Annotated in this window: 48 protein-coding genes and 3 pseudogenes (1 of these 51 running past the window's edge); 28 read left to right on the top strand and 23 right to left on the bottom strand. The window is 68.0% G+C overall.

Annotated features, from left to right (window positions below):
* Both B446_RS39110 and B446_RS35620 read right to left on the bottom strand, forming a co-directional pair.
* Positions 1 to 14: pseudogene (locus tag B446_RS39110) on the bottom strand (it extends 81 nt beyond the left edge of the window).
* A 361-nt stretch (positions 15 to 375) separates the two neighbouring features.
* Entirely contained in the window at positions 376 to 564 is a 189-nt protein-coding gene (locus B446_RS35620; RefSeq protein WP_020945080.1) for a hypothetical protein, read from the bottom strand.
* Between the two features lie 341 nt (positions 565 to 905).
* Between B446_RS35620 and B446_RS35615 the strand changes: the two genes are divergently transcribed.
* Positions 906 to 4,739, top strand: coding sequence for a helix-turn-helix domain-containing protein (locus tag B446_RS35615; RefSeq protein WP_078614975.1), 3,834 nt, complete (start codon positions 906 to 908; stop codon positions 4,737 to 4,739).
* Positions 4,740 to 4,927: 188 nt separating this feature from the next.
* Here the strand turns inward: B446_RS35615 and B446_RS35610 are convergent, their stop codons facing one another.
* Both B446_RS35610 and B446_RS39530 read right to left on the bottom strand, forming a co-directional pair.
* Positions 4,928 to 5,443 carry a hypothetical protein gene (locus B446_RS35610; protein WP_020945078.1) on the bottom strand — a complete coding sequence of 172 codons (516 nt, stop codon included), beginning with the start codon at positions 5,441 to 5,443 and terminating at the stop codon, positions 4,928 to 4,930.
* A gap of 1,205 nt (positions 5,444 to 6,648) precedes the next feature.
* A complete protein-coding gene (locus B446_RS39530) occupies positions 6,649 to 6,858 on the bottom strand; it encodes a hypothetical protein (protein ID WP_043479844.1) in 210 nt (69 codons plus the stop codon).
* Between B446_RS39530 and B446_RS35595 the strand changes: the two genes are divergently transcribed.
* The 5 genes from B446_RS35595 (at position 6,857) to B446_RS35575 (ending at position 12,779) form a co-directional block, all read left to right on the top strand.
* Entirely contained in the window at positions 6,857 to 7,843 is a 987-nt protein-coding gene (locus tag B446_RS35595; RefSeq protein ID WP_043479842.1) for an ATP-dependent DNA ligase, read from the top strand. The genes B446_RS39530 and B446_RS35595 overlap by 2 nt on opposite strands.
* A gap of 968 nt (positions 7,844 to 8,811) precedes the next feature.
* Positions 8,812 to 9,639 carry a hypothetical protein gene (locus B446_RS36380; RefSeq protein ID WP_420010353.1) on the top strand — a complete coding sequence of 276 codons (828 nt, stop codon included), beginning with the start codon at positions 8,812 to 8,814 and terminating at the stop codon, positions 9,637 to 9,639.
* A 334-nt stretch (positions 9,640 to 9,973) separates the two neighbouring features.
* On the top strand, positions 9,974 to 10,147 hold the full coding sequence (locus tag B446_RS39425) for a hypothetical protein (protein ID WP_158506802.1): 174 nt from the start codon (positions 9,974 to 9,976) through the stop codon (positions 10,145 to 10,147).
* A 254-nt stretch (positions 10,148 to 10,401) separates the two neighbouring features.
* Entirely contained in the window at positions 10,402 to 11,556 is a 1,155-nt protein-coding gene (locus B446_RS35580) for a ParA family protein (RefSeq protein ID WP_020945073.1), read from the top strand.
* Positions 11,553 to 12,779, top strand: coding sequence for a ParB/RepB/Spo0J family partition protein (locus B446_RS35575; protein WP_020945072.1), 1,227 nt, complete (start codon positions 11,553 to 11,555; stop codon positions 12,777 to 12,779). The genes B446_RS35580 and B446_RS35575 overlap by 4 nt, the downstream gene beginning before the upstream one ends.
* Positions 12,780 to 13,194: 415 nt before the next feature.
* Here the strand turns inward: B446_RS35575 and B446_RS35570 are convergent, their stop codons facing one another.
* Genes B446_RS35570 through B446_RS39420 form a run of 3 tightly spaced genes read right to left on the bottom strand, consistent with a single transcriptional unit; the run spans position 13,195 to position 15,465 of the window.
* Positions 13,195 to 14,748: a hypothetical protein gene (locus tag B446_RS35570; RefSeq protein WP_020945071.1), complete on the bottom strand. Its 1,554-nt coding sequence runs from the start codon at positions 14,746 to 14,748 to the stop codon at positions 13,195 to 13,197.
* Complete coding sequence (locus tag B446_RS35565) at positions 14,741 to 15,262, bottom strand: RNA polymerase sigma factor (protein WP_020945070.1); 522 nt, start codon at positions 15,260 to 15,262, stop codon at positions 14,741 to 14,743. The genes B446_RS35570 and B446_RS35565 overlap by 8 nt, the downstream gene beginning before the upstream one ends.
* A gap of 59 nt (positions 15,263 to 15,321) precedes the next feature.
* Positions 15,322 to 15,465, bottom strand: coding sequence for a hypothetical protein (locus B446_RS39420; RefSeq protein ID WP_158506801.1), 144 nt, complete (start codon positions 15,463 to 15,465; stop codon positions 15,322 to 15,324).
* Between the two features lie 1,039 nt (positions 15,466 to 16,504).
* Between B446_RS39420 and B446_RS35560 the strand changes: the two genes are divergently transcribed.
* From B446_RS35560 to fxsT, 3 genes are all read left to right on the top strand, one after another.
* On the top strand, positions 16,505 to 17,461 hold the full coding sequence (locus B446_RS35560) for an IS481 family transposase (RefSeq protein WP_020945068.1): 957 nt from the start codon (positions 16,505 to 16,507) through the stop codon (positions 17,459 to 17,461).
* A 206-nt stretch (positions 17,462 to 17,667) separates the two neighbouring features.
* A complete protein-coding gene (locus B446_RS35555; RefSeq protein WP_237751148.1) occupies positions 17,668 to 18,156 on the top strand; it encodes a trypco2 family protein in 489 nt (162 codons plus the stop codon).
* Position 18,157: 1 nt separating this feature from the next.
* Entirely contained in the window at positions 18,158 to 21,148 is a 2,991-nt protein-coding gene (gene fxsT, locus B446_RS35550; protein WP_052352411.1) for an FxSxx-COOH system tetratricopeptide repeat protein, read from the top strand.
* Positions 21,149 to 21,573: 425 nt separating this feature from the next.
* Here the strand turns inward: fxsT and B446_RS35545 are convergent, their stop codons facing one another.
* From B446_RS35545 to B446_RS36370, 11 genes are all read right to left on the bottom strand, one after another.
* Positions 21,574 to 21,783: a hypothetical protein gene (locus tag B446_RS35545; protein WP_020945065.1), complete on the bottom strand. Its 210-nt coding sequence runs from the start codon at positions 21,781 to 21,783 to the stop codon at positions 21,574 to 21,576.
* Between the two features lie 14 nt (positions 21,784 to 21,797).
* Positions 21,798 to 22,259, bottom strand: coding sequence for a DUF6197 family protein (locus B446_RS35540; RefSeq protein ID WP_237751147.1), 462 nt, complete (start codon positions 22,257 to 22,259; stop codon positions 21,798 to 21,800).
* The gene (locus tag B446_RS35535; protein ID WP_020945063.1) at positions 22,256 to 24,475 is read right to left on the bottom strand and encodes a hypothetical protein; all 2,220 of its coding nucleotides are present in this window, start codon (positions 24,473 to 24,475) and stop codon (positions 22,256 to 22,258) included. Before B446_RS35535 ends, B446_RS35540 begins: the two co-directional genes overlap by 4 nt.
* A gap of 13 nt (positions 24,476 to 24,488) precedes the next feature.
* On the bottom strand, positions 24,489 to 24,881 hold the full coding sequence (locus B446_RS35530) for a hypothetical protein (protein ID WP_020945062.1): 393 nt from the start codon (positions 24,879 to 24,881) through the stop codon (positions 24,489 to 24,491).
* Between the two features lie 17 nt (positions 24,882 to 24,898).
* Positions 24,899 to 25,369, bottom strand: coding sequence for a hypothetical protein (locus tag B446_RS35525; RefSeq protein WP_020945061.1), 471 nt, complete (start codon positions 25,367 to 25,369; stop codon positions 24,899 to 24,901).
* Positions 25,370 to 26,126: 757 nt separating this feature from the next.
* A complete protein-coding gene (locus tag B446_RS35520) occupies positions 26,127 to 26,345 on the bottom strand; it encodes a hypothetical protein (RefSeq protein WP_234491171.1) in 219 nt (72 codons plus the stop codon).
* A 1-nt stretch (position 26,346) separates the two neighbouring features.
* The gene (locus B446_RS35515; RefSeq protein WP_020945059.1) at positions 26,347 to 26,979 is read right to left on the bottom strand and encodes a hypothetical protein; all 633 of its coding nucleotides are present in this window, start codon (positions 26,977 to 26,979) and stop codon (positions 26,347 to 26,349) included.
* A 171-nt stretch (positions 26,980 to 27,150) separates the two neighbouring features.
* Positions 27,151 to 29,421, bottom strand: coding sequence for a large alanine-rich protein (locus tag B446_RS35510; RefSeq protein WP_020945058.1), 2,271 nt, complete (start codon positions 29,419 to 29,421; stop codon positions 27,151 to 27,153).
* 313 nt (positions 29,422 to 29,734) lie between these two features.
* Complete coding sequence (locus tag B446_RS36375; protein ID WP_020945056.1) at positions 29,735 to 30,169, bottom strand: hypothetical protein; 435 nt, start codon at positions 30,167 to 30,169, stop codon at positions 29,735 to 29,737.
* Between the two features lie 144 nt (positions 30,170 to 30,313).
* Complete coding sequence (locus tag B446_RS35495) at positions 30,314 to 30,607, bottom strand: hypothetical protein (RefSeq protein WP_020945055.1); 294 nt, start codon at positions 30,605 to 30,607, stop codon at positions 30,314 to 30,316.
* Between the two features lie 233 nt (positions 30,608 to 30,840).
* Entirely contained in the window at positions 30,841 to 31,635 is a 795-nt protein-coding gene (locus B446_RS36370; RefSeq protein ID WP_148305764.1) for a hypothetical protein, read from the bottom strand.
* Positions 31,636 to 32,040: 405 nt separating this feature from the next.
* Between B446_RS36370 and B446_RS35485 the strand changes: the two genes are divergently transcribed.
* The 3 genes from B446_RS35485 to B446_RS35475 all read left to right on the top strand — a co-directional run bounded on the left by B446_RS35485 (position 32,041) and on the right by B446_RS35475 (position 34,584).
* Entirely contained in the window at positions 32,041 to 32,799 is a 759-nt protein-coding gene (locus B446_RS35485; protein WP_043479836.1) for a GntR family transcriptional regulator, read from the top strand.
* 181 nt (positions 32,800 to 32,980) lie between these two features.
* A complete protein-coding gene (locus B446_RS35480) occupies positions 32,981 to 34,018 on the top strand; it encodes an AAA family ATPase (RefSeq protein ID WP_052352407.1) in 1,038 nt (345 codons plus the stop codon).
* Positions 34,015 to 34,584 (top strand): phosphotransferase-like protein, encoded by a 570-nt coding sequence (locus tag B446_RS35475; protein WP_020945050.1) that lies wholly within the window; start codon positions 34,015 to 34,017, stop codon positions 34,582 to 34,584. The genes B446_RS35480 and B446_RS35475 overlap by 4 nt, the downstream gene beginning before the upstream one ends.
* Positions 34,585 to 34,591: 7 nt before the next feature.
* Here B446_RS35475 and B446_RS35470 read toward each other — a convergent pair whose 3' ends face one another.
* On the bottom strand, positions 34,592 to 35,431 hold the full coding sequence (locus B446_RS35470) for an NAD(P)-dependent oxidoreductase (RefSeq protein ID WP_020945049.1): 840 nt from the start codon (positions 35,429 to 35,431) through the stop codon (positions 34,592 to 34,594).
* A gap of 4 nt (positions 35,432 to 35,435) precedes the next feature.
* The gene (locus B446_RS35465) at positions 35,436 to 36,080 is read right to left on the bottom strand and encodes an HAD family hydrolase (protein WP_020945048.1); all 645 of its coding nucleotides are present in this window, start codon (positions 36,078 to 36,080) and stop codon (positions 35,436 to 35,438) included.
* A gap of 157 nt (positions 36,081 to 36,237) precedes the next feature.
* On the opposite strand from B446_RS35465, the gene B446_RS37825 reads away from it, so the two are divergent.
* The 5 genes from B446_RS37825 (at position 36,238) to B446_RS35435 (ending at position 40,638) form a co-directional block, all read left to right on the top strand.
* Entirely contained in the window at positions 36,238 to 36,516 is a 279-nt protein-coding gene (locus tag B446_RS37825) for a helix-turn-helix domain-containing protein (RefSeq protein WP_020945047.1), read from the top strand.
* Positions 36,517 to 36,969: 453 nt separating this feature from the next.
* The gene (locus B446_RS41235) at positions 36,970 to 38,025 is read left to right on the top strand and encodes a hypothetical protein (protein WP_148305763.1); all 1,056 of its coding nucleotides are present in this window, start codon (positions 36,970 to 36,972) and stop codon (positions 38,023 to 38,025) included.
* A gap of 259 nt (positions 38,026 to 38,284) precedes the next feature.
* Positions 38,285 to 38,839, top strand: coding sequence for a telomere-protecting terminal protein Tpg (gene tpg / locus B446_RS35445; protein ID WP_020945044.1), 555 nt, complete (start codon positions 38,285 to 38,287; stop codon positions 38,837 to 38,839).
* Between the two features lie 292 nt (positions 38,840 to 39,131).
* On the top strand, positions 39,132 to 40,007 hold the full coding sequence (locus tag B446_RS35440; RefSeq protein WP_020945043.1) for a hypothetical protein: 876 nt from the start codon (positions 39,132 to 39,134) through the stop codon (positions 40,005 to 40,007).
* 55 nt (positions 40,008 to 40,062) lie between these two features.
* The gene (locus B446_RS35435) at positions 40,063 to 40,638 is read left to right on the top strand and encodes a hypothetical protein (protein ID WP_020945042.1); all 576 of its coding nucleotides are present in this window, start codon (positions 40,063 to 40,065) and stop codon (positions 40,636 to 40,638) included.
* Positions 40,639 to 41,124: 486 nt separating this feature from the next.
* Here B446_RS35435 and B446_RS39840 read toward each other — a convergent pair whose 3' ends face one another.
* Complete coding sequence (locus B446_RS39840) at positions 41,125 to 41,274, bottom strand: hypothetical protein (protein ID WP_020945041.1); 150 nt, start codon at positions 41,272 to 41,274, stop codon at positions 41,125 to 41,127.
* Positions 41,275 to 41,542: 268 nt separating this feature from the next.
* Here B446_RS39840 and B446_RS35430 point away from each other — a divergent pair, with 268 nt between their 5' ends.
* Together B446_RS35430 and B446_RS35425 are read left to right on the top strand one after the other, a co-directional pair.
* Complete coding sequence (locus tag B446_RS35430) at positions 41,543 to 42,889, top strand: hypothetical protein (protein WP_148305762.1); 1,347 nt, start codon at positions 41,543 to 41,545, stop codon at positions 42,887 to 42,889.
* Between the two features lie 100 nt (positions 42,890 to 42,989).
* Complete coding sequence (locus B446_RS35425) at positions 42,990 to 44,375, top strand: hypothetical protein (RefSeq protein WP_020945039.1); 1,386 nt, start codon at positions 42,990 to 42,992, stop codon at positions 44,373 to 44,375.
* Here B446_RS35425 and B446_RS35420 read toward each other — a convergent pair whose 3' ends face one another.
* Positions 44,376 to 44,600 (bottom strand): hypothetical protein, encoded by a 225-nt coding sequence (locus B446_RS35420; RefSeq protein ID WP_020945038.1) that lies wholly within the window; start codon positions 44,598 to 44,600, stop codon positions 44,376 to 44,378.
* Positions 44,601 to 44,825: 225 nt separating this feature from the next.
* Here B446_RS35420 and B446_RS41035 point away from each other — a divergent pair.
* The 6 genes and pseudogenes from B446_RS41035 to tcmP form a co-directional block, all read left to right on the top strand.
* A pseudogene (locus B446_RS41035) lies at positions 44,826 to 46,637 on the top strand (peptidoglycan DD-metalloendopeptidase family protein); the annotation flags it as partial.
* A gap of 36 nt (positions 46,638 to 46,673) precedes the next feature.
* Positions 46,674 to 47,366, top strand: coding sequence for a DUF3710 domain-containing protein (locus tag B446_RS39405; protein WP_158506805.1), 693 nt, complete (start codon positions 46,674 to 46,676; stop codon positions 47,364 to 47,366).
* A 209-nt stretch (positions 47,367 to 47,575) separates the two neighbouring features.
* Positions 47,576 to 47,731 (top strand): hypothetical protein, encoded by a 156-nt coding sequence (locus tag B446_RS39400; RefSeq protein WP_158506800.1) that lies wholly within the window; start codon positions 47,576 to 47,578, stop codon positions 47,729 to 47,731.
* A 1,385-nt stretch (positions 47,732 to 49,116) separates the two neighbouring features.
* Positions 49,117 to 49,920 (top strand): helix-turn-helix domain-containing protein, encoded by an 804-nt coding sequence (locus B446_RS35400; protein ID WP_420010352.1) that lies wholly within the window; start codon positions 49,117 to 49,119, stop codon positions 49,918 to 49,920.
* Positions 49,921 to 49,949: 29 nt separating this feature from the next.
* Positions 49,950 to 50,408, top strand: a complete 459-nt coding sequence (locus tag B446_RS35395) for a hypothetical protein (protein ID WP_020945034.1) — start codon at positions 49,950 to 49,952, stop codon at positions 50,406 to 50,408.
* Between the two features lie 403 nt (positions 50,409 to 50,811).
* On the top strand, positions 50,812 to 51,942 hold the full coding sequence (gene tcmP / locus B446_RS37815; protein WP_020945033.1) for a three-Cys-motif partner protein TcmP: 1,131 nt from the start codon (positions 50,812 to 50,814) through the stop codon (positions 51,940 to 51,942).
* Between the two features lie 51 nt (positions 51,943 to 51,993).
* Here tcmP and B446_RS35385 read toward each other — a convergent pair whose 3' ends face one another.
* Positions 51,994 to 52,740 carry a DUF5131 family protein gene (locus tag B446_RS35385; protein ID WP_020945032.1) on the bottom strand — a complete coding sequence of 249 codons (747 nt, stop codon included), beginning with the start codon at positions 52,738 to 52,740 and terminating at the stop codon, positions 51,994 to 51,996.
* 1,643 nt (positions 52,741 to 54,383) lie between these two features.
* Between B446_RS35385 and B446_RS35380 the strand changes: the two genes are divergently transcribed.
* The 3 genes and pseudogenes from B446_RS35380 to B446_RS39395 all read left to right on the top strand — a co-directional run bounded on the left by B446_RS35380 (position 54,384) and on the right by B446_RS39395 (position 56,331).
* On the top strand, positions 54,384 to 54,647 hold the full coding sequence (locus tag B446_RS35380; RefSeq protein ID WP_148305760.1) for a hypothetical protein: 264 nt from the start codon (positions 54,384 to 54,386) through the stop codon (positions 54,645 to 54,647).
* Positions 54,648 to 54,897: 250 nt separating this feature from the next.
* Positions 54,898 to 55,153: pseudogene (locus B446_RS40660) on the top strand (TerD family protein); the annotation flags it as partial.
* 740 nt (positions 55,154 to 55,893) lie between these two features.
* Positions 55,894 to 56,331: a hypothetical protein gene (locus tag B446_RS39395; protein ID WP_020945030.1), complete on the top strand. Its 438-nt coding sequence runs from the start codon at positions 55,894 to 55,896 to the stop codon at positions 56,329 to 56,331.
* The last annotated feature ends 1,340 nt before the right edge of the window (positions 56,332 to 57,671 follow it).

Raw genomic sequence — 57,671 nt, 5'->3', positions numbered from 1 at the left:
CCGGGCACCTCTCCCCGTGTCCGGCCGCAGTGTTGTCCGCTGCCGTTCACAGGACCAACGGTGGCAGGATCCGCTGACAGCGCTCTGACACGCCCTTCACAGGCCATGATCAGCCGTCGATCCGTTGAGAACGCACGCCTTGAGCGATCAGTCGGCGGACGGGCACGGGCTTGTCTTCGTGCTTCTTTCCTGGGCCTTGAGGATGCGCCCAGACGGGCTGCGGCTCGTCGGGGCTGCGGGCGTATCAATACGCGGCCGCCGGGCCACCGCGGCAGTTTGGCGGCCAGGCGATGCCACCGCGGCCTGCGATTCGCGGGAGCTTGGCGGGTGAACGTCAGCACTGATGCGAGGGTCATCGTGGTCAGGCCGCACGGTTCAGTGGTCCCGCATCCACCAGGTGAATCCCGCGATCAGCGCCGAGCCCGTCGCGGCAGCCATTCCACGTACTAGCCCGAACACGGCCACCCGGCTCAGGCGCCGGACGGTGTCGGGCTCGGTTTGGCGGGCGCCGGCCCTGCCGTCGACGGCTTCGTCCTTAGCCGGGTCGATCGTCTCGTCGTTCATCGTGATCCCTTCGTCGGTGCGGTTGTTCGGAGTTGTGGCACGTTCGCCGGTTCGGGGAGGCGTGGTGCTGGTTGGGACCGAAACGGCTTTGCTTGTCCGGTGAGAGGCTTAGGCTCCACGTGCTACGGCGTGAGGGGGCAGCGCGTGGGTGTGGGGACTTCGGCCGGTCGATACGTGGTGAGCGGCGGGTTGAGATCGGCCTCGGCCAGGCTGCCCGACAGCGGGGCCCGAAGTCCCGGACGGCGGCCGAACCCGGAATTCTCGGGTGAACACGCAGGTCAAGTGCTGTATCAGTACCTCGGATCCGGAGCGCGCCGGAGCTCCGGTCACTGGGAGCCTCGATGACTTCGGCCGCCTCGGGGCATCAGGCGGCGCAGGAACAGCGGCTTCGACTGGGACGGCGGTTGCGCGAGCTGCGCAGCGAGGCAGGTCTGACACAGGAGTCGTTGTCCTTGCGGATCGGGTCCGCCGCGCAGACGCTCTCCGACCTTGAGCTCGGCCGGGGCAGAAGGCTTCCCACCCGTGCGTTGTTCGACAAGTACGTCAAAGCCTGTCTGGGTGAGCTGAAGACCGACCGAAAGGCGAAGGAGAGTCGGTGGGAGGGCCTACTGGGCGACTACCTGCTCCTGCGCAACATGTTGGCCCGACCGGCCGACCAGGCTGGTGTCATTCGGCTGGAAGCTCCGGACGACACGTGCCCGTATCCGGGGCTGAGGGCGTTCACCGAAGACACGGCGAGGTGGTTCTTCGGCCGTAGGACACAGGTCGATGAGTTAGTCCGGCTGGTGAGGATGCGTCTGGAGGGGGGCGCGCCCGTCTTCGTCACGGGCGCCTCGGGAGCGGGCAAGTCCTCGCTGCTGAGCGCCGGGCTGTCGCCCGCGCTGCGTCGATTGCAGGGGGCGGAAGACGCTCAGGGTGCCCCGAAGGTCGTGCGCATCACGCCCGGGCCCCACCCCCTGACGGCGCTGGAGCAGTCGTCGGCGACAGCGGGGGAAGATGGCCCCGGATCTGCGGTGCTGCTCGTCGACCAGTTCGAGGAGGTCTTCACGCAATGCGCCGACCAGGAGGAGCGCCATGCCTTCGCGGCCCAGCTCATCGCTTTGGCCGCCGGCTGCGAGGGGAGCCTGCAACCGACTCCGGTGGTGCTGGCGGTGCGCGCGGACTTCCTGCACCGCTGTATCGCTGTGCCCGGCCTGTCCGGGGCGATGAGCAAGGGCGGTCTGGTGCTCGGGCCGATGACCGAACCGGAACTGCGGCAGGCCATCGTCGGACCGGCGCGCACCGCGGGTCTGGAACTCGAACCCGGCCTGGTCGAGACGCTCCTGCGTGACCTCGGCGTGCAGGGGGGCCGTCATGATGCGGGAGCACTCCCCCTGCTGGCGCACACCTTGCAGGCCACCTGGGCGCAGGGCGACGGACGCCGTCTGACGCTTGCGGGCTATCAGGCGTCCGGAGGGATCAGGGACGCGGTGGCCAACACCGCCCAGGGGGTGTACGACGCCCTCGCCCCCGAGGAGCGGCAAGCCGCACGCAGGCTGCTGCTGAGACTGGTCACCGTGGACGAGGGCGGTGAGGCAGTACGCCGCAGGGTGGGTGAGGACGAACTCGCTCATGAGGGCGGTCCCGGGCGAGTGGCGCTCCGGCGCCTGGTGGACCAACGGCTTGTCACCGCCGATGACGGGGTCGTCCAGATCACCCACGAGGCGCTCGTGCGCGCCTGGGACCTGTTACGCGCATGGCTGGTCGAGGACCGCGACTGGCTGCGCGTGCGCCGCGACCTCACATCCGCTGCACAGACGTGGCAAGGACTCGGGCGTGATCCGGGCAGCCTGTACCGGGGACACCGGCTGGCCCGGGTCGTGGAAATGGCGCAGCCGCGGCGGAGCGACCTCAGCCCGCTGGAGTCGGCGTTCCTGGACCAAAGCGCGGCTGCGGCAAAGTCCGAGATCGAAGCGGCGGAGGCCGAAGCCGAGGCAGCGCGCCGGAGCAACCGTCGGCTGAGGCGTCTTTCGGCGGCTCTCGTCCTGCTGGTCGTCGTGTCCCTGGGCGCCACGCTGCTCGCGGGCCGGCAGTGGCAGAGCGCGGAGGCGGAACGCAAGGCGGCCGATGACAAGAGCCGTATCGCCCTCGCCGACGGCCTCGCCGCTCAGTCGCGTGCACTGCTCGGCGCCCGGCCCGGGCTGGCCGGTCTTCTCGCCTTGGCCGGACTGCGCTCCGAGACGAACGAATCCACCACCGCCGCCGCCCTGGGCGCGCTGGCAATCCCTACCTATCCGGTAAGGCTGTTGGCCGGCAACGCAGGACCGCTCACGGCGGTGGCGTTCAGTCCCGACGGCCGGACGCTGGCTGCCGGCGGGACGGACCTGAAGATCCGGCTCCGGCGTGTCGACGGCGGCGGCACACCGGTCGTGCTGTCGGGGCACACCGGCGCGGTCGCCGCCGTGGCGTTCGGCCCCGACGGTCACACCGTTGCCTCGGGCTCCGCCGACGGCTCCGTCCGCATCTGGGACGTACGCACCGGGACGACGGCCGTCCGGCTCTCCGCTCAGGCGGGCGCGGTCACCGCGGTGGCGTTCAGCCCCGATGGCACCAAACTGGCCACCGGATTCGAGGACGGCACCGCCCGGCTGTGGAACGCGCGGACCGGCCGCGCGCTCGCCACCTTCACCGGCCACACCGGGAGGGTGAGCGGGGTGGCATTCAGCCCCGACGGCCGCACACTGCTGACCGGCAGCTGGGACGACACCGCTCGGCTGTGGAACCTGCACACCCACCGTTCCACGGGGGTCCTGCGCGGTCACAGGGGTGAGGTCTACGCGGTGGCGTTCGGCCCCGACGGCAAGACAGCCGCCACGGGTTCCGCCGACGGGACGGCACGTCTGTGGGACGTGCGCACCGGGCGTGGCACGACCACTTTGCGGGGTCATACGCGCGTCGTGGCCTCGGTAGCGTTCAGCCCCGATGGCCGCACACTGCTGACCGGCAGTTGGGACGACACCGCCCGGCTGTGGAACCTGCACACCCGCGGTTCTACGGGAGTCCTGGAAGGGCATGTGGGTCATGTCAACTCGGTGGCGTTCCGGCCGGACGGGAGGGCCGCGGCCACGGCCTCCTCGGACGGCACCCTACGGCTGTGGGGTACCACCGCGCAGAGCGCTAGCGAAGTGCTGAGCGGTCATCGCGACTACGTCGACACCGTGGCCTTCGGATCCGACGGCCGCACACTTGCCACGGGCAGCCGAGATGGCACCACCCGGCTGTGGGACCCCAGCACAGGCCGTACGACCGCCGTCCTCGACAACCAGGCGGTGCCGGTGCTGGCCGTGGCCCTCGACTCCGGCACGCACCTGCTCGCGGCGGGTGACCAGAAGGGGCGGACCCGCCTGTGGGACACCCGATCCCACCGGGCCCTCGTCATGCTGCGCGGACATGGCGGCGCGGTGGACGCGGTGGCGTTCAGCCCTGACGGCAGCAGGCTGGCGACCGCCTCCACCGACGGCACCGCACGACTGTGGGACACCCGCACCCACCGCTGTGTCGGGACGCTGCGGGGGCACAGCGGCTGGGTGGACGCGGTCGCGTTCAGCCCCGACGGCAGAACACTGGCGACCGCGTCCACCGACGGCACCGCACGACTGTGGGACACCCGCACCCACCGCGGCACCGCACGGTTCGACAACGAAGACCTGCTGAACGCGGCGGCGTTCAGTCCCGACGGGAATACGCTGGCGCTCGGCTCCAGTGAAGGCACCGCACGCCTGTGGGACATCAAGACCGGGACCGTCGTCCGCACCATCGCTGGCCACACCAACGAGGTGACCGCCGTCGCCTTCAGCCCCGACGGAAGGATCGTCGCGACGGCCAGCCGGGACCGTACGACCGTCCTCTTCGACCTCCGCGCAGGCCGTACCCTCGCGACGCTGGGCGACACGGCAGGCTGGGTCACTTCAGTGGCGTTCAGTCCGGATGGCAAGACCCTGGCCACCGGTTCCTGGGACCGTTCCGCCCGGATCACCCCCGTACCCGGGCAGTGGCCGGACGCCCTGTGCCAACGAGCAGGCCGCAACATGACCCACGAGGAATGGACCACCTACGCCGGAGGCGCCCCATACCGCCGCCTGTGCCCCGAGTTCCCGAGGGCCCAGCCCCGCCGCTCGGACACCGACGAGGAATGAGGCCGGGTTGCGTCGACCGACGTCCGTGAGGCACGACCTACCGATGCGCGCGGCCGTCCTTCTGCGGCCCGGCGTGATGCGTCCATCCCCGACCAATAGCACGGTAGCCAGCTTGATTCTGCGGTGGACCGCCCGGTCTCGGCGCCGGGACGTCCAGCACGGCCGTTTGAACGTCCCGGCGGCTGGCGTCAGCCGATTCCGGTGACCTGCAGGGCCGTGGTCCAGTTGTTCTTGATGGCGCTTCGGGCGGCGGACAGGGTGATGATGCCGGCGCAGACGGCGTTCTTCAGCTTGGTCTCCACTCCGTCTTTGGAGTGTGCGGTCTGGGAGCCGGAGTAGGGCTCGGGCCAGAGGTTTTGGGGGTCGCGGGGTGCGCCGCCGAGTTCGAGGGGGACGAGGTGGTCTTCCTCGTAGTCGGCCATGTTGGTGTCCGCGTAGCCGTAGTCGGTGATGCCCTGCGCTTTGAGGGGGTTGGTGTAGGAGGTCGGGGGGCGGACAGTAGCGGTCCAGCCGGAGACGCAGATGGTGCTGTGGATGTTCGACTGGGTGACGTCGGGGTTGTAAGCGCCGGGCGTGCACGACGAGTCGGGCAGCGGCAGGTAGGCGTGGGAGCAGGTCGATGCCTGGGCCGTGCCGGCCGTGGCGGCGATCAGCCCTGCGGACCCGAGGGCCAAGGCGGTGAAAGTGGCGGTGAAGCGACGCATGTGGGGTTCTCCCGCAGGATCGGCCCGGAGGGTGGGGTGCCGGGCGGCTGACGGCATGACACCACCACTCGCTCTATGCGAGTAGATCCTGCGGAGTGAACAAGAAGCGACCTGCCCAACCTTTGCCTCTGCCGGATAAAGCCTTTTCGAACCTCTCTGTTTAGTCGCCGAGTTGCGCCGTCAGGCGACAAGCCGGTGCCTCCCGGAACGGTCCCGCCCAGGCCCTGCGGGAGGCGGCACGGCGCTGTGGTGCTGAAGCGCGCGGGCAGCTTGTGGGTGGCCGGCTGCCCCCGGGGCCGGTACGGCGCGCGGCCGCTGATGCAGGCCTGGGACGCCACCCGGGGCCAAACCGCGGACGCCCAGGGGCAGAACATCCCTCCGTGCACGCGCTGTCGGCCGGACACGGAAGTAGGCGTGCTCTACTGACCGCCAGCGGCTTCCCTGCGGCGTCAGCCGCCGACCCAGGCATCCCTCCTTGCGGTGACCAGCCGCGTGGTGCCAGCCGATGCCCCTGGTGCAGCACAGTGATCCGGTGCTCCCTCGCCGGTCATCGTTGGCCCTTCTCCTCCTGGTGCTGCTGGCCGTCACGGGCTGCACCACAGTGACGCCCCACCTCCCGCCGGACGACAGCCGCCCCCTGGGCCTACAAGCTCCCCCCGTACCGGACGGGCCGATGTCCACGGTGCCGATGGGGTCGTTGCCCCCGGCACGCTCCGCACTGGTGCGCACCGGGCGCACTCATACGCGGCACACGACTAAGGCACGGGATCTGCGCCGCCGCCGGAGCCAACCACCAGCGACTCCCTCGCAGCGGGCGCACAAAGCTGCTCCCCGGTCTCATGGCGCGCCGCGCCTCCGGCCAGTCCCTCATCCGCGTCCTAGGGCAAGGCATCCAGTCGTACGGGTGCCCCGAGGTCGGCCGGTGCCCCGGACGCGGACCTATTCCCCGCGGATGCGCCAGCTGTGTCGCAGCGCCGAGAGGGTGGCGGCGTCCGACATCGTGAGCCTATGCCGGCAGGCGTGGGGGTAGCCCTCCAGGCGCGGCGTGAATGCGCTGATCACGGGCCTGCTGGGATCACTCTCAACTGGGTCCTCGTCCGTGAGCCGGGCCGCCTTCTACCCGGCGTGCTCCGGCTCGTACCGGTTGCATCCGTCGCCGCAGCGTGCGCGGTGATGGCCGTCTGAGCGGTGTCGATCGCCTCGCGTCAGCGGCGCCACTGGGTGCCGTACTCCATCCCGGTAAGGCCCGCGAGCTTCGCGCGTTCCTGCTCGACGAATCGCTCCGACATGATCAAGCCATCGGGGACTTCTGGCACAGGCACGAACCCTAAGCGGCACGTGCGGCGCCTCCCGGAGCAGGCCCGCCAACCAATCAGGTAAAGAGCCAACAGCAACTCGAGGAAGGCATCGCCCATGACCTGGACGCTGCCGGAGCCCATGCTCGCCACCTCCGTCTCCGATCCCGCCCTGCCCCCCGGGCACGCGGCGGAGCCGAAATGGGACGGCTGGAGAGCACTCCTGTCGAGGGACGCTCACCGTTTGATCCTGCGTTCCCGCAGGGGCACCAACCTCGAACCCTGCTTCCCCGAACTGCGCGCCAGCGCCGCACAACTCCCCGACGCGACGGCCTTGGACGGAGAGCTGGTCGTCTGGGACGCCGCGGGCCGCCTGGCGTTCGAGCGGCTGCAGGGCCGTCTTCAGCGCCGCGGCGCGGACGCGCTCCGCCTCGCCGAGCAGTGGCCGGCTCACTTCGTGGCCTTCGACCTGCTCCGGCTCTCCGGCAGCGACACGACCAGGTGGAGCTACAGCCGCCGCAGGGCCGCCCTGGAGAACCTCTTCACCGACCACCGGCTCACCGCACCCTGGGTGCTGTGCCCGTCGACCACCGATCCTGCGACCGTGCGCGAGTGGCTGACCAACTGGACGGCGGTCGGGCTCGAAGGCGTCGTCTACAAGAGGCTGGAGGGAAAGTACGAGCCGTCCGTCCGAGGCTGGAGAAAGTACAAGGCCAGGGAGACCGAGGACGCCATCGTCGGCGCGTTCACCGGCTCCCCGGCGGCGCCCCGCACGCTGTTGCTGGGCCGGTACAACACCGACGGACGCCTGCACTACGTCGGACGCAGCACCACGCTCCCGCAGACCGCAGGCCGGGCGGTCGCCGGGCTCCTCACCCCGGCCGGCGACGACCACCCCTGGAGGGGCTGGACATTCAGCGCCGGATGGGGCTCACGTGAAAGCCTGCACGTCGCCCTCGTGGAGCCGGAGTTGGTGGTGGAGGTCAGCGTCGACGTCGCACGCGACGGTGCAGGCCGGTGGCGGCACGCGGCGAGCTGGCACCGGGCACGCCCGGACCTGTCGCCCGCCGACGTCCCGGTCGTCGAGCCCGGGGCGGCGGGCTGAGCGTGCGCCGGAAGCCCCGTCACTCCGCGGTGGGGGCTTCCGGCTGTCGTGATGCGGACCTGCGGGGCAGACCTCCGTTTTGGTGCCGAAGTGTGCGATCCGCCCGTCGCCGCCCCCACGGCTAAGCGCCGATCACGCCGACGGGCAACCAGGCGGCAGCGCGTGTATACGCAGGTGACAGTGAGTGTCTCGTGCTACGCACCGTGGCGAGGGTGACCCGTGGCAACCCGCCCCGCGGTAGCCGCTGGGCCTTCGCCGGCCCCCGAACCCCGCTCCCACGGCACCGGCCGGGTGCCGGTATAGCGGCCCGGACCCGGCACGGGCGGGTGCTCTCCCTGGACGCTGGCCTCGGTGGGCTATCGCTCTACGAGCTAGTCGCCGCCGAGGTAGACCTGCTCGCGCACAGGACGGGCGTGGTTCGAGGACGAGCGGCTCAACCGTGTCCTGCGCGGCCTGGACGCGACCGAGCGCCAAGCCGTCTTCGCGTATGCGGAGAGAGGGGACCACCTGGGCGGAAGCCGCCGCGCATGCCGGCGCCACCGACCCGGCGGCGTACGGCTAGCGGGTGCGCCGCAAGGTGCAGCGCCTCGCTGCCGAGCAGCGCCGCCGTCTCGCGGCACGATGCGGCACTCAGCAGCCGCACATCTTCTGAGCGGTGAAGCAGGAGACTGTGCATGGGCCCCCACCTCGGTATCTGGGCCCACGGCGCAGCTGACAAGGCAGTGTTGGGCCCGGAGGACTCCGCCGCCCACCTCGCGGGGGGGGTGCACCTGGCCGCCAACGTCGCCGACGCGCTGGCCCTGCCCCTGTCCGGCCCGTCATCCAGGCCAGCCACCTCCGGACCGCTTGACCAGGACGCCGCGCATGTGTGACTCACATCACTTGCGCCTGACCAAGATTCTTTGCCGGACGCAGGGCTGCTCGGGACCGAGAGGTGAACACCCTGCTTACGTAAGGAGCAACGCGCCGTGCCAATCGCCATCCTCCGTCGCCCAGTACCAGATACCGGATCCGCTGTGCGGGCCCCCCTGCAGGCGACCACCGACGGCCGGATCCTCTTTGTCACAGCCACTGCGGACGGCCTGCGTATGGACGAGGCCCGGCGCCTCCGTCGTAAGGATTACTACTGGGGACCGTCGGCATCGGACACATGGCAAGGCGTACCAAGCCTGGTGCAGGCGCTGCGCCTCCGCGGCCGGGAGAGCGGCTTGCCCCAGAAAATCTATCTCTTTCCCCCGCCCCGCGTTGAGACCCGCAAGCTCATGGACCGCTTCGCCGCCGAGGTGCTGGTGCTGCCACGCAATGAGCGTTGGCGGGAAGCTTTGTCGACGGCCTTACTGGGTGACTGGTGCGAGCCACTGCTGCGCACCGGGCGCCTCCCCGACACTGCACTCGGTGCGCTCAAGGCGGAGGCGCGCGCCGTGCACCGGCAGCTGATGCCGGTGTGGCGGAGGCGCACCCGGCACGGCCGGGTGCTGTCTCTGGATGCGGACCTCGGTGGTCTGTCGTTGTACGAGCTGGTCTCCGTGGAAGTCGACTACCTGGCGCACACCGCGGGCGGGGTGTTCGAGGACGAGCGCCTCAACCGCGTGCTGCGCGGCTTGGATCAGGCCGAGCGGCAGGTCGTCTTCGCGTATGCCGAGGGCTTGGGCACCAGCTGGGCCGAGGCTGCGGCCTCGGTCGGCGTCGCCGAGCCGGAGGCGTTCGGCGAGAGGGTCCGCCGTAAGGTCCACCGGCTTGTCGGCGAACAGCGCCGCCGTGCCGCGCAGCGCTGCCCTCGCTCTCCGGCGACTTGACGCAAGCTCACGCCCGCCTCGCGGGAGTCGAGTTGTGTAGGCCCTTGCCTGTGAACCTCGTTATCTGCTTGCGGGTTGCGCGGCTAGCCCACCATGAGCCGAGGCGCCCGGGCCTCGTTGCTCATTCCCATAGCACGTGCAGCTCAGGGCTCGTCGTGACGAGTGGCGACGTCCCTCGCCATTCATAGGGGTGCACAGACTTGCGCGGCTTACTCGCCACCCCCGCATACTCCCCGCGCTGTCCGCCCCTCGCCTCGCGACGCAAGGGGTGAAGCACCTCAACGTTGCACCCGCATGCGAGACGCGCATGCCCTGATCCACGGGAGAACCCACTATGTCCACGCTTGCCTTGCTCGTTACCGTTCTCGTCGGCCTGGCCTTCGTCGTCGTCCCCGCCGCAGTCGCGTATCTGGCGTACCGGCATCCGAGTGCACGCGGGCCGATGGGCATCGGTATCGCCGCCGTGGCCGCCATGGCCGCGATCATCGTCCCGATCGCCCTCCGCTGAGCTCGCGCGGGCCGCCACCGGCCTGGCACCCGTATGTGGTGTACCTGGTGCACCACAGCGGCGGGGACGACGTGAGCCCGGGTTCCCCCTCAAGGGGACCGCCGGGGCCCGGTGCAGGCCGCGTGGTTGCAGTGCGTGCCGAGCGTGCACCAAGTCCGCTTCACGGACATCCGCTTGTTGTCCGCGGACAACATGACTGGGGAACACGTGCCTTGCGCTGTTTCCGAGCACGGCGAGGCGAGTAAGGTAGCGCCATGACCGCGCCATACGACCCGACTGATCGGGAAAAGGTAGTAGCGAAGCTGCCTGCCGACCTGCGCAAGGAGCTAAAGGTTCGGGCAGCGGAGCTGGACAGAGACATCCAGGACGCCGTCACGGAGGGGGTGGAAGCTTGGCGAAAGGCGAGGCCACGCCCGGAAGTTGACACCAGCGGTGGTTCTTCCTTCTCGACCTATCTCCCGGCCGGGCTCTACGGCCGTCTCAAGGAAGTCAGCAAGAAGCGAGGCATCTCCTACAACCAGGGTGTAGCCCAGGCGATCCGCCTGTGGCTGGACAGCAATCCCTCCCCCAGGCCGAAGCCGGCTCGGGTGACGGGGGCTCGCCGGGTCATCTTCGGCAACCAGAAGGGCGGCGTGGGCAAGACGTCGGTTGCTGCCGGCACCGCTCAGGCCCTGGCCGAGTCCGGACATCGCACTCTGCTCATCGACTTCGACCCGCAGGGTCACCTGACCGTGCAGCTCGGACACAAGATGCTGGACATCGACAGCCCGAGCTTGGCCAAGCACATGCTCGGTGAGGCCAAGGGGGAACTGCGCGATCTGCTCGTCCCGATAAGGGGTGGCGACTTCGAAGACCATCTCTGGCTGCTGCCGTCCTGCAAGGACGCCTTTCTACTCGACGCCAAGCTGGCGACCAGCCGCTTCGTCCGGGTCAAGGAGACCGCGCTCGAGAAGGCTCTCGAGCAGTTGGAGAAGCAATTCGACTTCATCGTCGTCGACTGTCCCCCGAGCCTGGGCTACTCGATGGACACCGCGCTGTACTACTGCCGCACCCGTGAAGGCGAAGAGGACAAGACCTCGGGCATCGTGGTCGTGGTCCAGGCCGAAGACTCCTCCGCAGATGCCTTCGACATGCTCGACGACCAGATCCAGGACCTCACAGGCGACCTGGAGGTCGACATCTCCATGCTCGGCTTCGTGGTGAACCTGTACGACGCTCGCAAGGGATACGTGGCCACCTCCTCACTCGAAGAGTGGCGCAAGATCGGCGATCCCCCCGTCGTCGCCGTCGTTCCAGAGCTGAAGGACCAGAGGGAAGCCGTCCGGGTGAAGCAGCCGCTACTCGTACACGCCCCGTACGGCGAGCAGGCGGAGGTCATGCGCACGGTGGCTAGGAGGATCAGCGCGTGAGCAGCATCGCAGACAAGCTCGGAACCGGATCGTCGTTCGGCCAGGCACGTCGAGAACGCAGCGCCCGGGGGAGAGCCAAGGCCATCACCGAGGGAGAGATCCCCTCGTACGAACTCGTCCGCCTGCGCCTTGACCAGGTGTCGTCCACGCCGCTGAACCCGCGGCGCAACTTTGGTACCGACGACGAAATGACGCGTTTCGGAGAGGAGCTGCGCCAGGCCCAGCTTGCTGCCTGCGTCGCGGTCACCCGCGACGCGTACCTGGCGCTGTGGCCCGATCACGAGCAGCGCATCGGCTCGGCCCTGCACGTCCTGGTCAACGGTGAGCGCCGCTTCCGTAGTGCTGTGCACGTCGGGCTCGACGCCCTCGACTTCGTGATCCGGAATGACCTGGCTTCTTCGCGCGAGCAGTTCATAAAGCATCTGCTCGAGGAGAACCTCAGCCGCGAAGACTTCGACGTCATCGAGCGGGCCCGCGGCGTGGAGCAGTTGGTGAGTGTCTGCGCGGAGGGGGCCGGGCGGGGTGCTCGCTCCCGCGCGGCTGAACAGCTGGGTAGGGACCGGTCGTGGGTGACCAACCAGCTGGTCCTGCTCACGTTGCCGGTTGAGATTCAGGCGATGCTCAGCGCCGGCACGGTGTCGGAACGTGATGGCCGGGCTGCCGCTCGCCATTTGAAGGACAACCCCAGGCTCGATGCCGCTGACCTGTTGCAGTACCTCCAGGAGACGAAGGACGCCGCAGCTCAGGTCAAGGCCCTGGAGAAGGAGGCTGTGGCAGCAGCTCGCGAAGGTTTGTTGTCCGCGGACAACAAGCCGAAGGTGCCGTCACAGGCGAGCCCGGAAGAGAGTGCGGCGGCAATGGCTCCGGCTGAAGCGGCCAGTGCGCCTGGAGAGGGACACCAGGGCTTGTTGTCCGCGGACAGCAAGCCCGGAAAGAGCAGCACCCTTGTGACTGCTCCAGGTGGCGACACCGGCCAGCGCACGCAGTCAATGGTGGTTTCCGACGCCGACGAGTCCCGTACTGACGCCTCCTCCTCACAAGCAAGCGCGCAGAGCCGACCGCTGCCCTACGACGACCCCGGCCACATCGCCATGCTTCTCAAGGTGAAGATGGAGCCGCCCGCGTTCGCCAAGTGCACTCGCATGATGCTGAACGCGCTACGGGACCAGCAGCCCGACGCATTCGCCGCGTTGGTGCGCGAACTGGCTGAGCAGCCGACCTGAGATCTAGTCGCGGACCGCAAATTGAGGTGGCTGGTTGCCTTGCGAACGTCGCAAGGCAACCAGCCATTTCATCGTCTACGGACCTTCAGAGCGCTGCTATCAGGCCGCGCTTGTTGTCCGCGGACAACAAGCGCGAAGCAGCAAGCGAGCCAAAACCGCCGGCTCCCTTGCTGCCCGCGTACAGCAAGCCGAAGGTGTCGACGCAGACGAGCCCAGAAGGCGGCCGACCGCGCGCACTCCTCACGTGCCATCCGCGGCCACCTGCGGTGCCGGTCATCCGCGCGGCGATCGCATACCAGGCCGCACTCTGCCTCGCGGGCATCCTCATCTGGTCTCAGACGCTGACCGAAGAGACAGAACCTAGTCAGGCAGTGACCCGGCTCTGCGCCTTCACCAAAGGCTGCTCAGACCCCGGTCACGCCTCGGATGCAGCTTGCTTGACGATGGCAGCGAGCCTGGGACTGTGTCCATTCAAGGAGTCCAGCCAAGCATCTGTCACGAAATCACGCCTGGTCGATACGAGTTCTCTGGCAGCCGAGGCTACGAGGAGCTCGACCTTGGGGGAGACATCGTCCTGGATGTGCTTGCGGTCCACGGACAACGCCGGCGCGGATGGACCTGACAGGTTGATCACCGCCCCGTGAAAACCGTTCGGCCCGTGGGAGTCTGCCAGTAGCCCGTGGCGGACAGACGGCTGTACGAGCAGGCCATCGACCAACAGCGCTCCTCCTGATTCACACCAGGTCACTTGTCCCTTCAGCGTGCGGATCAGCCTTCCCCGCACGTTGAGGGCGTGTGCGTGATGGGGTGCCATCTGCCTGGCCCACTCGTGTGGTTCCCAAACTGCCGATTGAGTGCCGTGACGAGCCGTGGTTGTGTAGTCGGCGATGCACAGGAGCTGCTCCAACACGTCGACACAGGAGGGAGTGTTCTGTTCGTCCCTGATGAACAGTCGGACACGCGTACCAGGGGCACGGCCCTGGGCTTGCACCCGGCTGATTCGCGCAGTCTGCCCAGAACCGAGAACCGTCAGCTTCATCACCGGACCGGCGGCGCCTCGCTGGTCCATGCGGCACGTGGTCACCTCTATCTCATCGGCCAGCATGAAATAGCTCAGCACCCCGATGCCGAACCGGCTGGTGGGATACATGTGGACAGGCGGATTACACCGCTCCCATTCAGAGGTCTCCTGCACGAACTCAGGCTGGCTGGCGAAGCGCACCCCGACGCGGGAGAAGCACGTTCTGAGCTCCTCATCCCCCATGCCGATACCGTTGTCGACGCAGTCCAGGAAAGCACGTCCGCGGTCGTCAACGCCCTGAACGAACTCGATACCGCCCTGCCAAGGCACACTTGATCCTGTGCGTCGGCGCAGGTACTCGTACCGGGCAGTGCGGTATCTGAGCGCATCCAAGGCGTTCTGGTACAGCTCGCGGATCGCTACTCCGCGGTCCTGGTAGAGATGCGTGCCCAAGAGTAGCTCGCGGACGCTCTCATCATTCAGCCTGTAACGCTCCCGGGGTTCTTGCTCCTTACCCCTTGCTGGCTCATGGGCAGGGGCGATGGGAGCCGGTTCCGCTTTCCCCGGGCTGGACTCCACCACGCGCAACCGAATGCCAGTCGACCGGCGCAGGTCAGCGTCATCCGTCACGGTGTCTGAGGGCGAGGCCGCAGGCGTGTTGATGAACGGGGCGCCATACAGGTCTCCCTCCTCGGCCGCGGTGCTGACCGACGGATTCCTCCAGGTGACCATGGTCTGAAGTGCGGTGTAGGTGTCGGTTCCTGTGCGTGCCACGGCCGTGTGGAAGGCAGAGGACGTGCCGGAGGCGGAACTGGCGCGCTTGACTGCGCGGAGCATTTCCTCGGTTTCCTCTGCACTGATCAGGGAGGCTGCGAGGTCATCTCCCACGCGGTTCAGCCACGAGTTGAAAGCAGCGGAACTGGCCAGTTCGTTGTCGGACTCATCCATCGTTGGACTCCTCCTCCCGGGACTCGGCCCACAGCTGTTTCAAACGATTCCGTGCGTGTCTCAGATTGGAACGCACCGTGTCAGCCGGTATTCCAAGGCGCACTGCGATCTCTGCCGGTTTGGCTCCGTCCCACGTCCACGCCATGATCTGCTGTTGCACTCGCGGCAGCGCGCCCAGCAAGCCGAGCACCTCCTGCCACTCCTGCTTTCGTGTGACTTCTTCCTCCGGGGTTCGCAAGTCGATGTCCGGGCAGAGGGCCGCGGCCATCACGCTGACGACGTCGCACCGGACCTCTTGTTCCCTCCCACGTAACGCCCTTCGACGGGCGGCGATGCGGACCCACGCGGCGGGGTTCCTGACATTCGACCACTGCTCGTGGAGCTCGATCATGGCCTCCTGTGCTGCTTCCTTGGCGGCCTGACGTCCGAAACCTTGCACCACCAAGTGGCGGACCAGCAGGCTGATTTCCCGTCGGAAGAACGCATCGAACTTGTCCTCATGGGCGCTGGGCAAGACGTGGTGCCTTCCTCCGGGGGCTCGGCTGAGCAGTGCATCCGATCACGCATCCTCCCCTATCCCCGGTGCCGGTCGAGCATCCAGGCCAGCCCCACCGCGACCACGGCGGTCAGGATCGTGACGGCGAGGGAGTTTGTCGTCGTGTACACCGTGGCGAGAGCGGCAGCGGACCCGTGCAGGATCGCGATCTTGACTGCCAACCGCGAGCTACCGCTCGCGGTACCCTCTCCCGCTCGGTCTGCTGCAGGCACGTTCGTGTCGTCCATGCCCACTAGTAACTAGTGATCTTGAAAGTGTGCAATGACAGACGACAACCTTTCGCACTCGAAGTGAATTCTCCCAGAGCGCTCCTGACGGGCCACAAGGCATACACGCTTGTGTCCGCGGACAACAAGCACGAAGCTGCGAGCGAGTCGGGACCGTCGGCCCTTGTTGTCCGCGGACAACAAGCCGAAGCTGCCGGCGCAGACGAGCCCAGAAGAGAGCGAGGCGGGACTGGGCCCGGCCGAAGCAGACAGTGCGCCTCGAGGCGTGCAGCAAGGTTTGTTGTCCGCGGACAACAAGGATGACGAGAGCAGCACCCAGGCGGCCGCTTCAGATGGCGACACGAGCCAGCGCCCTCAGTCAACGGCTCCTCTGGCTCACCAGCCGGTGCGCAGAGTCGGCCGCTGCCGCATGACGAGCCCGGGCACATCGCCATGCTTCTGAGGCTGAAGATGGAGCCGACGGCGTTCGCCAACTCGCATGCTGCTGAACGCACTGCGGGACCAGCAGCCCGATGCCTTCGCCGCCCTGGTACGCGATCTGGCCGAACAGCCCTGAGATGTAGGTACGGGGTCTGCAATGAGGGTGTTCTATGCCTTCGAAGCGCTGCCATCTACCCGCCAGGCTTCGCCTCGGTGTTGCACGAGCTAGCTGTGCGAACGCCAGCGCGGGTGCCGGGCCGCGCCCGCGGCGCTCGCCGGCTTCTCCATCTCCTTGACTTTGCCTTGAGCAGGGCGCGGGCTTCCTCGGCGATGTCCCCTGCAGCTGCGGTTCGAGCTTGCGGCGGGCGGTGACGATGACGCCGGACAGGCGGCGGTCGATGGTGGCGGGGGCGGTGAGCTTGCCCGGGGGCCGACCGGGCTTCGGCGCTAGGTGTATTGATCACGAGCGTTGTTGACAGAGCCGGGGTCTTGATCATGGCGAAGACCTCCGATGTGGTGGAGCTGTCTAGGAACACACCGCCCGGAGGTCTTCGTGTCCCACCGTAATGCCCGGCTGACCATTCACGGCAGGCGGCTGCTGGCCGAGCGTGTCCGCTCGGGCCGCCCGGTCGCTCATGTGGCCGCCGAGATGGGCATCTCCCGCGCCACGGCCCACAAGTGGATCCGCCGCTCGCGAACCGAGGGCGAGGCGGGTCTTGCCGACCGTTCCAGCAGGCCGCGCACGACGCCGCACCGCACCCCGGCAACCGTGGAAGCCCGCGTCTGCCAACTGCGCCAGGCCCGCAAGCTCGGGCCGGCCCTCATCGGCCCGGCCCTGGGCCTGCCCGCCTCCACCGTGCACCGCATCCTGGTCCGCCACGCCCTGAACCGGCTGGCCTTCCTGGACCGGCCCACCGGCCAGGCCATCCGCCGCTACGAACGCGCCCGGCCCGGCGAACTGATCCACGTCGACGTCAAGAAACTCGGCCGGATCCCCGACGGCGGCGGCCACAAAGTCCTGGGCCGCCAAGCCGGCCGCGCCACCCGCAGCCGCATGGGCTTCGACTACGTCCACTCCGCCGTCGACGACCACAGCCGCCTGGCCTACAGCGAGATCCACCCCGACGAGAAGGCCGCCACCTGCGCCGCCTTCCTGCGCCGAGCCGCGACCTTCTTCGCCGCGGCGGGCATCGACCGCATCGAGCGGGTCCTGACCGACAACGCCTGGCCCTACCGCAAGAGCTTCGCCTGGCAGCAGGCACTCACCGACCTCGGCGCGGCCGGCAAGCTCACACGCATCTACCGACCGCAGACCAACGGCAAGGTCGAACGCTTCAACCGCACCCTGCTCGACGAGTGGGCCTACCTACGGCCCTACCAGACGAACGACGAGCGCAACCAGGCCCTGGCAGACTTCCTGCACACCTACAACCACCACCGGTGCCACACCGCACTGGGCGGACACCCACCCATCAGCCGCGTCAACAACGCTGCGGGTCAATACAGCTAGGTCGCCGCGTCCCGCCATAGCGACTGGCGCTCCTCCTCATGCCCACCCAAAGCACAGATGCCCCTGCCGCCCGTCCGGGCGGCAGGGGCATCTGTCATGTCAGGGCGCCGAGTGCAGCCGCGGCGAGGAAGACAAGAGCGAGCAGGGTGCAGTCGGCGGAGCGGCGCAGCTTGCGGAAGTGCTGCGGGGCGCATGGCGTATGGGACATGCTGATTGTTTTCCGGGGGCGTCAGTTCGGCGCGGTATATGGGGGTGCGGTGGAAGCGAAGGTCACGTTGGCGGAAGCGTTGCGGGAGCTGCGGCGTGAGTTGTACGCCGCGCAGGACGACGGGGCTGGCCAGCAACTGCGGTTCGAGGTGGAGCAGGCACAGCTGACGCTGGATGTGGAGTTCCGCCGCGATGGTGACGGCAAAGTGAAGGTCGAGGTCGGCCTTCCTGGGGTCAAGGCCGGCGCGGAAACGGGTGGCACTTTGGAGGCTACGCATCGTCAGACGCTGACGCTGAGCCTGCAGGTTCTTGACGAGGCCCTGGGCGGTAGTCGTGCGAAGATCCGCCGGCCCTCCGCGGAGGACGGTGCCAGCGCCACCGCCGCAAAGTCCACCGGTGCCGAAGCCCCCGAGCAGTCCACGAGTGCTGAAGCGCCGGATGAGACGTCAGGTTCTGGAACCGGGGCGAAGCGACCGTGGGAGCAGTGACATGGATGCACGGCGCCTTGTGTGGGTGCGTACCGGGCATCCGGGGGGTTCCGGTTCCGGCTATCTGATTGGGCCCCAGCTCGTGCTGACCGCCCTGCATGTGGTGCTGCCGGACCAGCGGTGGGCGCTGCAAGTGCAGGCGCGGGTGGGGCATCCCCGTTTCGGTAAGGTTGTGCACAGGCGGGCCGAGGTGTGCTGGCCGGACCCTCTGGAGGGCGTGCCGGCCGAGGATGCCCTCGACATGGCCCTGTTATGGCTTGAAGAGCCTGTTTCTGTGGAGAGTGATCCGGTGCGGTGGGGGCGGCCCGGAGGAATCGTGCCGCTGCCGTTCGAGGGAGCCGGTTTCCCCGCCTTCGCCGACGAAGCAGCCCGCGGGGACGTTGAGCACCTGCGGGGCGAGCTGCCGGTAGTGTCCACGTCGTCGTCCGACTGGGTTCTGGACTGCCGGGTGTGGCCGGACCTTGGACACGGCGGCGAGCGGCTGTGGGCGGGCGCGTCGGGGGCAGCGATCTTCTGCCGGGGCCGGCTGGTCGGAGTGGCAGTTGAGGACAACCGGCCGATGGGCGGGCGCCGTCTACAGGCCGCACCCGTCCACGAAGCGCTCAGCCTGCCCGGCTTCGCCGACCTAGTCACTCGGCACGGTCATCACCCTGGCACGACTGTATCTCTGGAAGAGATCACCGCTGCGCAGGCAGACACGGGGCGAAACGAAGCCCCCGTGACACAGCCGGTGGTGCCTGTGCCGATCCCTCAACTGGCGACGGCGTTCCAGCCCCGCAGCGTTCTGTGGGACCAGATCGACGCAGCATGGTCGGACAACCGGTCGGTTGTACTGACGCAGGAACAGCCGCGCGTACTGTCCGGTGGGGGCGGTGTCGGAAAAACCCAGCTCGCCGCCGCCTACGCCACTAACGCCGTCAAAAATCGCACCGACCTGGTCTTATGGGTAGCTGCCGCCGAGGTGCAACAGGTGACCACCCTCTACGCGCAGACAGCCAGCACCCTGAAACTGCCCGGCGCCAGCGGTGAAGATCTGGAAGCGGATGCCCGCTTGCTGCTGGACTGGCTGCGCAATACAAGCCGCCGATGGCTTGTCGTCCTGGACGACATCACCGACCCCTACGGCATCCAGCCACTGTGGCCCGCCAGCCAAACCGGCAGCGGCCGAGTGCTGGCCACCACGCGCAGCAGGGACGCCTGCCTCACTGGCAACGGCCGTATTCGCATCGACATCGACGTCTACACCCCCGCCGAATCCGGCACCTACCTGCACCAACGCCTCAGCGCCGAGAACATGGGCCACCTCCTCGACGACCACACCACGCAGCTCACCCACGCCCTGGGACACCACCCTCTCGGCCTCGGCATGGCCGCCGCCCACATGATCAACGAAGAACTCACCTCCACCCAGTACCTCGCCCGGTACAACGACCGACATCGCCTTCTGGATGAGGTCATGCCGCCGGCCGCAGATACGGAGGGCTACCTCGAGCCGAAACAGCCCACGCAGGTCACAGCCGCCCTCCTGCTCTCCCTCGACGCTGTGCAAGCCAGCGACACCACCGGCTTCGCCACCACAGCTCTGCGCCTGACCGCTCTTCTCGACCCCGCCGGCCACCCCCACGCCTTGTGGAACACACCCGCCCTCCTTGACCGCCTCACCATCCACCACACCCCTGTCTCACAAGGCGACGCCACCGCATCACACGCACCGGCTACCGCCGAGCAGGCCCACGCTGCCCTGCGGCTCCTGCACCGCTACGCATTGCTGACCTGCGACACCCGGGCCGAACCCCGCGCTGTCAGCATCCACGCCCTCACCGCCCGTGCCATCCGCGAAACCATCGCTGCCGACGAAATACCGGCCCTTGCCGCGGCGGTAGCCGACGGCCTCCTCCAGCTCTGGCCCGACCCCGACCAGCACCACGCCGAGCACGCCGCCGTCCTGCGCGCCAACACCAGCGCGCTCTCCAGTCACTCCAACGATTGCCTCTGGCACCCGGACAGGCATCCGGTCCTTTACCGCGCGGGCAACAGCCTCCTCAACGCCGGGCTGGCCGCCTCCGCCACCGCCTACTGGCAGCACATGATTTTGGAAAGCGAACGGCTACGGGGCGGTGAGCACCCTGACACGCTCACCGCCCGCGGCAACCTCGCCTCCTCCTACCAGCAGGCGGGCCGGACCAGCGAAGCGATCCAGCTGCTGGAGCAGGTGGCAGCCGACACGAAGCGACTACTGGGCAGCGAGCACCCCCACACGCTCACCGCCCGCGGCAACCTCGCCGCCTCCTACCAGCAGGCCGGCCGGACCAGCGAAGCGATCCAGCTGCTGGAGCAGGTGGCAGCCGACCGAGAGCGACTGCAGGGCAGCGAGCACCCCCACACGCTCACCGCCCATGCCAACCTCGCCGCCACCTACCGGCAGGCGGGCCGCACCAGCGAAGCGATCCAGCTGCTGGAGCGACTGGCCGCCGACACGGAGCGACTACTGGGCAGCGAGCACCCCCACACGCTCACCGACCGTGGCAACCTCGCCGCCTCCTACCGGCAGGCGGGCCGCACCAGCGAAGCGATCCAGCTGCTGGAGCGACTGGCAGCCGACACGGAGCGACTACTGGGCAGCGAGCACCCCCACACGCTCACCGCCCGCGGCAACCTCGCCTCCACCTACCGGCAGGCGGGCCGCACCAGCGAAGCGATCCAGCTGCTGGAGCGACTGGCAGCCGACACGGAGCGACTACTGGGCAGCGAGCACCCCCACACGCTCACCGCCCGCGGCAACCTCGCCGCCACCTACTGGCAGGCGGGCCGCACCAGCGAAGCGATCCAGCTGCTGGAGCAGGTGGCAGCCGACCGAGAGCGACTGCAGGGCAGCGAGCACCCCTCCACACTCACCGCCCATGCCAACCTCGCCCATGCCCGTGATGCTGCGGCAGCTGTACAGCGACCAGATGCAGAAACCCCCACTTGGCGAGGGATGCGAGGCCAGTGAGGGCGGCGCCGTTGAAGGCGAGGAGTAAGTGGCGCCAGCGCTGGCCCACCAGTAGTGGCCCATGGTCTTGACGTCGTGCAGGCCGCTAAGCGTGCCCGCGATGCGGGCGTGGAGCGCGGCCGGTGGGGGCGGGGCGGCGTACCAGCGGCCGAGGCGGTCTATCTGGCCAGCCATTTCGTCATCGGGGACCCGCCGTGGAGGGTCTGCCGGTGGGCCTCGCCCACGGCGGCCGGGGCCTTGATTTCGTGGACGACGGGGCTGGTGACGGCAGATGGTGCAGCGGTAGCAATATCGGCGCAGGGTGGTCGGTCTCCCGAGAGATGGGTGAGGTGCGGGCAGGGAACAGCGACGCCCCGCCCGGAGGGTCCGGGCGGGCGCGAGGCCGAGCTGGGTCTGGGTTCCTCCGCGTCTGGGCGGGGAGACGGTCAGGTGTTGATCTGCCTGCGGACGTTCTCGACGAGGCGGAGGATCTCGTGGGCCATGTCGGTGATCGCCTGGAGCTGCCTGTCGATGACGGCCGGGTCCGAGCCGGTGAACGAGAACGAGCGGCCGTCGTCGCAGTCCGGCTGCGTGCCTGTGAACGAGAACGACCGGTCGTCACGGTCCGGTTCGGGGTTAGTGAACGAGAACGACACGGGCAGCTCCAGCGTCAGATGCTCATGCGGCGGGCGCGCCGGATGGCGGCATCCCACACGCTACGCACCTGCGCTCCGGTGTGGGAATCGTTCCAGGAGGGGATCGTCTCCCACTTCTTGCCGTGCTGGCGGCGGGCCTCGTCCAGGAGGAGGTTCCCGGCGTCGCAGTAGGCGGCGTTGCGGGCGCCGGCCGCTGCGCGCAGCGCGCCGATGGAGCAGCGGGCGCCCTCGGGGTGGACGAGGGTGAACCTGGCCCAGCCGTGGGTGTCGAGGAATGCGAGCGCGTCGGTGAGGGTCCTTTCCACCGGGCCGGTCCGGCGCACCGGCGGGGCGGCGGGGCGGGGGGACGGCACGGAAGCCGCCGAGGCCTCGGTGGCTGTGGGCTCCGGGGTGGGGCCGGGGTCGAGGAGCTGGAACGCCTTCGCGTACAGGTCTTGGTCGATGGGGGTGAAGTCGGTGTCGGTGCGGGTGTTCATGCTGCCCTCCACAGGCCGTTCTCGTTGGTGACCTCGTCCCGCTTCTTCAGCTCGGACAGGCGCGGCTTGATGTTTTTGGCGGAGGTGCCTAGCTTTCGGGCGATGGTCTCGGCGGTCATCGGGATGGACTGCTCCCGAAGGAGCTCGAGGATGCGCGGCTTGATCAGCTCCTGTCCGTCGGGCGCTCCAGCGGCTGCGCCAGGAGCACCGGGCCTGCTGGATCCGGCGATTGTCTGGAGGCCGCTGGAGTTGTCTTGGGGTGCCTCGTGCGAGGAGGGGGCGCCCTGGGCTGCGGCGAGGAGGTCGGTGAGGCTGCCGATCAGGTTCTTGCCGCGCTTGTCGACCATGGGGGTCTGGGTGATCGCGTCGCGCTCGCGCCAGGCGTCGCAGTTCTCGATCCCGACCGGCGGTTCGCCTCCGGCGAGGGAGACGGGGGCCACGTCCAGGTGCAGGGAGCGGAACTGGATGGCCTGTGAGCCGGGGGTGAGGAGGTAGCCCAGGCCGAAGGTGCCGTCCTCGGGGGCGGCGGCGGCCTCGGTGGCCAGGCCGCTCATGTCCCGGTTGCTGACCTTGGCGTACTGGCCCGGCCACTGCGAGGGGATCATCGACAGGTCGATGCCCTCCGCGCCCTCGACCGCGTTCGCGCCGACCAGGTTGCCCTGGCCCCTGGCGCAGCGCAGGAACACCGCGCCGCCGCCGATGAGGAGCTGGGAGCGGATGACGGTGGAGTTGCCGAGGTCTTCGGCCAGCGGGGTCTGGGTGGCCAGGACGACGCCGATGCCCCGCTTGAGGGAGCGTCGGGTCAGCTGCTCCACGATCGCCTTGGCCTCCAGGTGGTACGGGGAGGAGACGGACAGCAGCATGTGCGCTTCGTCGATGACGACCAGGACGAGGGGGTCGGTGAAGGGGAAGGCCGGGCTGCGGTAGCGGGCTTCGCGGTCGAGCATCATCGCGTAGGCCAGGCGCAGCGCGCCCATCGCCTCGTCCAGGCCGTCGCCGAGGTAGGCGGACAGCGAGGCGCCGGCGATGGTGCCGGCCTGCGGGGAGGCGAGGACCACCGCGATGCGGGAGCGGTGGGCGGAGAGCAGGATCTGCTCCAGCAGCCCGGACTTGCCCGACCTGGACCCGCCGACGAGGTAGAGGTGGCGGGCTCCGGAGCCGGGCTGCGCCAGGGGCAGGAGGGCGGGGCGGCCGTCGACGTAGGTGCCGGCGCGGATGTAGCCGCGGGAGTCCATCGACAGCTCGTCCACGACCGAGGAGAGCATCGTGCCGTGCATCAGCGCGTGCTCTCGCATCACCCGGATCCCCATCTGCGAGGGCTTGTCGCCGGGGGCGAGGGCGATCTGGATCGTCTCCAGCTCCAGGTTGCCTGCGAGGTCCTGGAGGTTGACGGTCCCGATCGCCCTGCGGTCGCGGGTGGCGATCCCTTCCCAGTCCAGCGGCCCGTCGTAGCGGGTGACGGTCAGGGTGGTGCCGGGCATCGCGCCCTCCGGCACGGCCACGTACGCCGCCCAGACCTCCTCGGGAGTCGTCGGGGTACCGGCCACGATCTGCGGCTGCGCCGCCGGCACCTTCAACTGCACGGTGACGGGCAGGGCGTTGGGCGCGTAGTGCTTGGGGTCTCCCAGCTCGACCTGGGAGACGGGGATCTGGTAGACGGCGGCGATGTCGGCGGCCCTAACCCGCACCTGCTGGCCCTGGGGCAGCGTGATGATCCCGGTGAACGACACGTGGTCGTCGTCGGCCTCGAGAGCGAGGTGCTCCAGGTTGGCCCCCACCTGGATGAGCTTGCGGTCCTCGGTCTGGGTGGGGCCGGAGATGAACTCCTTCCACCAGGCAGTGATGAGTTGTGCCTGGGACGTCAGGCCGACCGCCGCACCCGCACCCGTAGTCGTGGTCGCGGGTACGAGGGCGGGGGTGTGGTCGGCGATGTTGCGGCGGTGGGCCAGGGCGGCCGCCCCGGCCGGGACCGCGAGGCCGAGGGCGATCAGCGGGGTCCCGCCCGCGGCGAGGACCTCGTGCGCGGCGATGCCGCACCCGGTGGCGGTGAACCCACATCCGATCAAAGACCGCAGTACCGGGGCGGAGACGCCTACGGTCCAGGCCCCGGCTCCGGCCGCCGCGGCGGCGAGGGCGGACCAGGGGCCGGCCACGAGAGGCACTACCGCGAGCGCGGCGGGCGCGTACTGGATGAACTGTGCTCGGGTCGGCCCCACGGTCTGGATCTCCTTACTGCTGGGTGTAGAAGGTGGCTTCGGCCATGTCGACGGGGGAGGTGGTCACGGCGTCGGCGATGCCGCCGTGGTCGTTCTCGGTGGTGGCCTTCGCGTCGTCTGCGGCCGCGGAGGCGCTGTCGGCGGCGGAGGTGTAGGCGCCGGCCGCGTCCTTGACGCCGGTCATGGTCAGCGCGGCGTCGGCGAACTCAGCCGTGGTCGCATCGTCGACGGCCAGCGCCTTCATCGTCTCGGCGGCGTCCAGCATCTGCTCGGCGGCGTCGTCGACGTCGGAGGCGAGCGTGGTGACGGTCTGGGCGTGCGCGTGGACCTTGTGCGTGAGCCAGGCCAGCTTGGTGCGCAGGGCCGCGTAGTTAGCGGCGTCCTTCAAAGTCTCGGTGGTGCTCATGCGGGGCCTCTCCTCTTCTATCGGGCGTTGTAGAAGTCGCGTTCGGCGGGCTTGGTCAGGGGGGAGTCGGCGACGGCCCGGAAGATCGGTCCGTGGCGGAGCTCCGCGTTTGCGGAGGCGGTGCGGCACGCTTCCTCGCCGCCCTGGATCTTGTCGTGGAGGTCTTTGGCGGCGGCGGCTTGGAGGTCGAGCTGCTCCTTGAGCACCTCGCACTTGCCGAGCAGGTTCGCGCCGACGCCTTGCGCGGTGATCTCGGCGATGAGCGTGTCGCAGTCCGTGGCCAGCTCCGCGGCCTCGTCCATGAGGTCCAGGCAGGTCTCGGTGCTGGACTGGCACAGGGTGGCCGAGCCCTCGGCGAGGTCGATGACCTGGGTGAGGGTCATGACCTCGCCGCCGCTGTAGGTGCGGGTCTTGCCGGCGGCGGTCGTGACGTGGGTGCCCTTGTCGTCGACGGTCGCGGAGTGCGGTACGGGCGGGTTGGGCTGCATCGCGGGGTCCTTTCTGATGTGCTCGGGCAGCGGGACGGTGCGGGGCGGCGGGACCGTGCCCGCCGGGGGGACTACGGGCCCCGGCGTTGTCGTCGGCGGGGTCGTGGGAGGCGGGGGAGCCGTTGGCGGTGGGGGAGCCGTTGGCGGTGGGGTAGCGGACGGTGGGGGAGCGGACGGTGGCGGCGCTGTGGGGGGCGGGGTGCCCGGAGGCGGGGGCGTCGTCGGCGGGGCGGTTGTTGGGGGCGCCGTCGGTGTGGTCGGCGGGGTAGTCGGGGGTGTGCTGGGCTTGGGCGGCACGGTGGTCGCGGAGGGCCCTGGATTGGGTCCGGTAGAAGTGGAAACAGAAGGCTTTCCGCTCGGCTTTTTGAGGTAGGCAGAGCGCCAGCCGTCGCGCAGGCCACCCGAGAAATGTGCGCCCACCAGAAGCCCGTAATGTGTTTTCGCCGCGAAGTTGTACGGCGCGTTTCGGAATGTTTCCGGTGCCCGGGTCGGACTCCATTTCTCTTTTGGTTTGGCGGGGGGTTTTTTAATTCCCGCCTGTTCGTATTTCCCATGCGTTTTGTCCACACCGAACAGATAGCTGATGGCGAGGAGTACGAGGAGTTCCACGACCCTCCCTTCTGTGACTCTGTGTTGTTTCGGACGGTTACCGGTTACTGGTTACAGGCCCGCAGGACACCGGTTCGCGCCGCCTGGTGGGCGGTTCTGGGGGTGTCTCGGGGGCTGTAACTAGTAACCGGTAACCCCTGGCGCGTACTTAGCGTGACGAGGAGCTGATGTTGTTCACAGTCGTGTTCGCCGTGTTGAAGACCGACTCCAGGGTGGTCCGGATCTGTTCGCTGAACGGCGTGTACGGCAGGAAGATCCCAGAGACGATCAGCATGATGCAGATCACCATCTGCTTTCCCTTGGTCTTTTTGAAGGTGAAGAACACGGCCCAGCAGAACAGGGCGAGAGCAAAGAACTGAAGCGTCATGTCAGGCACCCTTCTCGAAGGTGAATCCCTTGTCGTTCGTGGGGGTTACCGCGCCCGAACCGGAGGGGGCGGAGAGCTTTTTGTAGGCGATGAATCCGCCGCCTCCGACGAGCGCCACCCACAGCCACGGGCTGGAGGTGATGCCGCCGAGACCGCCGCCGGAGCCAGCGGATTTCTGGGACTGGGAGGCCGCACCGCCGAGGGTCGGGGCGTCGCAGGTGGGGATCCTCGCGACGTCGTACGAGGCCGCCTTGGCGACCGCCGCCGCACGGGACTTCATGCACTCGCGGTAGACGGTCATCTCCCGCTCGTAGGTGACCTTGGCCGCGGCTTCCTCGGTCTGCGCCCGCTGCTTGTCGGCCTCTGCCTCCACCAGGGCGTTCGCTGCCTTCTCCTTGGCGCGCGCCCGCTCCTGGGCGGCCTGCTCGCCCTGCATGCTGGTGACGGCGACGACCGTGCCGCACACGGCGACGACGGCGATCGTGCCGCACACGGCGAGCGCCGCGGTGTTGCGGCGCATCCCGCCGACCGCGGTGGACAGACGCGAGATGGCGGGCTTCTCCGGCTTCTCCGACGTCGGGGGGGTCTGGGGGTTCATGAGGCTGAACTCCTTGTCCCAGTCGATTCCGGACATGGGCTGCTGACTCCTTCTCGTGTGGTTCGAGCCCGCCCAGGCGTGCCGGAAGCGGGTTCTGATCTGGGGAAACGTGCTGTACTGGACGGGTGGCTGCTTCCGGCAGTCGCGGCGAGGGCCAGCCCGATTCGAGCGGGCTGGCCCTCACTGGTGTGTGCCGGACGGGGTGGGTCAGGTGAGGTATTTGTCGGCGTCCTCGGGCCGCAGCAGGCCGGCCTCCTTCAGCAGCCGAACCGCGCGGGGCTGGTTGACCGAGAGGTCGGTACGGACCCGGTAGAGGGTCACGTAGCCGTCCTCGTCACGCGGGAGCGCCTGTACGAGCGGGAGGAGTTCTTCGTCCGTGCGGGCGGGCGTACCGGGCCGGTCCGTACCGCCTGTACGGCCCGTGCCGCTGGTTCCGGTTGCACGGGAGGAGACGGTGGCCGTACCGGTACGGCCACCCTGTACGCCCTCGCGGCCGGGCTGTGTACGGACGCTGACCGTGCTGCCGCGTCCCTGTACGGCCGCGTGTGCCGTACCGGTACGCCCTCGGGCTGCTGTACCTGTACGCGCCGCCCCGTCCGGGGTGGTGTGTACGTCGTATGTACGGTCGCTGTACTCCCTGGTCAGCGCCCCTTCACCTCCGTCGTGGTGCGGGGAGTGAGTCAGGGCGGATACGGGATCCGTACCGTCGCGTCCGGGGCCCGTACCGTCCGCTCGTCCGCCGCTGTTCGCGGCGTACAGGTCATTCGTACGGCCGGACGTCGTGCTGTCCGTACCGTCCGTCCGGCGATGCGTCCCTGTACGGGCGAGCGTTCCGTTTCCGTCCGTGCCGGCACGGAGCGGCGTTGCGGTGGCCGTACCGGACGGCGTATCCGTGCCGCCGTGTCCGTCCGTCCCGTCGGTGTACATGAGGGTGTGGACGCGCCAGATGACGGCCACGAAGATCAGGACTACGAAGGTGGTGAGCTGCCACGGGGCCGACCCGCCCTCGGGGACGAGCTTCGCCTGGTCGGAGAGGTGGAAGACGACGTTGGCCGACGCCATCAGCAGCAGCGCCGGCACGATGTCCTTCTTGGTGCGGAACGCGGTGACGCAGTAGACGTCGATGCTGACCGGCAGGAGCGGGGCGACGTAGTCGTTGATGCCGACCATGCGGGCGAGTTCGTACTCGCCGGAGGCGGCGAGCCCGACGCCGGCGGCCAGCGCGACCCACGGCGCCGCCTTCCACAGTTTGCCGCCAAGGTTCTGCCGCCGGCGGCGCCACTTGGCGGCGGATTTCTTGGCCTCGCGGGCCTCGTTCAACAGCCGGCGGGCGCGGGCCTCGTCGGCCTGTGCCCGGTCGGTGATGCCCTTGGCCTTGCGCTCGGCCTCGGCGGTGATGCGCGCGGCCTGCTTCTGGGCGGCCTCGCGCAGCTCCTGGGTGACGGACGTGGCCTCGGTGCGCAGCTTCTCGCGCTGCCGGTCGCACGCTGTCTTCAGTCCGGCGAGCTCCTCGGTCAAAGCCTGGCGCTTGGCGGCGGCCTCGGTGTCGAACTTCTCGCCCAGCTGGCGCAGTTCGGCGCGCAGTTCGGCGCGGGCCTCCTCCGCCTCGGTGTGGGCGGCGGCGACGTGGGCGTCGGCCTCGCGGCGCCGCTCGGCGGCAGCCTCGACCGCGTCCGCGTACAGCGTCTCCGCCTCGATGCGCCGGGCGTCGTACTGCTCGGCGGCGGCCTTGGCGAGCTGGGCGTGGCGCGCGCGGGCCTGCTCGACCTCCTTCTGTACGGCGGCGAGCAGGTTGTCGGCCTCCTCGCGGGCTCGGGCGAGGATCTGCCCGGCCTCGGCGCGGCGGCCCTCGACCAGAGCGCCGATCTCGGTGAGGTCGGCTTCGGCCAGGCGCCGCAGTTCGGCGATGGCGGATGCGGTGGCCTGGTGGTCGGCGGCGGCCAGCTCGGTCAGCTCCGCGACCTGCGAACGGGCCTGCGCGAGGAGCTGGTCGGCGCGGGTGCGGGCCTCGGCCAGGAGCTGGTCGGCCTCGCCGCGCAGCTTCTGCGCCTCCTCGCGCACCGTCTCGGCTTCGGTGGTGACCGCCGCCCGCTGGGCGCTGGCTTCCTCCTGGGCGCCGAGGGTGACGACCTCGGCGCGGGTGCGCGCATCGGCCAGCAGGGCGGTGGCCTGCTCATGGGTGTCGGCGACGGTGCGCGCCGCCTGCTCCTCGGCCTGCGTCTGTAGGACGAGGGCCTGCTCGCGGGCGGTGTCGATGATGTCGGCGGCCCGGTCCCTGGCGTCTAGGAGCCGGGCCAGCGCCTCCCAGTCCGGCCCCGGCCCCGACCCCGGCGCGGGGGCGGGCTCGGTGGCCACCGTGGTGCCGGGGCCCTCGCTCAGGCCGACTGTCGCGGTCGTCCTGATGGCCGTGGTGGTCTTGACCCTGGTCGTCGTCTTCTTGGCGGGAGCCTTGCGGGCAGGCTGGCGTCGGCTGCTCACCGGCGGGGTCCTTTCTGGTGTACGCCTGCCGGGCCGTCGCCTCGGGTTAGGGACGGCGGCCCGGCAGGGCTTGAGGGGGTACAGGCGCGGTGAGCTGCCTGGTAGCGATGGGAAAGGTCTTCGGGCACGGGGTTGGGCTGTCTTTCGCGGTGGTCGGTGATGCGGTGCCCGGCGTCCCACACGGCGGCCGCCGCCAGGGCGGCGGCCGCGAACAGCAGACGGGCGAGCGGATGGGTGGGACCGACCGCGGCGGCGGCCCGGGCGGCGCGCTGCTGGGCTGCCCGGGCCGCTTCTATGAGGTGAGGCATAAGGGTTAACGGCAGGCGTCGCAGGTGCCGCCGGGCCAGTCTTCGAACCAGCCGCCGCACACGTTGCACTGCCCGCCGCTGGACGCGGGGGCCGGGACGGCATCGGCCGGCCCTGGCGTGAGGGTGCGGGCCTCGGTGCAGCGGCACTGCCAGAAGCCGCACACTCCGCAGGCGTCCTGCTCGTCCTCGTACAGGGCCGCGATCCGGGCCCGCATCTCCGCGACGGTGCGCGGCGCGCGTCGGTGGGCGGGGATCGTCGCGTCCTGGGCGCGGACCACGGCCAGGAGGTGCGCGCCGAGCGCGGCCGCGGGGGCGGCCCGGTGCGGGCGGGCGTTCTCGCAGCGGGGTGTGCGGTGGGAGTTGATGGCACTGAGGACGCGGGAGAACGGGTCGTGCTCTGGTGTCGGGGTTTGCGGGCGTGACATGATCGCCGTGGTCATGGAACTTGCCTTCCTGATCACGGACGGTCCCGGGAGGTCAGAGTCGCGGGGCCGTCCTTTTGTCGTGGCGGGCCGGTCGGCCTGCCACGGCCCGTCTCCCGCCCTGACTGCTCTGGTGGGCGGGAGGCGGACCGTGGCGGGTCGTCAGGCAGCCGGCGCGTAGAGATTGGAGTCCGTGGCGGGGCGGACCAGGTAGTCGCTGTCGGTCCACACCGTGCCGACGGCGAAGGGCTGACCGTCCGGACGGAGGGTGTCCCGGACGATCACCGCCCATCGGGCGGCCGCCCGGCGCAGCAGCTGCGCGGCGTCGGCCGGGACCGTGACGAGCGCGAGGACCTCGAACCGGCCATCCACGTTCTGGTAGATCGCGCCGGGACGGCGCGGGCCGATCTCGTCCTGGACGGTGGAGCGGGCCGGGCGGAGTGCGATGCTGTGCACGTGGTCAGTCCTTTCGCGACGGGATGAGACCGCGACAAGAACCCCCAGGGGCGCAATCCCTGGGGGTTCGTCGCATGTAGACCCCGCGCGATGCGGGGCAGTGCGTCCTGCGCACTCCACCCGCCACCGCGCCCGTGCGGGCGCGGTCGAGGATGGGCAGCGCAGGGCTGCGGGGGAGCCCGGCAGAGGTGGCGATGCCGGGGCGAAAACGACCGCAGCCGCTCTCGACAGGGTCAGTTGGCGTTACCGCGCATGGGGTGAAGGGTTTCCAGCGGCACGTTGCGGGCCTCGGTGGGGGCATCGCCAGCGGGTAGCTGCGCGCGCCGGGTGTCTGCGTCCTGCACCTTCGGGAGAACCGCAGCCCACTGGGACTTCCGTTTCGCGGGGGCCGCCACCGTGTAGTGGCGGTCGAATCGCTGGCGCTCCCGGGCGAAGACCTCGCGGACGGCCTGGCGCTTGGGCTCCTGGCGGAGCAGTCGGAGGAAGGTGACGGCCAGGCGCTCACCATCGCGGCAGGGCAGCGGTTCGCCGTCGCGGGCGGTGGCCTCGCCCCTGCAGGCCGGGCACTGCTGCTTGTGTCGCCGGAACGCCTGACGCACCCGTTCCGCGCTGATCGAGACGGGCGTGATCTGGCTGGCGGCCGGTGGCTGCGTCGTCTTCGGTTTGCGCAGCACCTTGGTGGCTCGGCGGGAAGCGGTGGTCGGGGCCGCCTCGATCAGCTTGGTGCGCCAGGCGTCAACCTCGACATCGAGGGTGACCCGGCGGTTGGTGCCACCCGTACAGCGGTGCGCTCCGGCAGTCCCGGCCTGGCCGGTGTGGTGGGGCACTAACTTCGGCGTTCCCAGCATGCCGGTGATTGGGACCCAGGTGGAGCAGTCGGGGCAGACCAGGTGCTCCTTGCCAGGGGTTAGGTCGAGCTCGTTGGCCTTGAGGCCGGAGACGATGATTGGGGGGCGGTGGTTGATGTTTGAGGTGCGGGTCTTCCGGCGGCGCTTGTGGGCCGTCGGCATCGCGGGGGTCGTGGTCACAGGGGACTCCTCGTGATTGGAAGGACGGGCGCGTGGGCGCGTCGCGGTGCTCTCTCCGCCCGTCAGGCCGCCCGGGTCGATCCCAGCGTTCTAGTGGACGGACAGCGCATCTGCACTGCGTGTGCACGTGGAAGCCGCGTCAGCCAGATGACTGGTCCGGGGGATTTGGTGGAGCTATCCACCCCGGCCCTCCCCCTAGGGGAAGGGGCTTCCTGCGGCATTGCCCGCAACCTCGGTACCGAGGTTGCACACTCAGTGAAAACCATCCTCGGTATCGATGTCAACAACCTCGGTACCGATGTGTGTCTGTAGCCGGTATCATGTCCGTCCTGCGGACACGCCTGGGACCCCCCGGGCACCTCGGTAGCAATCCCTCCTAGGATCGGTACTGAGGTAGGGAGACCGATGGCAGCAGACGAGACGACACCGCCCACCAAGGCCCAGCAGATCGCCGATGAGCTGAAAGCCGCGATCGAACGAGGTGACTACAGGCCTGGCGATCGCTTGCCCGGAGAGAACACACTCGCCGAGCAGTACGACGTCGCGAGCCTTACTGCCCGGAGGGCGCTGAAAATTCTGAGGACCGAGGGACTCATCGAAACGAAGAGAGGTGCCGGCGCCCGTGTAATCTCGTTCGATCCCATCCGGCGTCGCGGCCTGCAACGACTGGCCCATGAGCATTGGGGAAGCGGTAAATCGGTCTGGTCCGCAGACGACAGCCGTATTCCAGACGTCGATCAGCTCACGGTCACGGAAGGCGTTCTCCCGCCTCGCCACATCGGCTCGGTTCTTGAGCTGCCTCCAGACGAGACGGTGTGTGTACGAAGTCGTCGATACCTGATGGCCGGGCGCCCCGTCATGATCGCCGAGTCCTATCTGCCTCAGTCGCTGGTGACGGGGTCCCCTATCACGCAGGCCGACACAGGTCCAGGCGGCATCTACGCCCGCCTTAGGGACCTCGGTCACGCGCCAGCCCGGTTCCGGGAGGAGGTGCGGGTCCGTATGCCCACCGCTGAGGAAGCGACCCGGCTGGCCATTCCCACGGAGAGGTCGGTTATTAAGTTGGCCCGCACGGCCTTTGACTCGAAAGGGCGAGCCGTGGAGATCAACGAGATGACCATGGATTCGGCCGCCTACGTACTGGACTACGAATTCGACGCCTGAGTGCTCCAACTCCCGCACAATGCACTCCACCTGATAGCTCGTCTTGTGTGGGCTATCACACTCGCTAGAACTGAATCGCAACATCACAACGTCTTGTCGAAGCTCGTGCGCATCGGCGTTCACGAGTTTTCAACATCCGCTTACACATGGGATTTGCGGCTGCGGGCCTAGGCTCCCAGTCATGTCGATGACGGAGGGGATCCGGGTGGGGAAGCACCGGGCAGGATGGCGGCCAGACCGGCTGCGTGAGCAGCGCGAGGCTCATGGTCTGACTTTGGAAAAGGCTGGTGAGCGCCTCCGTGAGATGGCCGAGCACGCCAGACTCAAAGGCATCCCTGCTGCGAATCCGCAGACCCTGTGGCAGCACGAGCAGGGGGAGGTCTACCCAGGTCCGCATTACCGGCGCGCCTACTGTCTTCTCTACCGTGCGACCGAGCCGGACCTTGGCTTCCGTGCCGCTCTGCCTGGGGAGGAGACGTCCTTCAAGCTCACGCCGATGGAGGACCGTCTCAACGGCGCGCACGTCTTGGCCGTTGAGCGCGCCATCCATCGCATCGCGCCCGGATCGGAGGAGGCCGACCACTTCGACCTGCAGCAGCGGATCATCGACGCCTGGAAGCGGAGGCACACCGGCGGCGACCCCCATCGCCCCGTGCTCATCCTGGTCGGAGGCTTCGCCGGCAGCGGCAAGACCGAGCTCGCCCGCTTCTTCGTTCAGCTCACGGGCTGGCCGCTGCTCGACAAGGACCCGCTCACCCGGCCGCTTGTGGAGCGGCTCTTGATCGCGCTGGGCGGTGACGCCAACGATAGGCACACCGACCTCTACCGCGAGCAGGTCCGGCCGGTGGAGTACGACTGCCTGATGCAGTCGGCCATGGCCAACATCAAGTGCGGCATCTCCACGGTGCTCACCGCGCCGTTCATTTCCGAGATGACCGACCCGGCCTGGATGCAGCGTCTGACCAACAGGGCCGGCTCGATGGGGGTCGATGTCTTCCCCGTGTGGGTGCGCTGCGACGAAGAATCCATGCGCGAGTACATCGGATTCCGGTCCGCGGCCCGCGATGCGTGGAAGCTGGCGCGGTGGGACGAGTACATGGCCACGATCGACCTGGAGCTGCGCCCGGCGGTGCCCCACCTGGTCGTCGACAACCGCCTGGGCACTGCGGTCACGCTCGCAGATCAGGCCCGGCAGGCGATGGGGGCGATGTACGCATGACGGCGAAGCAGGGGGTGATTCTGTACGGGCCGCCAGCCTCGGGCAAGGACACCGTCACCAGCGCGCTCACGGAGCTGAATCCGAGATACGTGCAGTTCGCGCGGCTCAAGGTAGGGACGGGCAAGACGGCCGGCTACCGGATGGGCACAGCGGAGCATCTGAGTGAGCTGGAGGCCGCGGGCGACATCGTCTACTCGAACAGCCGCTATGGCAACACATACGTCATCGACGCGCCCGGCCTGGACGCGGCGTTCGATGCCGGTGTGCCGGTGGTGCACCTCGGGCAGGTCGACGGCATCCGAGCACTGGTCGACGGCTACCCGGCCGACTGGTCGGGGGTGCTGCTGTGGTGCCCGCGCGAAGTAACCGAGCAGCGGTCGGCGGAGCGCGACGACAGGGACACCGCGGCGCGCCTGGCGGCATGGGACGCGACCCGCGAGGACCTGGACGCGCACCCGGGCATGATCTGGGACCTGACCGTGGACACCACGGCGTCGGCTCCGCAGGACGCGGCGCGGCTCATCGACCAGCTGCTGGCGCAGCGGGCGGGAGCGACAACGGCATGAGCGCGGGCTACGGCTGGGCAAGTCGGTCCAAGGCGTCGGTAAGCGTGAGCTCGCCGTCGTCCTTGGCGTCGTTCCACCGTGCCAGCGTCGACGCGGCCGCGCGCAGCATCTCCGGCGGGAGGCCGGCGGCCGCGAGCGCATCGGCAGCTTCCTCCAGCTCCGGGCCCCAGCGCCAAGCGCGGGCGGCGGTCTTGGAAACGTACTGCGGCTCGGACAGGTACGAATCGGTGCGCCTTGATGCGACCTCGATGAGCTCCTGGTCGACGCCGTGCTCGCGCGCCATGCCGATCGCGAGCGCCACCAGCACTCGCGATGTCTTCTGGAAGGCGGCGTACGAGAGCTTCAGCGCGGATGCCTTCCCGATGTCCGTGCCGAGGAGTGCCGTTCGAACGGCGGTGCCTGCGAACAGCGCCTCCACGCGCTCCGTCGCGCCGGACGGGCCGGACAGGTACAAGGTCGGCTTCTTGCCGCCGACCGGCGGGGAGCCGACGACACCGCCGTCCACAACGGTCGCGCCGTGTTCGAGCAGCCCGGCGATCCGCTGCACGCGCGTGGGATTGATGGCGTTCGCTTCCACGTACACCCCGGCGAAGCGGTGCCCGGCGACGTCGCGGGCCAAGTCCTCGGCAGCGGCCGGCGGGCAGAGGCTCATGACGATGTCGGCGCGGTCTAGCAGCTCGGCCAGTGTGGCAACGGGCGTCAGGCCGAACTGGGCGGCGCGCTCCACGGACGCGGTGCTCCGCCCGGTCTCGCACCACAGGACCTCGGCCGCGTTGGTCGCGGCGCAGGCGGCGACGGCAGCGCCCATGCTGCCAGGGTGGAGGATGCCGACAGTCGGCTGGGCCACGGTGCTACTCCGTCTCTGCGAGCAGGATGGTGATGGCGTCGGTGACGTCGTCGACGACGTGGTGCGCGGCGGGGAGTCCGTCGGGCCAGGGGCGGCCGCGGAGCCAGATGGTGCGCAGGCCGGCTCGGTGGCCGCCGCCGATGTCGCCGGTCGGATTGTCGCCGACCATCCAGCCGCCGTCCGCGAGGCTGACGCCGCACCGTGTAGCCCCAAGTTCGAAGAGGCGCCGGTCCGGCTTGCGGATCTCCAGGTCGCCCGAGGCGGCGACTCCATGGACCAAGCCGTCGAGGCCGGTCCCGGCGAGTTTGGCGCGCTGGATGTCGCCGGCCCCGTTGGTGATGACGCCGATCGCCCAGGCAGCGGCGCGCAGGCGGGCCAGGCCCTCGAGGACCGCGGGACGGCAGGTGACGGCGGCCGCCATGAGGTCGACGTACTCCTGCCACAGGTCCGCGGCCGGCGCTTCCAGTCCGAAGACTTCCCGCAGTCGGGCGAAGTCTTCAGCGGTCGCGCGGTCGGCAAGTTCAGTGCGCAGCCACTGTTCGGCGCCTGTGGGAAGAGCGCGGGAACGGCACAGGCAGCTCACGGCGTCGTCGAGCGCCGACTGACGATCGACCAGCGTGCCATCCAGGTCGAACAGGGCAAGGGGCATGTGGGCGACCCTACCCCTGGCTCTGGCAGCGCAAATACTGGCAAAGCACCACATCTACAACTCCCGCTCCCGAAGGACGCACAGCTGACACGTCTTCAAAAGCTCTACATGGAGCTGCTTTCTATGTACAGTTTGGGATCACGAGGAAGGGGGAGTGATGAATGATCTGAACGAAGCTGTCGACGCGCTGCTCAGTCGGCCTGCTGACGTTCTTCCTTCTCCTGAGGTTCGGGCCAGGCTCCGCAAGGCATCCGGACTCACGCAGGAAGAGGTCGCGCAGGCCTTCGGCGTACACCGGATGGCATTCCTGCGCTGGGAAAACGGTCAGTCCATGCCGCGCCGGCGGCACCGCGACGCATACCTCCGCCTACTCAAGGGCTGGGCCGACAGACACCCCGAGGCAGCCCTCGGATCCGACCTTGCGAAAGCAGGCTGAGGTGCACGGCTCCTACTGGCCCCCCTAGAAAACGCCGAAGCGGCCCTGTCGCCACAACAGGACCGCTTCCTAGCGAATCGACTCACCAGCCCTGGAAAAGCTTCGAGTCGTGAGCAGCGAGGTGACCTCGTCTGCCGGGTGATGCCCGTGGGCCCGAAAGCCCGCGTGGTCACCTATACCCAGAGTATGCGCAGGAGATTGCGCAACGCCACTACTCCGGGATCCACATAGGTCACATTCTCTGGTCGCGGCTCCCCTACCTGGGGAGATGTACCCCTTGCACCACCAGACGCTCTCAACGGCCGCGCCGCAAGGTGTCCGCCCTCTTGAATCCGGCGGCGCGTTGCACCAGAGGCCGCCCGTCATGCTCACCGAAGCCGTCTCGATGACCGGCAGGCCCCCGATCGCGGCCACCGCAGCTTCCTGCGCCTGGGCCCAATCAGAGGGGGCCCAGTGATCCAGCACATGAACCTGGTGTTCCAAGCCGAGGGACTGAGTGTGGGAGAGGGCGCGTTCCTGATGGCGTGCTGCAATCACACCGACGCCAAGGGCTACGTGATCGCGCACATGCAGCAGATCGCGGACGAGGCGCACATGTCTCTCAGGTCCGCGCGGGACCAGCGGGCCCGCCTGGAGAAGCGCCGGCTGCTCAAGGCGGGGGAGCGGTTCAGCCCGAAGAACGGGGCGCAGCTCGCCAACCTGTTCCGGATCAACCTGGACTTGCTGGCCAGCATGAAGCGCAAGCGCACCGACTACGGGCCGTCTCTCGTGGAGGAGCTGACCTTCGACGAGGGGCACGCGGAAAACCCCAGCTCAACCCCCCCGGCGAAATCTGCCGCCCCTCCGTCGCCCCCCCCGGCAGATCTCGCACCCCCCCCGGCAAATCTTGCACCCCCCCCGGCAAATCTCGCAGGGGCAGGGGCGGCGAAATCTGCCCCCCTTCTCCTTCCTTCTTCAGATCCCTCTTCTCTCCCTCCCCGCGCGGGCGCCGCGCCTGATGCTGATGCCTCCCTGGGCCCAGCGCCGGTAGGAGAGAGAGAGAACGAGGCTCCGCCCGAGGGACACAACCCCTCCGAGGCTGAGGTGCCGCAGCAGCGTGAGCGTTCAAGCAGGAGCACAGCGGCAGGGGGGCGGGTCGTGGCCGCGTACGCCGCTGCCCTCGGACGGCCGGTGCTGAACGGCACCAGGGCCAAGCTGGAGCGCCAGGCCGTCGAGCTGCTCGGGCAGGGGCTGCCGGAGGCGTGGCTGTGCGACCGGGCACGGGAACTCGCGGTACGTGGCTGGGCCGACCTGGTTCAGCATGCGGAGCGGTCCACCGCGCCGATTGAGCAGCTGCACGAGGTGCCCGGTACCGGCCGGCCCGGTCCGCCGGAGTGGTGCGGTGAGTGCGGCGACGGCACCGGTACTGCTGCCCGGCTGAACCCGCGCTTTAGGAAGGTCGGGCCGGAGGACGCCCGGGAGCTGTGTCCACGCTGCCACCCCGACCGAGTCGCCCGTGCGACCGTGTGAAGCACGCCGTGCGTCCATCCCCTGCGCTTTCATCCCGTCCGGGTCTGCTTCCCAGGCGGCGGGGTCGGGGAAGCGCCCAGATCGCCGCGCAGAGCTTCGCCTCATCTGCCTGATTCCGGCCCAACGCAAGTGTGCGGCCCTTACCAGCCCTGAGTGGCCCTCTCGCGGCCGATCACCGGTCCGGTGGGGGAGTTTGCCGCCGGACCGGTGATCGGCCGCCAGGCGCCACTCCAGCCGATCTTGAAAGGAAGTCTTTACGATGGGTCTGGTCTCCAATGGCCTGGACCGTGCGACACAGAAGGCGTTCACCCGCCCGATTCCGAAGTCCGCGGGAGCGCAGATGCGTTACCTGGTCCGCCAGCTCAAGGGCACCCGCTCGGTCGCCGAGCTACTCGGTGTCTCCCAGCGCACCGTCGAGCGCTACGTCAAAGACCAGATCCGCCGGCCCCGCCCCGACCTCGCCCAGCGCCTGGCCGACGCCGTCCGCACCCGCTGGCAGCCACGCGTCCGCGAACAGGCCCGCAGCCAGGCCGCGACCAGCACCGGCCTCATCATCGACACCCGCGCCCGATTCGGGTTCACCGCCGCCCCCGGCTCCACCGACGATGCCCGGATCCGGCACCTCACCCTCGCCCTGCCGCCCGCCTTCGCCGCCCGCCTCTTCGACGCCCAGCAGGCCGGCGCCAGCGAGCAGCAGCTGCGCGAGATCACCGCCGAAGGCCTCGGCGAGGCCTACTTCCGCGACGGCGGCCGCCGCGCCCACGGCCTGGAGGTGGAGTTCACCGACGTCGAGCAGCTCGACTTCGACCTGTAGAAGCCGATCTGAATGCCCGTTATGTCTGATTGTGTGTGGTGCGGTCTGGCGTCGAGGCGGGGAAGTCCAAGTGGTCGGCGACCTGTGCCGTAGCGGCCCAGCGGGCAATACGGGACGGGCAGACGCAAGAGCTGGAACGTACTCGATCCCAGATTGTCCTTACACAGTGGTTCCAGGTGGTCCTCTCACCTTGACCTCTCACTTGGCCCTCTCATATACCCGCTCACACGGCCAGGCGGGGAGAGGCTGAACTGGTTGTTCTCGCCATAGCAGTACGTCTAACTTCGGGGGCATGAAGACGACTTCGCCCGCCGAGCGGGACATACAGGCAGTCAAGGCGACGGGCCGCGACACCCGCACGGCGATCCTCCGCCGCTCGATCCGCGCCAACGTCCCGCTGCGCAAGACATTCGTACAGGCGCCCAGAGGCGCCGCGAGCAGGCACGGACCGCTCAGCGAGTTCGTGACCGGACGGGACCTGCGCGGACTGAAGGCGTACCTGCTGATCGTGGCCGCCTGCAGCAACGGCAGCGGCGCGGACGGCTGGTCGACCCGCCATGACAGCGCCGTGTGGGCGCGCATGATGGACATCGACCGCACCGCTACCGACCAGGCCGCGCGCACCGGCGCCTGGCGCACTCTGCGCCGGCTCCAGGACCGCAACCTGATCACCTGCACCCGCTCCGGCACGCAGATCACCGTCACCCTGCTGCGCGAGGACGGCCACGGCGACCCCTACGAGCGGCCGCTGGGCCAGACCGACGAGGACCTGTACCTGCAGATCCCCTCGACGTTCTGGACCAAGGGCTACGACGAAGTGGTCGACCTGCCCGCCCTGGCGCTGCTCCTGGTGGTGCTGCGCGAGAAGAACTGGTCGAAGTTCCCCGCCGAGAAGGCACCGCAGTGGTACGGCTGGTCGTCCGACACCCACGAGCGCGGCCTGAAGAAGCTGCTCGAGCTCGGCCTCGTCGAGCGCCGTCCGGAGTTCAAGCAGGCCCCGCTGGCGCCCAGCGGCTTCACCCTGGCCTACCAGTACCAGCGCACCACCGCCATGCGGCCGCGCAAGCCCCGCAAGCAGGCCGCCCAGCCCACCGGCAGCACGGGCAAGACGGCCAGCAGCAATGACACCAAGAAGCTTGCGGCCGCGGCCGCCAGACCAGGGAGGTGACCTCATAGCCCGTACCAGGGGGGAACGTCCGCGTACCCACAACGACAACGACGAGGTGAGGACGGCCTGGCTGGACGAGTCGTTCCGCGAGCACGAGACCGCCGGCTTCTACATCATCGCCGCCACGGTCCTTGACCCTGCCGTCGCCGGCACCGCCCGTCTGACGATGCGAGGGCTGAAAGGCCCACGCGACACCGCGAAGCTGCACTGGAACGAGATGGACCGCACCGAGCGCAAGGATGCCGCTCAGACGGTGGCCGCCCAGGAGGGGCTCCACGTCGTCTCGGTCGGCTCCCCAGTGCCCCGCCGCAAACAGGAACGGGCCCGCAGCAAGTGCCTGAGCGCCCTCATCCAGGAGCTCCACGGGTTCGGCGTATCTCGCCTGTGCCTGGAAGCGCGGGAAGACGAACTCAACGCCCGGGACATCCGCACCATAGCCACGGTCCGGCAGACCGTCCTGCCCAAGGGCAGCATGATGCGGGCCGAGCACATTCCCGGCGCCACGGAGCCCCTGCTGTGGATCTCAGACATCGTCGCTGGGGCCGTCCGCGCCCAGCGGCTGGGCGACAGCCGCTACACCGACCTGCTGGGGGAGACGCTGATCGACTTCGACGTGGCCACTGACTGTTGAAATCCGGGCCCAGAAAGACGCCGAGCCAGGCTCCCGGTCTGCCCCAGGTCACCTGGCTCCACTTCTAGCCGCCCGCGGCAGCTAGCTTCGCGTCTACCGTACCGTTCAATGCATTGCACTGCAATGCGTCGGTAGTGCCACCTCTGATCGCCTGCAGCGCCCCGCCAGCAGCGGGTGAGGACGGCATCGGGGACACGTCCCTAGGAGTCGCTGTCGAAGCTCCACGACAAGACGACCACCGCGTGTAGCCGCGACAGGGTGGCGCAGAGGCCGTCGGCCGAGCAAGCCTTCCGGCGACTGGGAAGCGGTCACGGCACGGCCGAAGCAATCACGCTGCTGAGCGCCTGCTTGCGACCGCTCGCCGGCAACGAGTAGCCCGGCGGCCAGCCCGTCGATTGGCGACTGACTCAGGTACACGTACGAGGCCCCCGGGTCCCTGGCCGCGGATGGCAGATCTATCCCCAGCCAGGGACCCAGAGCCCTGGGTTACTCGCCCATCAGGATGTGCAACAGGCCGACCACGCCTACGCCGACCATCAGGGCCACGCCAAATTCCGGCGCGCGGTAGGCGAGACATCCGGCGGCGGCCCCCACGATGATGAGGAGGACGGTGCGGACGCTGATCTGGCCGTTCATGGAGCCCCCTTGTTCCGGGTTCCAGGCCCGCCGTGCTGCTTCCGGCAAGTCGCTCACGGCGGGCCACCCCTTGGTTCCCGACGGCGGGCCGGGGCCGGCGCCCCGAGGACCGATGGTCGGTTTCCGCGAGCGCACCACCTACGAAATCGGGGGCGAAGCTGCTGCGGAAGCTGCAACCGAGAAACGCAGGGAAGCAAGCCGCCTCGAGGCACGTGCAACCAGGGGGGTGCACCGCCCGTTGCAGGGGAACAACAGGTCCATGAGGTGCGTGGGGACGCACCAGGACGCGCGCGAGATCGGCGCGCTGGGGGGACACATGAACGAGAGCGCTGGGAGCAATCCCTTCCATCCTGCGCAGTGGAAGGGCCGCAAGAAGGATGACGGCAAGGCCGAGTGGCCGCCGCCGGGCCTGCCTGCGAACAGGCGGGCGTGGCTTGTGTGGTTCGCTGACGCTCTTGCCCGTGGTGGATTCACCTCGCTTGGGCAGACCAGCAGGGAGGTGATCACGACCGACGGCAAGGGCCGCGAGATTCCGCGTCGGCAGCTTCACGTCGTCGAGAGCACTATGTCGCGGTGGCTTGACGGCAAGCACCTGCCGGGCCCGAGGCTCTTTCAGACCGTCATGGAGTGCCTCAACGAGCGCATTGAGGAGCGCCGGCGTATCGGCGGGAACGTTCCTGACCGGCTCACGGGGGCTGAGCTGGCCGAGGGCCTGCGGCTGCTGGAGGCCGCGCGGGTCGCCCGGGACGCGGCCATGCTTCCGGCCCAGTGCGACGTCGAGCAGCGGGAGCGCGACCTGGCCGAGGCTTCGGCCAGGCTCGAGGAGATGCGTGGGCTCAGGGACCGCCTGGCCGGCCAGCTGGAGGAAGCCCGTTCTTCCGTTGAACGCCTGCAGCAGCGGATCGCGGAGGTCGAGACTGCCAGCGAGGCACTGCGGGACGACTACGACGCGGCAGTGCGTCGCGTTCGGCAGCTGGAAGAGAGGCTGGCCGGTGTCCATGCCGCTCTGGAGGGCTGGCAGGCCCGCTACGAGGGCCTGCGCGCCGAGTACGAGACGGCCCGAGCGGCCGCACGGCAAGAGCGTATGGCGATGCAGGACGAGCTGTGCGACCTACGGGCCGCCGTCTGGTTGACCGGCCAGGACCTGCAGGAAGCCGAGGCGGCACGGCACGAAGCCGAGACGGCCTGGGACAAGCTGAGCGTTGACGCCAACAGCCTGAGGGAAGAGCTTCGCACCACCCGGCAGCGCGAGGACCAGAAGGCCGCGGACCGTCTGCAGAAGATTGACGAGGCCGTCCTGCGTTTGAAGACCGAGCCGTATCCGGAGCGATTTCTCCGCACCATCCGCGACACCTGGGACCGCGACGACATCTACCTGCTAGCCCTGCGATTGGGCGAGGAAGAGAAGGGGCCGAGCCCCCGCAGGCTGACGAACATGGTCGGTGTGCATTACTACGACCCTTCTGATGGCAAGCCCGGTATTCTGCGTCGATTTATCGCGGATCTGTACCACATCCGGCTTGAGCCGCGCGCTCGTCTGCCGCGTAAGAGGCCGGTCAACGCCGAAGACGGCGGCACGAACCCGTTCGCTCTGGGCGACGGCACACAAATCTGAGCCGCGAGTACGGGCAGCCCATCCCACCTGCCTCAGGGTGTCCTGGGGGGAGGACAGGCGGGAAACGCAGCGCAAGCCTCGGGTGCAACGGGGGTGACGTATGGACGACGGCAAAGGGCCGCATCACCCGGCTCACTGGGATCTCGGCAGGGTCGGCAGGGGTAAGGAGAAGCCTGAGAGGCAGCAGCGCTGCCCCGAGTGGCAGGCGTGGGTGGCGTGGTTAGAGGAGTGCCTGGAGCGGGGCGGATGGGACTCACTCACCCAGGCGGCCACCGTCAAGATGACGAGCGACTACGGCACAGAGCTCGAGAAAGCACGGCTGGGCATCGACCAGAGCACGCTGTCACGGTGGCTGAACGCGGTGAACCTGCCGCAGACGAATAAGGTGCGCACGTTCGTCGCGGCCCTCAACGAATCCATCGCCCGGCCAGTCAGCGACGCGGAGCTGGTGGAGGGCCTGCGTCTGCTGGCGCGTGCACGTAAAGCGGTCGACCTGCCGGCGCAACGCGCCCTGGTACAGACCCAGAAGGAACTGGTCGAGACCTTCGACGGCTGGTCCGGGTGGCGCGCGGTGCACGAGCGGCTCACGGGCCAGCTGGAAGAAGCCAAGACGATGGTCGAGCGGCTCAAGCAACTGCAGAGGGGCTTCGACGTGGCGGACGCCGAGGCCAGGCGGCTGAGTGCCGAGCTGGCCGCGGCGCAGCGGCACGTCGACAAACTGGAGGAGCGCCTGACGGACGTCGAGAATGTGCTGAAGAACTGGCAGGACCGCTACAACCAGGCGCACGCCGAGTGCGAGACGGCCCGCGAGAGCGCACGCGACGAACGGCTGCTCATGCAGGATGAACTGTCCACGGCGCGGGCACGCGCCGTCCTGGCGGAACAGGAGCGGAAGAAGGCGCGGAAGGAAGTCAAGGCGCTGCGGGAGGCGCTTGCCAAGTCCCAGCTCGCCCTGGCGATGGGGCCCCTTGCAAACGTATTTGCAACCTCGCTGGCCGGAGCCCGGGGAGGTGCAGAAGGAAATGCATCCCCGACGCCATCTGCAGGAACGTCCCCGGGCCCCGGTTCCACCGCATCCACGGAACCCCATGATCCCGCAGCAGCCACCACCGCGGATGCTCGGCTCGGTGACTCGGGTGGACCGACGGCCTCGCCCAGCACTTCCAGTAGGCGGACTCCGCCCTCCACACCGGCCGTAGGCGGGTACCGCTCTCCGGTCCCACCGCCGCCCCCCTCCGCGCACTACGGCAGCCGGCCTGTCTCCGTGTACTGGGAGAGCCATATCACCCTGACTCTGCTGCTCGCCGTGCTAGCCACGTCTCATCTCGCAGAATCAGGAACTCCGCTCAAATTTCATGGGGTGGCCCGGGCCTGTAGTGGCGGTGCTCAGGGCTTTCCTCGAGACGGCTGTCGTGCGAACCGGATGGCGGGCAGGACTGGTAGCTACTCTCCTGCCCGCGCCGGTTGGACAATGTTCAGTGCGTGATCAGTGCTTGGTGCAGCCCTGCCCGGTCGGAGAAGAGCTGGTGGCCGGCAGCGGCCTTTGGGAGGCTGCCTGTCCCTGGTCTTGGCCCTGCAGCAGCAGGATTAGGAGCGTGATGACGACGGCTCCCACTCCAAGAGCGCTTCCGAGCTCGGGACGCTTGTGGGCGATGTACACCGCCAGTCCTCCGAGAACAAGGACGACAATGGTGGTCAGGTCGATGAGCATGCGTTTCCTTCGGCCGTGGAGACCCGCACGCCCGCGGCTCTGGCAGGTCAGGGGCGAGCGGGTCTCCGTCTGAACCGCACAGACTCTCCGAGAAGCCCAGGAGGTGGGCCACGCGCTGTGCGGCACGATCACTCTGAAACGCCGCTGTGCGTTGCCGTAAGACGCACCGTCAGACCCCTTTGAAGTGGGACGATTTCCAGCAAGGCAACGCACGATGGGGGATGGATGGGTGATCAGGACAAGGCACAGCCGCCGGGCCTCAACCCGATCAAGCCGGGCCTGAGGGAGCCGCAACGCGCTCTCATCGAGCTGTTCAGGCAGCTGTACCAGCACAGCGGCTGGAGCAATCTGGGGGAACTCGCCGATGACGTTGGCGTCTCACGCGGACAGGTTTCTCGAATCTTGTCTGGAGACCGGCCGCCTTCCCGGTCCTTCTACGACAGTTTCTTCACAGCCTTAGAAGAGAAGACGGGAAGAGCTGTCACTGAAGAAGTGCATGACACCAATCTCCTTCTCTACTACAACTACATTCGAGAAAAGAACCCTCACGAATACCATGCTTTCATCGTCGGGCAAGAGAAGAAAAAAGCACAGAGGGAACTCGAGTCCACGCAGCAGATAGTAGAAGAGATCAGAGGAGAGATCGCCGCTGCGCACGGAGCGAGGGAAAAGCTTGAGCAGAGGTGCCGGGCTCTCGAAGAGTCGGCCGCCGCAGCAGACTCCAAGAACGCAGAAGTTCAGAAATATCTGCAAAATGAGCGAACGCAGAACCAACTCATTCGGGACCGTCTCGCCGAGGAAATAGCATCGCTCAAGGAAGAACTTCGGAACGCCGAGACCGACCGTGACAATGCCCTTCGGAAGTGTCAAGAGCTGCACGAACAGCTGCGCCACGCGAGACGGGCAGCCCGGGTAGCAGCCCAGCAAGAACACGACGCGCACCAGGTGCAACTGCGAGAAGAGAGAGAAAAAAGTGAGGAACTGCGCCTTCAGCTAGAGACGCTGAAGGGAAAAATGAAAGACATGGTGAATCTTCGGAACTGGCACGAGCTGGATGAGGACGACGAGCCAGCCTCGTTACACAACACCGCAAGGGTGCCGACTCAGGACCGCGGCACCTACTCGTCCAAGGACCACGCGGAACCCTCTACCGCTCCGAACGAGCGCACCGAGGAATACGTAGCCCCTGTCAATGCACTCGTCATCAGGGGGTTCTGTCTCGTCGAGTCACATTGGTCGGGAAATGACCACAAAGGAATTGACTTCGATGTCCCCATGAGGACACCCGTAAAATCCATTACTGATGGCACAGTTGCGAGGGCTGGGTGGGCCGGCTCATATGGCTACCAGGTCGTCATATGGCACAAAGAGGATTTGTTCTACAGTTCCTATTCCCACCTGTCCGCAATTTGTGTACGTCAAGGACAAGCGGTCGAAGCAGGCGCCAAACTGGGCGACAGTGGGGCGACCGGCAACAGCACCATCCCCCAACTTCACCTGCAGATCCATACAGGCCCGGAAACAGGACAGGTCGACCCCGTTGCCTACCTGGCAACGCGCGGCGTCGACCTCGACAACCCTGCCACGCAACCACCACGCGAACAGCCGGCAGAACTCTTGGTCGCTGCACAGATCCGCCGACTCCACTCGCACATCGAGTACGAACGAATCTCAGCAGTTTCCAAGCTGGCAACGCTGAGCCGGGAACTGCCGCACACAACACCAGAAATCATGCAAGCACTCTGTTCCTACATCCGCCGCTCTCCGGCAGAGCCAGAAGCCAGCCCACCGTCGGCCAGTGTGCGAAACGCACTGGAAATCGTGCTGTCGCAAAGTGAACCGAATCGCACCCTGGACCTGCACGGAGCCAATCTATCGAGGCTATCACTTGTAGGGACTGACTTTCGCGGTGCTCAACTAGAGGGAGTAAACTTCAGCGGGTCGCACCTTCAAAATGCGAATATGCAATACGCGCAACTAGCGGACGCCAATCTGGCCGATGCTGATTTGACGCAAACAGATCTTCGCGGTGCGGAGCTGACTGGAGTTCAAGGCCTCACCGCAGACGTGCTCATGCAAGCCAAAGCCATCATCGACAAGCATACAATTCCACCGACTCCTGATTTTTGGAAAAAACGGAACAAAAGCGCTGCATCGAAAGCTGTCACCCCTAGAGGAAATAACCCAAGATCACAAGGTCCATGGGACTACTCGGAAGTCGACCAACCAGTCGAAGGTCGGCTAGACTTCGGCGGTCTAATACTGCCGATTGTGGATAATATGGAGATACGGGTCGATGTCGCGGGCAACGCGATCATCTCGGCGACCGTAGTGCTCCGCGACAGCGCCATCCACTTGCAAGCCTTCGCTGCGCCAAAAAGCGAAGGGATTTGGGACGCGGTACGCGAGGAGATCGGCACCGGAATTGTCCAGCAGGGCGGCATCATCGACGAAGTCGAGGGGCCATTGGGATGGGAGCTGCAGGCCCAAGTGCAGGTGCAGCTGCCGGACGGCTCTGATGGCTTCCAGATCGTGCGCTTCGTAGGCGTCGACGGTCCGCGTTGGTTCCTGCGCGGTGTGATCTCGGGGAAGGCCGCACTTCATCCGCACGCGGCCAGCGAGGTGGAGCAGGTTTTTCGGGACACAGTCGTGGTCCGTGGCCAGGACCCGATGGCGCCCCGCGACCCCATCCTTCTCAGGCTGTCAGAGGGCATGGAAATAAACTCGCCTTCCCAAGAGCCCGAGAACGGCGCTGCAGCGTCATGACTTGTACTGCTAGAGCCTTGATGCCTCTCTCCCCGGCAGAGGGGCGGCTTGCCATGCGCTGTAGCGCAGCAGCTGCTCCCCAAGCCCCTCTCGCCCTCGCCCGCCGGCATCCCGACGAACGCCCCCTCGCGAGCCGCCTGGCCGCTCGGTCGGCCGGCCATGCGGGCTGCGGGCGGCCCTTTCCTCAGACCGCTCAAATGCTGCAGGGGATGCACGTCATTACCCTGCTCGTGCTGTGCGTCGTACTGCTCCTGGCCGTTGTCGGCGTGGCTGTGGTCGTCGGCCTCGGCTACGTCGTTCACCGCCGGCCGGCGCTCGCGGCGCCGGTCGGTGTCGCCCTCACCGCCGCGGTCGGCATCCTCTAGGCCGCCGTGTCGTGACCGGACGCCGTACCGGGGAAGAGGCTGCCGAGGGTTCAGCGGGACCGGGCCAGCACCATGGGGCTCCCCAGGGGAGTAGTTGGCGCGTCGAAGCACCCGGGATCACGGCGATGAGCTGCGGTTTTGATGGGCCCCGGACGACGTCCAGTGTGACCCAGGACGCTACCTGGGAGGTTCGCGGCGGTCGGTTGGCTGACGAGAGTGCCACACGCGCGGCTAGGGAGCGCGCTGGCCATGAAGCGGAGGAGGAACGGAACCAGCCCCGGTTCCGGGCGCGCGCTGCATGCCCGGCGCCACCGCCGCTGGTTCCGCCTGAGGCTAGCTACAGCCCCAGTCGCACCGCGTCAGCCTCCAAGCCCGTGTCAGCTCAGCGCAGAGCCGGGGCTCGCAGCCGGCGGTGCCGTCGGAGCGGGCCCGGCCGGTGGTGCCCTCGGACCCGGCTGGAGGTGCCGCGTACATGGCGGGCTGGTGGATTTGTTGACACGCTTGTGGATCTTGAAGCGGTGAGGCAGGGGCGCGCGGCAGGTGCGCAGAGAGACGTCGAAGTCCGCGCGGGCGCACTCGGGGCCGTTGATTCACCCTTATATGTCCGATTTTCTCGATCGTTTTTGATCGATTGATGACGATTGTGTACGGGGCTTTCTGGGCGTGACCGTCCGGACGGCGGTGGGCACCTGTACCCATGGCGCTACTTTCTGGCGCGGGACCGCTGCGCAAAGTAGTAGCGTCCTGCTCCCGGCACCTTGCCGGACGGCAAAGACCCCGGCACCGATGGTTGGTAGCCCGTGCGCCGGGGTCTTGTCGCTTCCAACGCCAGCCCGAAGCAAGGGAGATCCCGATGTCGCTGCGCCGACGCCGAACACGCCTTCCCGCAGGCGCATACGCACTTGCGCGGAAAACGAGTCGTGAACGTATCATCCCGTCGCCGCACCCGGCTCAAACCCCGGTATGGCATGTCAAGGCTGTCATGCTCCGCGGGAGTCTGCCCATGGCCGCGATCTGCCTCCCTCTGCTCGCGATCCCGGGCGCTCTACCCCCACGTGCGCTGCCCGTCATTGCCCTCTTTCTGACGACTGCTCACGGGTCTGTGCTGGTCCGCCAGTGGATTTCCCGACGCTGACCTGATTGCCGGTGGGATGCGAGTGGATGCTCGCGCTTCACCGGCCCCCAGCCGTATCCGGCCGCAGGCGGCCGGATACGCCGGTACAGATACCCGTCCAGCGCCCCGAAAGAGTCTTCCCTTGACCACTCGTTCCCGCGACCAGATGGGTGACCGCACGCCGCGCCCCGCCCGCTCGGCGCCCTCAGCCGATCCCGCCCGTGCCAGCCGCTGCACCGAGGCCCTCCGCGACATAGCGGAGGACTGCACCGTGGTCTCCGAAGCCCTGCTGCTCAGCGCCTACCGGGTGGGCACGCCGAACACCGAACTTCTACAGCTTCTCGTCAGCCTCCGGGACGTGGTGGACGAGGCGATCGGGGTCGTCGTCGTCCGCCAGCGCGCCCAGGGTGAGCCGCTCGCAGACCTCGAGCCGATCGCGAGGCGTACCGAGGACCGGCTGCGCAAGAAATACGATCCCCTCTCCGTCGACCGTGCCCTGGCCACCCGCCGACGGCCCATGCCCGCCATGCCCGCCCACAACTCCGCAACCGCTGCCGGCACACCGATGCTGCGCAGGCCGGGCCAGCGCCTGGCCTGCGCCCTCACCCGGATGTGGAACGCATCCGGCCGTCGCCAGCGGGAAATCGCCGAGCAGATGGGCGTCCACGAGTCCTACGTCTCCCGCATGCTTTCCGGTCAGCGTGAAGTCTCCTGGAGACATGTCAGGATCATCTGCGAGGTGTGCGGTTCCGACCCTCAGCTGATGAAACCGCTGTGGGAAGCAGCCGCCAACGTCCAGCCCTCGAACGCCGAAGACCCTGTCCACTACCTGCGCACCTATCTGCAGGGCCTGTACTACGCGTTCGGCTCACCGGACCCCGAGGTCATCCTGGCCGCCGCCCAGCGCACCATCAGCGCCGACGACCTCGGCCGCGCAATGCTCGGCCCCGGCGTCCCCGACTGGCCGGTGATCGAGCGGCTCACCGTCCTCCTGCAAAGCCTGCCCAACATCACCCGGCCCCTGTGGCGCCGTGCTCAGGCGGCCGCCGAAAGCAGCCCCACCACCTTCAGCTGACCTGCCTGCCACCGTCAGAGGGAAGGACCATGAAGCCCACACCGCCCGCCGCGGCAGTACTCACCACTGCCTTCTACGCCTTCTACGACCTGCACCACCCGGCCTACCACGCCTACGCTGCTGCACGCCTCTCTCGCGAGGAAGCCCGGCTCAGCGTCACCCAACTCTTCGACCTCATCGCCAGCAACTGGACCTGGATCATGACCGAACGGTGCCCCTCCGCCTGGGCCTGGGAAGAGCACACTCGAGCCGTCGCCCGCCGCGCTGGCCACACTTCCACGCCAGCCGAGGACACCGCACTACTCCACGACTACCTCTGCCTGAGCATCGACCGCATCGCCACCGTCACCGGCACTGATAGTGCTCGGGTCACTGCGCTCCTCGCTGCTGCCCGCCGGACCTCCCAAACGGCTGTGCGGAAGAGGTCGCCTTCGTGGGGTAGGTGGAGGGTGCGGCTGGGTGCTCTGGGCTGGAGTTGCAGCGGCTAGCTCGGCCGGAGGAAACGGGCGGCGTTTGTTCGCGACTGCTGGAGGTCAGGCCCGGCTCAGCAGCCAGACGGCTGCGCCGTAGCGGTCACTGGAGCCGGTATCCGGAGCGTCGCCATCTGAAAGGAAACGGTGCTCCCTGTGCCCGCCGGGAGGGTCCTGGGTGCGCCCCGATCCCGTGGTGCTCCCGGCGGAGGTGGTCCCGCTTTAGTGATCATGACCGTAAGCCGGCAGCAGTGCTCCCCGCTCCTGCAGGGGTGGGCAGTGGTGCCCGGCATTGTGTCCCGGTCTTGCCGGGTATTCGCTTGTGCTTCACCATGTGTGACCTGGTGAGTACCAAAGTCCTGGGGGCGGGATGTCGTCTGGAACGGGTGGGGGGTACTGGGCGGACAAGGCGTTGCCCAGTGTGTTCAAGCACGAGTTACTCAGGCGGTATCTGCCGCAGTTCGGGGGGATGACGAGCAGGCAGTCCCAGGAGGGGCGCGTTGTCTACCTCGACGGATACGCGGGCGAGGGGCGCTATGAGAATGGTGACCCGGCATCTGCGGAGATCGCGTTGCGGGTCGCTTCGTATCTGCGTAGCGGGCCCGGGCTCACGCTGGAGTGCTTCTTCTCCGAGCCTCAGGCGAAGTCGTTTGAGCGGCTGCGCGAGGTGATCCAGCTCTACCTTCCTCGAGGCGTCCGGGCGCATGCTCATCGTGGTGAGGTCGACAGCCTTCTCGACCAGGTTGTCGAACGGGCTGCCCGGCAGCCGCTGTTCCTCTTCCTTGACCCTTGCGGGCTCGTCCTGCCGCAGGACCGCCTGGTCGATGTCCTCGCGCGCAAGCGCGCGCAGCAGCGGCCGGCGACCGAGTTGCTGATGAACTTCAGCATGATGGCCGTGTGGCGTCTTGGCGGGCACGTCCGTTCCCCGCGCGGCAACGAGACGTCGCTGCGGCGGTTCGATGACGTGTGCGGCGGGACGTGGTGGCGGGAGTACTTCGCCGACGCGGTGTCTTCCTGCGATGTCGAGGGCGCGGCCGGGGACGCGATCGAGGCTGTGGCGGCCGAATACGCCCGTCGTCTGGCCGGGCGCACCGAGATGGTCGTGCAGTCGGTGCCGGTATCGCACTCCCCTCGCAAGCGGGCGGTGTACCGACTGGTGTTCGCCACCCGCAGCCCGTACGGCCTGTGGGTGTTCGGGGACACCGTCGCACGGGCGCGGACGCAGTGGTGGGAGACCCTGGAGGAGCGCGAGGAGGACGATGCGCTGTTCTCCATGACCTCAATGACCCGCCCGGATCCGAAGGAGGTCGAGGCCAGGGCAGTCCCGGAGATTGCCGAGAATCTGGCGAAGCTGCTGCTCAGGGTGCGGCGGCCAGTGAAGCTTGTCGACCACACGCTGGAGGTTTTCGGCTCCTTCTACGGGCAGGTCACCGAGCCCGCAGTGCGCCAGGCGGTGCGGCTGCTGCACGAGCAGGGCAGGACGCCCAGCAATGGGGTGGGCGTGAAGAAGACTCGGGAGATCACTCTGTACCCCGGCAACCTTGCGGCCTGATGTGATGGCGTGGCCTGGGCCGGCTTGGCCACCGCGCCACGCGCAGGTCGGTCAGGCTGCGGCGTGCAGGGGCATCTGGTCCCAGGTCCGCCCCTGCAGGAGACGACCGCCGGCCTTGGGCGTGCGGCCACCCCACTGCTTGAAGAAGAACGCGACGCCGGCGTCCTGGCAGGCGTCTCGGATCTGGGTCACCCAGGTCTCCTCCAGTGGCCGGTATCCGGGCCCTGACTCGCCACCTGCGATCACCCAGTGGATGCCGTCCAGGTCCAGGCCGGTCAGCGGTCCCAGCAGCGGCTCGCACGACAAGAACCGCACAGCCGCAGGGACCTCACGCAGATCCTTGACGCGCGCCAGCTCCTTCTCGGTCTCCACCGATACGCCCATCCACAGGTTGTCCGGCCAGTCGAGTTGTGGGGCGAGTTGCCGCAGGCGCCGTGCCCGCTTGGTCAGCACCTGGTAGGTGTGTTGCGGGGTAGCGGCGATCACGTCGAAGACACGGTGCACGTAGTCGAGTGGCACTCTCGCGTGGAACAGGTCGGACATCGAGTTCACAAACACCGTCCGCGGGCTCTTCCACCCGTAGGGGACGTTCAGCGCGTCTGGATGGAGCGTGACACCGAATCCTGGCCCGGAGGTGCGCGGATCACCGTCGTTTTGGTACTTCGTCGCTCCCATCGCCTTCAGACGCTTGGCGAGGACCAGGGCGTAGCAGTTGTCGCAGCCGGAGGAGAGGCGGTCACAGCCGGTCGTGGGGTTCCAGGTGGCTTCCGTCCATTCGATCGCGCTGCGGTCGCTCACCGGTTTCCTCCTGCCCGCGCGTATGCGGCTGCCAAGCAGGCGGCCACGGTGTGCTGCCTAACGATGCCCGCTCCACCCGGACACGTGGCCCCGATCACCGGTATCCGCGCACTCTCGATCGTTTCTCGTAACCTCACTCGAACCTCCGCTCAGGAACCTAGTGCTTGTGATCGGCCATGGTCGATACAGCCGCTTCTTCTCTGCCTCGCCGGGCCCGGAGGACAGCTGCCCGCAGCGTCACCCTCCGCATCCCCGCTTTGTCGGCGTCCCCGGGCGCTTTTGCCCTTGGCGCAGGCCCGACGCAGGGCAGCGGCCTTGGCCTCTGCAGCCGGCGGCGGCGCTATACGTGCCCAGCTCGATTGCGGAGGAGGAAGCACGCGTCGAGGAGGTGGTGGGGCCAGTGTGCGCCGCAAAGCTCTGAGCCAGTCGTGCGGCTTGGTCAGGAGCCTGTCCACCAGGCGAGGCTGTGGAGGAGCGAGCGGATCCCCTGGGCGCCCCCCTGGGCTGTTGCCGCGGTAAATGCGGCACTGGGGTGGGCTGTTTGTGTGCGCGGTGCGCATGCGGAAACGGCGGTCTGAGCAGCGGTGCCCGCAGAACTTGGCGGTTCTTCCTGCATTCCACGTTCCTCGCAGGGCTACAGCTGGCGGGGATGGTCCGAACGTGCTCCCGAGCGAGGGGCAGCCAGATGCGTGCTCCCCGCGCCTGCGGGGATGGTCCCGCCCCTAGCGATCATGATCGTAAGTCCCCGCCCCTGCAGGGATGGTTGACTGCAGAGAAGCTCTGAACTGCATTGATGGGCTAACTGGGCGTGGCTGGAGACTGAGCCAACGTACAGGCTGGGAACGATGGCGAGGATGAGCAGAGGCCCCGGCGAAGAAGGCGCCTACCACAGCACTCTCCTGACCGGGGCCCTCCGCGTGAGCTCTGCTTGTGCCTGCTGTCGTCACAACTAACAAACCAAGAGGGCTCGTATGGAGCGTACCGCCCTTGCGGCCTCTGTCGAGGGAGGACGGTCTCTGTTGGGCCCAACTCTATCATTTGTGAAACGACATGATCATGACAGTCAGTGATCGCGCAAGCTGCTCTGCGCCTGCCGTGGTTCGCCACAGGGCCCCCTCGCGGCGACGCTCCGATCTGTAATACCGAGGCATATACAGCCCTAGATACAAGTTATCGGTTGTTCCACATGCGCCCATCGGAGATATTTCTTTCCCCGTACATCCTGCTTTCCTGTCGCCAGAGCTGAACAAAATGATCTTGCTCGCTGGGTTGTCGGGTATTTCTTGCTGAGGGGGTCGGCGCGCAGAGGAGCGTTCCGACGGTCTTCCGCCAGTCTTCTGAGAACGTGTCAAAAGGCCTGGGCGCGACAGCGGGGAATGTCGGCTCGGACCAACGGGCACGGTGCGTGGGAGACTTCGCCTTCAGGAGACCGCACCGTCCCCGCCCGCTTCGGATACCGTGGGTCCCAGGTGTTCAACTGCTCGTGCACGCGCGTCTCGGGAGGGGGCCGCTAGTAACATCACGAGAGCACCGCACATGGAGCGGTACGACGTCTACCACCCGGCTCTGCCGGTCGTCGGGCCCTCCGCGTGAGCAATGCAAAGCCCTGCTGTCGTCACACTCAGATCAAGAAAGAAGTTCATATGACTGCTTCAACAGTCCCGCCGTCCGGCATGCCCGGCGCGTGCGAGGCATGCGACCGGCGCAAGGAGACCCTGGAGCGGGTCAAGAACCGCCTGATCACGGCGTCGCAGTCCGTGCTCGGAGTCGGGTCCACGGCCCTGGGCGGCAGCGGTGTCTGGCTGTTCGCCCACGACCAGCCGATGTCGGCCAGCGCCGCTGCTGTGCTCGGGGGCCTCGGTTTCACGGCGATCAAGATGCTGGCGAAGCTGCGGCCGAGGTCATGAGGCAGATGCCCCACCAGGAGGTCCTGGTGGGGCACGTCCACCGCCTCGGGGCGGGGGCCGTGACCACACCCTGGTTGCGGAGCCCCGCCCCTTTTCATGTGTCCGAACCAGCAGTTCGTCCCCGACGTCCACAGCGGATGCGATCTCTCCGGTGCTTACTGCTACGTCTACGAACACGAGGACACCACCTGGCGGACCCCGACGTGCCGTGCTGCTGGGCGTGGACGGGAAGGTGCGCGACGACGCTGGCTTGGTGGTCGCCGCGAGCCGGTACGGCGACGCCCGCTTCGGAGAGGTGGAGGAGCCCAGCGTCACGTTGTCCGACGCGACGGGCGAGGGGCTGCTCCGGTTCGCGGTCGACGACGCCGACGCGGTCAGCGCGGTCATCTTCGGCGAGCTGTACCGCCGCGGAGGGCGAGTGGAAGTTCCGCGCGGTCGGGCAGGGGTACGCCGCGGGCCTGGCCGGTCTGGCCACGGACTTCGGCGTCGACGTCGAGGACGACGCGCCGTCCGGGTCCGCGCTCAAGGACACGGTCGGCGACCCTCGCGGGGCGCAGGTGGAGGCTTGTCCAGCGCGACGGGCTGCTCAGGAGGCAGCGGCTGCTGCCCCTCGCCGCGCGAGCGGGGCAACACCGTGAAGCAAACCTGCCCCGACATCTTCGAGCTGCAGAGCACCACCATCCTGGGCACCGACCCGTCCCGCCTCGAGCCCGCCGCGGAGGACCACCATGTCCGTACCCTTCACGGCCACCATGCTCGCCTCGGCCCTGCCGGACCAATCTGGTCGCTGACGAGGCTGAATGGCGCCTTCTGGACGGCTCGGCCTGCCGGCCGGGCGCCGCGAAGCCCGGCGAACGCACGGCCAGCACTTCCCACCGTGCATCACGGAGTTGTGGGGCGACGTACCGCGGCGCAACACGCACTTCACCAGGTGCGAGCCATCCAGGAACGTGTCCCCTCACCGGCTGCACGGTGCCGGACCGGGCGCCTCGCCGTGCACGGCATGGGCGGGGTCGGCAAGACACAGATGGCCGTCGAGTACGTCTACCGCTACGCGTGCGACTACGACGCGGTCTGGTGGAACAAGGCGGGCGGCACACACAGTGACGCCGGTTCTCAACTCTCCAGCACAACCTGGCCTGAGGGCCGGCGGCGAGCTCCCGCCCAACAGCCATGCCCGCCCCCGGGACCTGCGGGACCCTGGTCTACGAGGAGCACGGCCGCCTCCACCCTGCTCCCACCCGAGATGTCCGCGGTCGACTTCGGGCCGGCCGAGGAGATGGACAAGGCGCCGGCGACCACGATGGTCGTGGAGACCGACAGGGCCATCGAGCAGTTGGACTCCCTCAAGGCGGCCTACGACGACGCCCCGGAACAGCTCGGCATCGCGACACTGACCTCGAACCACTCCGATGGGTCGGGCCGGCAGTTACGCCCCGCGCTGCCTTCCCGGCGAGGACGTCCGCAACCCGTCGGTGTACTGCGCCGACCCGGAACGGCTGACCCGGCACGCCCGGAGAGAGAGGAAGTCCAAGCCAGCGCGAGGTCGCACACCGACTTGAATGGTCGCCGAGGAGACACGGACACCAACTGCAGCTCCCAGCCCGACCTCGGCCCCTCCCCCGAGCGGGCCGAGGAGCACAAGACGACGACGTTCATCTCCACGCCCATGAAGCCGAGATGACCAACGCAGCGTTGTACCTGCGCCGCCCCCTCCTCGTCACAGGCATCCCGACACCAGCAACAGCACGCTGACCCAGTCCGTGGTGTACGCCCTGGAGCTCGACCAGCGCAGGACACAGCCGAGCACCAGGGCCGACCGCCCTTCACAAGGGGGCTGTACAGCTACAACGCCATGGGCCGGTTGCAGCGCCCTACGCGCAGGCCCGGAACAGGTCCGCCTCGTCGGCGTTGTCGAGTATCACCAGCCAGCGGGCGGACAGTCACCTCGACGTGTGGAACCGAGAGCCGGTGACCGTAAAGGGCACCCTCACATCAGGGCAGGTCAGAGGTGAGGTGCTTCTTCAAGAAGCCCAGCCTCACGGAGTCCTCCATGGCACCCGAACTCCTCAACATCGCGGCCCAGGGCACCACCTTCACGAAGAAGGACTTCGGGAAGAACTAGAACGCCTGCAGCGCCACCAACTCGTACGTCCGTCCATTCATGCAGCTCATCGCACAATTGTCATGAACATTACACACCGACAGGGGATCTCGAACCTGACCGGCGACCGGCCGAATACTCCCACGCAGTAGCCAACTCATACCCAGAAGTGCCGTCGACATACTCCCCCTCAGCGCCCACCTGGCCTACTTATCAGTAAGCCAGTGGAATAAAAAGCCAGGCATGGGAGAACGCAATGAGAGCTGATAACCACTCTGAAAATCCCAAGGCACATACTTCATCCGCGCCCCTTGGATCTATATTGTGAGGCTGGACAGCCTTCTAGCCGACCATCGAGCCTCTCTCACCCCCGAAACTCCAGGTGGATTAAACTGGTTCGTGATCCTACTCGATGCATCAGCTCACAAGCGAACTGATGCATCGGCACGTCGGTACGACTATAAAGTGTCTCAACTGCGCAGGGCGTGTGCTACGTTTCCCGCGTACTGGTTGTGTTGGTCCGCTGGCCAGGATAGTTCGACCGGTCGTCTCTGACGGAGAGTCCGGTGACGCTAAGTCAGTTCGGGAGTCCGAGCTGGCAGTCCCTCCCAGGCCCCGGCCTCGAACGGGAGGCAGTGGGCCATGGTTCGTGATCCTACCCGTTAGCAGAGTTGATGCAGCCTCACCCCTGCTGCTGCCCGGCGAAGCCGGCAAGGGGCGGGAGCGCAGCGGACGCCCCGCCCGGAGGGAGCGCAGCGACCCGGGCCAGGATTGGAGCGAAGCGGAAATCCGAATTCATGCGAAGCGTGAATTCCTCAACACGCGGAGCGGGTTATAGAAAAGCGCGAAGCGCTTTTCCAGAATTCGCGAAGCGAATTCCGTTGCTCCTCGCGCAGCGAGGAGGGACCCGCTCCGCGGGC

Source organism: Streptomyces collinus Tu 365, from assembly GCF_000444875.1.
Taxonomy (GTDB): Bacteria; Actinomycetota; Actinomycetes; order Streptomycetales; family Streptomycetaceae; genus Streptomyces; species Streptomyces collinus_A.
Note: the sequence above shows the minus strand (reverse complement) of the source record. Positions and strands in the feature narration are given on the sequence as shown.

Bases quoted from the DNA above. Each gene is read 5' to 3' on its own strand.
- B446_RS35525 (WP_020945061.1), bottom strand. From the start codon at position 25,369: ATGCAGCCCAACCCGCCCGTACCGCACTCCGCGACCGTCGACGACAAG.
- B446_RS39395 (WP_020945030.1), top strand. From the start codon at position 55,894: ATGTCCGCGGTCGACTTCGGGCCGGCCGAGGAGATGGACAAGGCGCCG.
- B446_RS39840 (WP_020945041.1), bottom strand. From the start codon at position 41,274: ATGAACGGCCAGATCAGCGTCCGCACCGTCCTCCTCATCATCGTGGGG.
- B446_RS35520 (WP_234491171.1), bottom strand. From the start codon at position 26,345: ATGACGCTTCAGTTCTTTGCTCTCGCCCTGTTCTGCTGGGCCGTGTTC.
- B446_RS35380 (WP_148305760.1), top strand. From the start codon at position 54,384: ATGACTGCTTCAACAGTCCCGCCGTCCGGCATGCCCGGCGCGTGCGAG.
- B446_RS39530 (WP_043479844.1), bottom strand. From the start codon at position 6,858: ATGGGCGATGCCTTCCTCGAGTTGCTGTTGGCTCTTTACCTGATTGGT.
- tpg (WP_020945044.1), top strand. From the start codon at position 38,285: ATGGGTCTGGTCTCCAATGGCCTGGACCGTGCGACACAGAAGGCGTTC.
- B446_RS35615 (WP_078614975.1), top strand. From the start codon at position 906: ATGACTTCGGCCGCCTCGGGGCATCAGGCGGCGCAGGAACAGCGGCTT.
- B446_RS35395 (WP_020945034.1), top strand. From the start codon at position 49,950: ATGAAGCCCACACCGCCCGCCGCGGCAGTACTCACCACTGCCTTCTAC.
- B446_RS35485 (WP_043479836.1), top strand. From the start codon at position 32,041: ATGGCAGCAGACGAGACGACACCGCCCACCAAGGCCCAGCAGATCGCC.
- B446_RS35515 (WP_020945059.1), bottom strand. From the start codon at position 26,979: ATGTCCGGAATCGACTGGGACAAGGAGTTCAGCCTCATGAACCCCCAG.
- B446_RS35580 (WP_020945073.1), top strand. From the start codon at position 10,402: ATGACCGCGCCATACGACCCGACTGATCGGGAAAAGGTAGTAGCGAAG.
- B446_RS36375 (WP_020945056.1), bottom strand. From the start codon at position 30,169: ATGACCACGGCGATCATGTCACGCCCGCAAACCCCGACACCAGAGCAC.
- B446_RS35475 (WP_020945050.1), top strand. From the start codon at position 34,015: ATGACGGCGAAGCAGGGGGTGATTCTGTACGGGCCGCCAGCCTCGGGC.
- B446_RS35555 (WP_237751148.1), top strand. From the start codon at position 17,668: ATGCTGATTGTTTTCCGGGGGCGTCAGTTCGGCGCGGTATATGGGGGT.
- B446_RS35610 (WP_020945078.1), bottom strand. From the start codon at position 5,443: ATGCGTCGCTTCACCGCCACTTTCACCGCCTTGGCCCTCGGGTCCGCA.
- B446_RS39425 (WP_158506802.1), top strand. From the start codon at position 9,974: ATGTCCACGCTTGCCTTGCTCGTTACCGTTCTCGTCGGCCTGGCCTTC.
- B446_RS35420 (WP_020945038.1), bottom strand. From the start codon at position 44,600: ATGCTCATCGACCTGACCACCATTGTCGTCCTTGTTCTCGGAGGACTG.
- B446_RS35425 (WP_020945039.1), top strand. From the start codon at position 42,990: ATGGACGACGGCAAAGGGCCGCATCACCCGGCTCACTGGGATCTCGGC.
- B446_RS39405 (WP_158506805.1), top strand. From the start codon at position 46,674: ATGCAAGCCAAAGCCATCATCGACAAGCATACAATTCCACCGACTCCT.
- B446_RS35595 (WP_043479842.1), top strand. From the start codon at position 6,857: ATGACCTGGACGCTGCCGGAGCCCATGCTCGCCACCTCCGTCTCCGAT.
- B446_RS35620 (WP_020945080.1), bottom strand. From the start codon at position 564: ATGAACGACGAGACGATCGACCCGGCTAAGGACGAAGCCGTCGACGGC.
- B446_RS35440 (WP_020945043.1), top strand. From the start codon at position 39,132: ATGAAGACGACTTCGCCCGCCGAGCGGGACATACAGGCAGTCAAGGCG.
- B446_RS35570 (WP_020945071.1), bottom strand. From the start codon at position 14,748: ATGGATGAGTCCGACAACGAACTGGCCAGTTCCGCTGCTTTCAACTCG.
- B446_RS35530 (WP_020945062.1), bottom strand. From the start codon at position 24,881: ATGAGCACCACCGAGACTTTGAAGGACGCCGCTAACTACGCGGCCCTG.
- B446_RS37825 (WP_020945047.1), top strand. From the start codon at position 36,238: ATGAATGATCTGAACGAAGCTGTCGACGCGCTGCTCAGTCGGCCTGCT.
- B446_RS35465 (WP_020945048.1), bottom strand. From the start codon at position 36,080: ATGCCCCTTGCCCTGTTCGACCTGGATGGCACGCTGGTCGATCGTCAG.
- B446_RS35540 (WP_237751147.1), bottom strand. From the start codon at position 22,259: ATGAACACCCGCACCGACACCGACTTCACCCCCATCGACCAAGACCTG.
- B446_RS35480 (WP_052352407.1), top strand. From the start codon at position 32,981: ATGTCGATGACGGAGGGGATCCGGGTGGGGAAGCACCGGGCAGGATGG.
- B446_RS39400 (WP_158506800.1), top strand. From the start codon at position 47,576: ATGCACGTCATTACCCTGCTCGTGCTGTGCGTCGTACTGCTCCTGGCC.
- fxsT (WP_052352411.1), top strand. From the start codon at position 18,158: ATGGATGCACGGCGCCTTGTGTGGGTGCGTACCGGGCATCCGGGGGGT.